Below are 57671 nucleotides of genomic sequence, written 5' to 3'. Positions count from 1 at the left end.
TCTTCCAGTCCTTCAACCTGTTCGCGCACAAGACCGTCCTGGCCAACGTGTCCCTGGCGCAGATCAAGGTCCGCAAGCGCAAGAAGGAGGAGGCCGACCGGCGCTCGCGGGAGCTCCTGGAGCGGGTCGGCCTCGCCTCGCAGGCCGAAAAGTTCCCCGCCCAGCTCTCCGGCGGCCAGCAGCAGCGCGTGGCCATCGCCCGCGCCCTGGCCATGGACCCCAAGGCCCTCCTCTTCGACGAGCCCACCTCCGCCCTCGACCCGGAGATGATCCAGGAGGTGCTGGAGGTCATGCAGAGCCTGGCCCAGGAGGGCATGACCATGGTCGTCGTCACCCACGAGATGGGCTTCGCCCGCTCCGCGGCCAACCGCGTCGTGTTCATGGCGGACGGCCGCATCATCGAGGACCGGCCGCCGCAGGAGTTCTTCACGGCCCCCGAGAGCGCCCGCGCCCGGGACTTCCTGTCCAAGATCCTCAAGCACTGAGGTCCCGCGGGGTGGTTCCCCGTACGGCGGGCCAGCCGAGGACCCCGGACCGGCTGCCGCCGGGACCGGGGCGCAGGCGAGCCGCCCCGCCCCGGCAGCAGCCGGTGATCACTGCTCGCGCAGCGGGACCGACGGGTACGAGGGGTCGGCACCGGGCGAGGAGAAGGTCAGCTGCGCGCCGGCGGGGCCGTGCTCGGTTTCCGGGAGGGGCCGGGGGGCCGGGTGCCGGTGCCCCGGCGGCCGGTCCGGGCCGGGGTGCGGGCCGGGGGCTCGGGCCGGGTCCCGGGAGGGGCTCAGCCCTGCGGGGAGCCGCCCTTGAGGGCGCTCTTGGCCTGCCAGTCGGCCCAGGACAGGTTCCACTCGCCGTAGCCGTTGCCGAGCTCGGGCTTGCCCTTGGAGCCGCTGCCGGTCACCTCGAACGGGTCGCCGGGCTGCACCTCGGCGTACAGGGCCGAGGCGTTGGCGTCGCTCATCCCGACGCAGCCGGAACTGGTGTTGGCGCGGCCGAAGTTGGCGGCGTTCCAGGGGGCGGCGTGGGCGTACATGCCGGACCAGGTCAGCCGCATCGAGTAGTCGACCATCTTGTCGTAGGCGTCGCCGAGGCCCACCGTCTGGGAGTCCATCCGGATGGTGCCCTCCTTGGCCATCACCACGAGCTTGCCCTCCCAGGAGGCCTTCTGGCCGCCCGGGGTGCCCGCCGAGACCGGGATGTCCTGGACCTGCTTGCCGTCCCGGGTCATCGTCAGCCGGTGGGCGTCGAGGTCCACCGTGATCCGCTGGTCCTTGCCGATCTTGAACTCGGTGCTGTAGTCGCGGACGAAATAGCCGCCGTCCTTGCCGGAGTCCACCCCGTTGAGCTCCATGTCGAGCTTCACGTCCGTGCCGGACTTCCAGTACTCCTTGGGGCGCCAGTCCACCCGGTCCTTGCCGGAGTAGTCCTTCATCCAGCCCCACGAGCCCTCGGTGTGGTTCGAGGAGCTCACCTTGAGGTGCTTCTCGACCTCCGCCTTGTTCGTGACGGGGTTGTCGAAGACGAGGGACAGCGGCTGGGCCACGCCCACCACGGAGCCCTTCCCGGGCATGATGGTGATCTTGTTGACCTGGTCGGCGGCCGCCGTCGTGAACTGCGCGTCCGCCGCCGCCCCGTCGGTGTCCTTGGCCGCCACCTTGTACGCCGTACCGGGCGAGGCGTTGCGCTCCGAGGTCCAGGTCTTCCCGTCGGCGGATATCCGGCCGGTCAGCTCCCCGCCCTTGGCGTCGGTGACCTTGACCAGGGACAGCTTCGAGCCCTGGGTGAGGGTCACCGTCACCGGCTTGCCCGCCGGCGCCTTGGCGCCCGTCAGGTTCACGCCGATCGCCATCTCGGGCTTCTTCATCTCGGCCGAACCGGCACCCGCCCCGCCGGATCCCCCCGAGCACGCGCTGAGCGCGGCGGCGAGCAGGGCGGCGCTGCCCGCGAGGGCGGGACGGCGCAGGCGGCGCGACGGCGAGGTGCTGCGAATGCTGCGGGTGCGGCGTGTACGGCTCAACGAAAACCCCTCCGGAAATGTGTATGTCCGCAAACAAGATGGGGACAGGGGGACTTTAGGTTCCCGGCCGCGCGGAAATAGTCGTCCTGCGGCGTTGTGACGTGGACCGCAGCAGAACGGTCATCGTCCGGTCACAAACGGCGTGCGGTTCCGTCATCGCCGCCTGTGAGAGTCCTGTGCACCGCCTCCCACCGGATGTACAGGAAGGACAACTGCCGTGTGTGCACTGCTCGTGACCAGCAGCCGGCCGACCCGGGAACAGGAGCTCGAAGTCCGCTCGCTGTCCGTCCCCGAATACAGCCGATTCCTCGCAGAACACGGGCAGGCGAGTTTCCTGCAATATCCGTCCTGGGCCGGAGTGAAGGACCATTGGCGCGCGGAAAGGGTCGGATGGCACTTGCCCGACGGCCGCACGGCGGGCGCCGCCCTCGTTCTCCTCCGCCAATTCCCCGGCACCCGAAAATACTTCGCCTACCTCCCCGAGGGCCCGGTCGTCGACTGGTCCGACCCCGCGCTCGACCGCTGGCTCGACCCGCTGCTGCGCCACCTGCGCGCCGCCGGGGCTTTCGCCGTCCGGATCGGCCCCGCGCCCGCCTACCGGCGCTGGGAGGCCGCCGCCGTCAAGGCCGGCACCGGGCCCGGGCACCGGCTCGCCGACCTCCTCGCCACCGAGGTGGACCCGGCCGGGGCGGCCCTCGCCGACCGGCTGCGCACCCGCGGCTGGACCCGCTGCGGCGGCGAGTCCGACGGCGACGCCCAGCCCCGGCACGTCTTCCGGGTCCCGCTCGCCGGCCGCACCCTCGACGACCTGTGGTCCGGGCTCAACCAGGAATGGCGGCGCAACGTCCGCAAGGCCCGCAAGGCCGGCGTGGAGACCGTCGTGGGCAGCGCCGCCGACCTGCCCGAGTTCTACCGGCTGCTCCGGCTGACCGAGGACCGCGACGGATTCCGGCTCGGCCGCTCCCTCGCCTACTACGAGCGCCAGTACGCCGTCCTGAACGCCGAGCAGCCCGGCCGGATGCGCCTCTACCTCGCCCGCCACGAGGGCGAGATCCTCGCCGCGCACACCATGATCGTGGCCGGCCGGCGGGTCTGGTACCAGACCGGCGCCTCCGCCGACCACCGCCGCGAGGTCCGCCCCAGCAACGCCCTCCAGTGGCGCATGATGTGCGACGCCCACAGCCTCGGAGCCGACGAATACGACATGCGCGGGGTACCCTCCACCCTCGACCCCGACGACCGCTCCTTCGGTCTGCTGCGCTGGAAGCTCGGCACCGGCGGCCAGGTCGTCGAAACCCTAGGAGAATGGGAGATCCCCATGCCCGGAGCGGCCAACCACGCGCTCCACCGCGCCTTCCAGGCCTACCTGGCGCGCCGGTGAGCACGACCGACACCCGCCCGGAACCCTCCGGCCCCGCACCCTCCGCCGGGCCCGAGGCCGCGCCGAAGGGCTCGGTGCTGCGCAGCGGCGCCCTGATGGCCGCCGGCTCCGTGGTCTCCCGGGCCACCGGCTTCGTCCGCTCCGCCGTGGTCGTCGCCGCCCTCGGCACCGGTGTCCTCGGCGACGGATACGCCGTGGCCAACACCGTGCCGAACATCCTCTACATCCTGCTCATCGGCGGGGCGCTCAACGCCGTCTTCGTGCCCGAACTGGTCCGCGCCGCCAAGGAGCACGCGGACGGTGGGGCCGCCTACACCGACCGGCTGCTGACGGCCTGCACGGCCGCCCTGCTCGTCATCACCGCGGCCGCCGTGCTCGCCGCCCCGCTGCTGGTCGGCGCGTACACCGAGTACACCGGCGAGCAGGCGGAGCTGACGGTGGCCCTGGCCCGCTACTGCCTCCCGCAGATCTTCTTCTACGGACTGTTCACCCTGCTCGGGCAGGTGCTGAACGCCCGCGGCCGGTTCGGCGCGATGATGTGGACCCCCGTCCTCAACAACCTCGTCGTCATCGCCGTGTTCGGGCTCTTCCTCGCCGTGGTCCCCACCCTCGACGACACCGGCATCGGCCCCTCCGAGGCCCGGCTGCTCGGCTGGGGCACCACCGCCGGCATCGTGGTCCAGGCCCTCGCCCTCGTCCCCTCGCTGCGCGCCGCGGGCTTCCGCTGGCGGCCCCGCTTCGACTGGCGCGGCAGCGGCCTGACCCGCCCGCTGCGCAACGCCGGCTGGCTGGTCCTGCTCGTCCTGACCAACCAGGTCGGCTACTGGGTGGTCACCCGGCTCTCCACCATCACCGGGCAGCGCGCCGAGGCCGGCGGGGTGACCGGCGGCGCGGGCTACACCGCGTACAGCAACGCGTACCTGCTGTGGGCCGTCCCGCAGGGCATCGTGACGGTCTCCCTGGTCACCGCGCTGATGCCGCGGATGAGCGCGGCCGCCGCCGACCGCGACCTCGCGGCGGTGCGCCGCGACATCTCGTACGCGCTGCGGTCCTCGGCCGCGCTCGTGGTCCCGGCCTCCTGCCTGTTCCTCGCGCTCGCGCCCTGGGTGATGGGCAGCGTCTTCGGGTACGGCCGCACCGGCCCCGACGACGTGGCGGTGATGGCCGGGATGCTGATGGCCTTCGCCCCCGGGCTGATCGCCTTCTCCGGGCAGTACGTCCTCGCCCGCGGGTTCTACGCGCTCTCCGACACCCGCACCCCCTTCTTCCTGAACCTGGTCATCGCCACGCTCAACGCCGGACTCTCGGCGGCCGCCTACGTGTTGCTGCCGCCGCGCTGGGCGGTCACCGGCATGGCCGGGGCCTACTCGGTGGCCCTCTTCGCGGGCTTCGCCGTCACGGCGTTCACCCTCGCCCGGCGGCTCGGCGGCGGCCCCGTCCTGCGCTCGCCCGCGCTCGGCGCCCACCTGCGCCTGCTGGCCGGCGCCGTGCCCGCCGCGGCCCTCGGGCACGCGGCCGCGCGGTACGCCGACGGCCTCGGCAGCATCCCGGCCCTCGCCGCCGGCCTGCTCGTGACGGCCGCCGTCCTGCTCCTGCTCGCCCGCCCCCTGGGCCTGACCGAACTCACCGGCGCGGTCGCCTCCGTCCGCCGGCGCTTCGGCCGATAGGCCGACGAGACCCCGCCCCCTGCCTGGAATGATGATCCGATGCCACGCGTACTGCTGATCGAGGACGACCCGTCCGTTCGGGAAGGGGTGGGCCTGGGCCTGCGCCGCCGCGGACACGAGGTGCGCGCCGCGGAGACCGGAGAGGCGGGACTGCTCGCCCTCGCCGAGTTCCGGCCGGAGATCGTGCTGCTCGACCTGATGCTGCCCGGGATGAACGGGGTGCAGGTCTGCCGGCGCATCCGCGACACCAGCCAGCTGCCGATCATCATGCTGACCGCCCGCGGGGACGACTTCGACATCGTCGTCGGCCTGGAGGCCGGAGCCGACGACTACATCGTCAAGCCCGCCCGGACCGAGGTCATCGAGGCCAGGATCAAGGCCGTGCTGCGGCGGCTGAGCGAGCCGGCCGGCCGGCCCTCCGTCGAGTTCCACGGCGACCTCGCGGTCGACCGGGCCGGGCTCACCGTCGCCAAGAACGGCGAGCGGCTCGCACTCGCCCCCAGCGAGATCAAGCTGCTGCTCCACCTCAGCGCCTCGCCGGAGCAGGTCTTCAGCCGCCAGCAGCTGCTGGAGTACGTCTGGGACCACAGCTACCACGCGGACGCCCGGCTGGTCGACGCCTGCGTCCGGCGGCTGCGCACCAAGATCGAGGACCCGGAGGGCAGCCCCCGCTACGTCCAGACCGTCCGCGGCTTCGGCTACCGGTTCGGGCCGCTGTGAAGCGATTCGCCCCGCTCGGCCTGCGCACCCGCCTGATCGCCGGCTTCCTGCTCGTCGCCGCCATCAGCGCGCTCACCACCGCCGCCCTGACCTACCGGGAGGCCCGCAGCGCCGTCCTGCGGCAGACCCAGGACACGGCGGTCGCGAGCATGCGCGACGTGCTCGACCGCAGGCCCGTCAGACTGCCCTACGCGTCCAGGAGCGAGCTCAGCGCCGAATGCCGCGAGATCGCCCGGCTCGCCAAGCCGCACCCCTGGGCCGTGTTCGCAGAGTACGGCTCGATGCGGGCCTCCTCCGGCAACCTGGCCACCTCCACCGTGATCACCGCAGAGCTGCGCGCCGAGGCCCACCGCGCCCCGCGCGCCGTGTTCCAGCGCGTGGTCAAGGACGGCGTCCCGTACCTCACGTTCGCGATGCCCACCGTCATGGACCACGCGGGCAACCGCGTGGACACCGGACTCGTGTTCTACGGGGTGATGGCCATGCACACCGAACAGACCACCATCGACGCCATGGTCCTCGCCGCCCGCGACGGGGCCCTGCCCGGCCTCGCCATCGCCGTCGTCCCCGCCCTCCTCGCCGCGCGCAGCGTGCTGCGCCCCGTACGGGACATGCGCCGGGCCGCCCGGAAGATGGGCGAGGGGCGGCTGGACACCCGCATCGAGGTCAAGGGGCGCGACGAACTCGCCGACCTGGCACGGACGTTCAACGAGACCGCCGGGGCGCTGGAGGCCTCCGTGGCCGAACTCCGACAGGCCGAGGCCCGGGCCCGCCGGTTCGCCGCCGACGTCTCCCACGAACTGCGCACCCCCCTCGCCGGCATGCTCGCCGTCACGGAGGTGCTCGACGAGGACGCGGACCGGCTCGACCCCGACACCGCCTCGGCCGTGCGACTGGTGAGCGCCGAAACCGGCAAACTCGCCCACCTGGTGGAAGACCTGATGGAGATCTCCCGGTTCGACGCCCGGGCCGCCGAACTCCACACCGACGAGGTGGACATGTCGGAGACCATCGCCAAGACCCTGGAACGCCGGCACTGGCAGGACCAGGTCCACACCGACGTGCCCGCCGGCCTGCGGGCCCGGCTCGACCCGCGGCGCTTCGACGTGGTCCTCGCCAACCTCGTCGGCAACGCGCTGCGGCACGGCGCCTGCCCAGTGCGGATCCGGGTGTACGCCGAAGCCCGGCCGGGCGGCCCCTGGCTGCTCACCGAGGTCGCGGACAGCGGGCCGGGCATCGCGCCCGAGGTGCTCCCGCACATCTTCGACCGCTTCTACAAGGCGGACGCGGCCCGCACCCGGTCCGCCGGCAGCGGACTGGGCCTGGCCATCACCCTGGAGAACGCCCGCCTGCACGGCGGCACCATCCGGGCGGCCAACGGGCCCGGCGGAGGAGCGGTGTTCACCGTCGAGATGCCCTGGGAGGCCCGCGCATGAACCGGCGTACGACCGACGGCCGGTCCGGTGGCGCGGCCGACAGCCCGGCCGCCGGCGCGGCCGGGCTGCGCCGGTTGTGCTCGCGGCGGGCCGGGGCCGCGGCGGCGGCCGCCCTCCTGGCCGCGGCCGCCCTCGCCGGCTGCGGCAGCCTGCCCACCCGCATCCAGGGCACCGACGTCATCGAGGCGGGCCAGCCCGCCGAAGTGGCCGCCGACCGCCCCAACGGCAGCATGCTCTTCTTCGTCGGCCCGAACGGCAAGCTCACCCCGGTCGTGCAGCCCGGGGTCTTCGACGCCGACCCGCAGCGCTCGGAGGGCACCTCCGGGGAGGGCTCAGGCTCGGACACCGGCTACAGCGTGCCTCCGGACTACGTCATCGACCGGCTGCTCGTCGGTCCCACCGCCGACGAGCGCAAGGCGGGGCTGTACTCCGCCCTCCCGTTCTTCCCCAAGGCCCCCTCGGTGACGGTGGAGTACACCGAGGACGTGATGCGGGTGCGCCTCAGCCTGTCCGTCACCCGCCTTTCGGCCACCGCGCGCGCCCAGCTCGTGTGCACCGCAGCGCACGCCAACGCCAAGCGCCCGGCCGTGGACGTGGTCCTGATGGGCCCCGACGGGGCCACCGAGCCGACCGCCTGCGATCCGCCCGGCAGCTGACGGCGGGGGCGGGGTCCAGGGGCCCCGCCGCACGCCCTGCCCGCCCCGCGGGCGGCGACGGGCCCCGGGTGACGCGCCGACCGCCCCCTTGCCGGGCGGCGGTCCGGCAGGACACCGTGGGTCCCGCCCGGCCGGAGCGCGGCACGGGCCCGGCGGCCCGGTCACGGCCGCCGCCGGACGGCAACCGGCCGCCGGCAGCGACGGGCGGCGGACAGCGGGGAGCGCGCAGCGGTGAGCACAGCGGACCAGCAGCACACCGGCACCGGGCGGCCGGAGGTGCCGGACGTCTTCGACCCGCGCATCTACGCGGAGGCCGTCCCGCACTCCGCCTACCGGCTGCTGCGCGACCGGCACCCCGTGGCCTGGCAGGCGGAGCCCGAGATCCTCGGCTGGCCCGCCGGACCGGGCTTCTGGGCGGTCACCCGGCACGCCGACGTGGTCCGGGTGCTCAAGGACGCGCGTACGTACTCCTCGTACCTGGGGGCCACCCAGATCCGCGACCCCGACCCGGCCGACCTGCCCTTCCTGCGGCGCACCATGCTCAACCAGGACCCCGCCCCCGGCCCCGCCGCACCCGGGGAGGCCCCCGCGGGCCACGGCAGGCTCCGCCGGCTGCTCGCGCGCGCCTTCACCCCGGCCCGCGTCGAACGGTTCGGCACCCGGGTCCGGGACCGCGCCCGCAGCCTGCTGGCCGCCGCCCGGGAGGGCGCCGAAGACGGCGCCGCCGACATCGTGCGGACCGTCACCGACGAGTACGCGCTGCTCAACCTCGCCGACCTGATGGGCGTACCGCCCGCCGACCGCGCACTGCTGCTCGACTGGACCGTCCGGATCATCGGCTACCAGGACCCCGAGGACGCCCCCGCCCCGGTCCTCGACGCCGCGGGCAAGCCCCTCAACCCCCGCTCGCCCGCCCTGCTCGGCGAGATGTTCGGCTACGCCCGCGACCTCGCCGCGCACAAGCGGCGGCACCCCGCCGACGACCTGATGACCACCCTGGCCGAGGCCGGACTCGACGAAGCCGAACTGGAGATGTTCTTCTTCCTGCTGACCGTCGCCGGCAACGACACCGTCCGCAGCGCCGCGCCCGGCGGACTGCTCGCCCTGGCCGGGGCCCCGGGGGAGTACCGGCGGCTGCGCGCCGGCGAGGTGCCGGCGGCGGCCGCCGTGGACGAACTCCTGCGCGTGCACCCGCCCGTGCTCAGCTTCCGGCGCACCGCCGCGGCCGACACCGAACTCGCCGGGCAGCACATCGCCGCCGGGGACAAGGTCGTGGTCTTCCACGCCTCCGCCAACCACGACGAGCGCGTCTTCGCCGACCCGCACCGGCTCGACCTCGGCCGCACCCCCAACCCGCACGTCTCCTTCGGCGACGGCCCGCACGTCTGCCTGGGAGCCCACTTCGCCCGGCTCCAGCTGCGCACCCTCTACGAGGAGTGGACCCGCTGCATGCCCGCACCCGAACTCGCAGGCACGCCACGCCGGTTGGTGTCCAACTTCATCAACGGCCTCACGCGGCTGCCGCTGCGGGTGTCCGGGCCGCCGCGGTGACGTCCGCCACCAGCTCGGTCACGTCCGGGCCGTAGGCGAGGGAGTTGACGACCTTCAGGATCAGGGCGAAGGACTTCCGGCCGTAGGTGCGCGCCAACTGCTCGTGGTGGCGGGCGAGATAGCGGGCCGCCGCCTGGTTGCTGATCGCCGTCTGCCCGCTCACCAGGAACACCGGGCGCGCACCCGCCTCCGTGGTGAGCCGCGCCAGCAGCACGTACTCGACGGTGTCCTTCTGCCAGCGGTACGTCTCCCCGCCGACGCGCAGCGCACCCCGGTCGGCGCTGACGTCCGTGCTCAGGTCCACGTGCACACCCGGGAGCATCGAGGCCAGGTGCGCGGCCGTCCGCACGTTGGATATCGGGCCGCCCACGCAGAACTCGGCCCGCTCCCCGAATCCCTGACGGGCCGTGTCGTGCTCCACGATCTGCACGTTCGCCCCGCAGTCCTTGATCAGAGCCGATATCTCCAGGAGCGCGAGCGCATCCCGGCGGTGCACCGAGCTCTCGGTGCCGCCCATCTGGCGGTTGACGACGAAGAGGCAGTCCGAGCCGGTGGGCAGGCCGAAGAACGCCTGCTTGCGGCGGAGTTTGCGCAGCCACAGGTAGGTACGGGCGAACCAACCGAGCGATCCGCTCACCCCGGTGGCCGCCACCCCGAGGAGGATGTTGCGCAGGTCTTCGTTCATGCGCGGGATGGTAGCGGCAGCGCACCGGAAGTTACCCTGCGCGGGTCGCCGTCCACCGGAGGTCCCGATGCGCCGTGCCCGCACCCGCTCCTTAGCGCTCCTCGCCCTCGCCGCGGCCCTCGCCGCCACGGGCGCCACCGCCCCGCCCACCACGTCCGCCGCCGGGCCCGGGCCCGCCGCCCGCCCCGCCGGGGACACCCCGCCGAAGGTCCCGGTGGCCGTGGGCTACGGCGGCGCCGTGGCCAGCGCCGACGCGGACGCCTCCGCCGCCGGCATCGCCGTCCTCCGCGAGGGCGGCAACGCCGTGGACGCCGCCGTCGCCACCGCCGCCGCGCTCGGCGTCACCGAGCCGTACTCGGCGGGCATCGGAGGCGGGGGCTACTTCGTCTACTACGACGCCTCCCGGCGCCGGGTGTTCACCGTGGACGGACGCGAGACCGCCCCCGCCACCGCCGGCGAACAGCTCTTCCAGGAGAACGGCGTCCCCATCCCCTTCGCGGAGGGCCAGACCAGCGGCCTGGGCGTCGGCGTCCCCGGCACCCCCGCGACCTGGCGCACCGTGCTCGACTCCTGGGGCAGCCGGCCGCTGCACCGGCTGCTGAAGCCCGCGGAGAAGCTGGCCCGGGACGGGTTCACGGTGGACGCCACCTTCCGCAGCCAGACCGAGGCCAACGAAGCCCGCTTCCGGGACTTCCCCGACACCGCGCGGCTCTTCCTGCCCGGCGGCCGGCTGCCCGAGATCGGCAGCACGTTCAAGAACCCCGACCTGGCCGCGACGTACGCCGAACTGGGCCGCACCGACAGCGCCGCCCTCTACCGCGGCAAGCTGGCCCAGGACATCGTCGGCGCGGTGCGCCGGCCCCCGGTGGACCCGGCCGCCACCCGCAAGGTGCGCCCCGGCGACCTCACGACGGCGGACCTGGCCCGGTACGCGGTCAAACGGCAGGAGCCCACCCGGCTGCGCTACCGGGGCCTGGACGTGTACTCGATGGCCCCCTCCTCCTCCGGCGGCACCACCGTGGGCGAGGCCCTCAACATCCTGGAGCGCTCCGACCTGGGCGCGCTCGACGAGGCCCAGTACCTGCACCGGTTCATCGAGGCGACCCGGATCTCCTTCGCGGACCGCGGGCGCTGGGTCGGCGACCCCGCCTTCTCCGACGTGCCCACCCGCGGGCTGCTCTCCCAGCGGTTCGCCGACTCCCGCGGCTGCCTGATCGACCCGGCCAAGGCGCTGAGCAGCCCGCTCGCCCCCGGCGACCCGCGGCACCCGGTGCCGTGCGGGAGCACCGGCCGGGCCGCCCCGACCACGTACGAGGGGGAGAACACCACCCACCTCACGGCCGCGGACCGCTGGGGGAACGTGGTCTCGTACACGCTGACCATCGAGTCCACCGGCGGCAGCGCGATCACCGTGCCCGGCCGCGGCTTCCTGCTCAACAACGAGCTGACGGACTTCTCCTTCGCCCCTGCCGTCGCCGGCGTGCCCGACCCGAACCTGCCGGGGCCCGGCAAGCGGCCGCGCTCCTCGATGTCCCCGACGATCGTGCTGGAGCACGGCCGTCCGGTGCTGGCGGTCGGCTCCCCGGGCGGCGCGACCATCATCACCACGGTGCTCCAGACCCTCGTCGGGCACCTCGACCGCGGCCTGCCGCTCGTCGAGGCCATCGCGGCGCCGCGCGCGAGCCAGCGCAACCAGGCCACGACCGAGCTGGAACCCGCCCTGTGGAACAGCCCGCTGAAGGCACGGCTGGAGGCGCTGGGCCACGGCTTCCGCCTCAACCCGGAGATCGGCGCGGCCACCGGAGTCCAGTCCCTGCCGGACGGCCGCTGGCTCGCCGCCGCCGAAACCACCCGCCGCGGCGGCGGCTCGGCGATGGTCGTACATCCGTACGGGAGGCCGTGACGGGGGGCGGGGCGCCGGGACCGGCTCGGGACCCTGGCCCCGCCCCGGCTGAGCTCGGACCCGGCCCGGTCCGGCTCGGCCCGGTCCAGCTCGGCTGAGCTTGGGCTCGCTCCGGCTCGGCTCGGCCTGGTCCGGCCCGGCCCCGCGCGGCTCGGCCGGGTCCGGCTCGGCCCCGCGCGGCTCGGCCGGGCTCGGCTCGGTCCGGCCCGGCTCGGTCCGGCCCCGCACGGCTCGGCCGGTCCGGCTCCCGCCTCCCGCCGGGGGTTGGTGCTGCTCCGGCGTGGTGGCCCGGGCCCGGCCGCGGGTGGGCCGTTCGGCGCAACGGGCGGAGCGGTTGGCCGTGCGGCGGGGCAGAGGTGAAGGCGTGTCTTCTCTGAACACCTCCAAGCGGATCGGGCTCGGGATCCTGGGCGGGCTGCTGGCGGCGGGGCTGCTGCTGGCGTGCGGTGATGCCGAAGCGAGGGCTGCGCGTACCACCGCGGCAACCTCCCCCCACCCGCCCGACCCCTCACCCCCTGCGGGGACCTGACCCCGCGCCCCCGGCCGACGCCGGGCCCCCGGGCTCTGCCCGGACCTGCGCCTCAATCGCCGGCGGGGCTGGATTGTGCCGGGCCGTGTCCGGCGGGATTCGGCTTCGTCGCGGCTCTCGCCGTGACCGCTCCCGGCTCCGCCGTTGTCCCGGGCGCGGGGTGATTTCCAGCCCCTCCGGCGTTTGAGGAGCGGGGTTTGGGGCGGAGCCCCAAGGCAACCCGGCTGGCGCCGGGCACCGGGCTCTGCCCGGACCCGCGCCTCAATCGCCGGCGGGGCTGGATTGTGCCGGGCCGTGTCCGGCGGCCTCGCGAGATCCGGCTTCGTCGCGGCTCTCGCCGTGACCGCCCGGCTCCGCCGTTGTCCCGCGCCCGGGGTCATTTCCAGCCCCTCCGGCGTTTGAGGAGCGGGGTCTGGGGCGGAGCCCCAGGGGACCCCGCTCTGCGGGTGGACCGGGCTCGGGGAAATCCCAGCCCCGCCGGCGATTGAGGCGCGGGGTCCGGGGCGGAGGACGGGGCGTGTGCGTAGCGGAGTCGGGGTTTTACGCGCCGTCAAGATGTGCGGCTCCCGTAGCCCGCCCGTAACACGCATGCGATCCAATGCACCCATGGAACGCGGAGCGGAAACAACAGGCCCCACCGACCCCGTGGATCAACTCGCCTCGCACCTGCGCAGGTTGACCTCCCTGCTCGACCCCTCGTCCGGCTGGTACGCGGAGTTCCTCGGACGTGATCCGGAGGGCATGAGGGCCTGTCTCGACGGGACCGCCGTCCCGCCTTGGGACGTGGTCCAGTCCCTCCTGCACGACCTCGCCGTGCTGCACGGCCCGGACGCGGCCGCGCACGAGACCGCCGCGGCAACCCGGCTCCGCGCCGCCGCGGTCGCTGCGTACGACCAACGCCCGGGGGGAAGGGAGGAGTTGGGCCTCGCGCTGGGCGCCGCACAGGCGCAGCTGGGGAGTTCGGAGCAGGCCCAGAACCGCCTGGCGGCCGAGCTGCACGGCGCCGCCGACCGCAACCGCGCGGAACTGCTCGGCCGCGAACTCTCCTGGGTCCGCGACGACCTGGCCCGCGCCCGTTCGCGCTGCGCCGACCTCACCGCCCGGCTCGCGTTCCTCGCCGAGTCCGAAGCGCTCCGGAACCCCGCCCCCGCCGCGGACGAGGTCCCGGCCGGCCCCACGGCCCCCGCCGATCCGGCCGCCCGGCAGCGCGCACTCGGCGGCACCGGCCGCCGGATGCTGCGCGGGGCGGGGCGCGGTTCCGGCGGGGCCCGGTACGCCGGTTCCCCGGAGGCCGAGGACCCCGCGACCGCAGCCGTCCCCGCGCCGCCCGGCCTCCCGGCCGCCGCCGCACCCCGCGGGGCCCGCTACGCCCCCGCCGGGACCCCCGTACCGGAACGCCCCGCGGAGTCCGTCCCCGCACCGGGACGCCCCACCGCCGCCCCCGGCCGGGAGCCCGGCCATGAGCCCCGCGCAGAGCACGGCCGAGGGCCCGGCCTGGAGCCCGCGGACGCCCGCGCGGACGCCCGCGCAGACGCGGCCGCCGTGGTCCTGGCGCTCACCGGCCTGCGGGCCGAGGGCCGCACCGGCGAGGCGCACGCCCTGCTGTGCGAGGCCGCCGCCTGGCCCCCGGCGCTGCTCCCGGCGCTGGCCGGGCAGCTGGAGCAGGCCGGGCTCGGCGCGGACTGGGCCACCCTGCTCTGGGAGGCCGCCTCGCTGCCGCCCGCGCACCTCGCCGCGGCCGCGGCCGCCCTGAGTTCCGCGGGCCGGGAGGCCGACTGCGGCAGGCTGCTGCGCCAGGGGGTGGCCCGCCCGGCCGCCGAGATCGCCGACGCGGCCCTGGCCCTCGCCGGGTCGGGCCGCGACCGGGAGGCCGGGGCCCTGCTGGGGGCGTTCGTACGGGTGCGTTCGGCGGAGGAGTCCGCCCGGCTGGCCCGGCAGGACCCGCAGCGGCTCGCGCACCGGCTGCTGGCCGCGGCCCGCGGCGTGTCCGCAAGCCGGCACCGGGACCTGGTCCACGCCTTCCGGGTGGCCGGGATCTCCGTGGGTCAGGGGCTGGCCTGAACTGTTCGCTCGGTGCCTGCGCCTGCCCGTCACTGCAAGGAATCGATCACGGCCGGGCGGAAGGTGATCGACTCTGCCGGTTGGGGGCGATGGTCTTGCCCAGGCCCCGGACGGGGCTTACGTTCTCCTATCTACGCATTCCGTCTACGTGCGTAGAGGCTCTCTGACGTCCCGTCGAAGGAGCAGCTCATGGCCCACGTCGTCCGCGCCGCCCTGGTCCAGGCCACCTGGACCGGCGACAGCGAATCCATGATCGCCAAACACGAGGAGCACGCCCGGGAAGCGGCACGCCAGGGCGCCCGGATCATCGGCTTCCAGGAAGTCTTCAACGCCCCCTACTTCTGCCAGGTGCAGGAGCCGGAGCACTACCGGTGGGCCGAGCCCGTGCCGGACGGCCCGACCGTGCGCCGGATGCAGGACCTGGCCCGCGAGACCTCCATGGTCATCGTCGTGCCCGTGTTCGAGGTGGAGTCCTCCGGGTTCTACTACAACACCGCCGCGGTCATCGACGCGGACGGCACCTACCTCGGGAAGTACCGCAAGCACCACATCCCGCAGGTCAAGGGCTTCTGGGAGAAGTACTACTTCCGCCCGGGCAACCTGGGCTGGCCGGTCTTCGACACGGCCGTCGGCAAGGTCGGCGTCTACATCTGCTACGACCGCCACTTCCCCGAGGGCTGGCGCCAGTTGGGCCTCGCCGGCGCCCAGCTCGTCTACAACCCCTCCGCCACCTCCCGCGGCCTGTCCGCCTACCTCTGGCAGCTGGAGCAGCCCGCCTCCGCGGTGGCGAACGAGTACTTCGTGGCCGCCATCAACCGGGTGGGCCAAGAGGAGTACGGGGACAACGACTTCTACGGCACCAGCTACTTCGTCGACCCGCGCGGCCAGTTCGTCGGCGAGCCCGCCAGCGACAAGGAGGAGGAACTCCTCGTCAGGGACCTCGACTTCGGCCTCATCGAAGAGGTCCGCACCCAGTGGGCCTTCTACCGCGACCGCCGTCCCGACGCCTACGGAGGACTGGTCCAGCCGTGATCTCACCCCTGTCCCTGCACAGCCGCCACCGCAACGTCATGCCCGACTGGCTGGCCCTCTACTACGAGCACCCCGTCGAACTCACCCACGGCGAGGGCCGGCACGTCTGGGACGCCGACGGCAACCGCTACCTCGACTTCTTCGGCGGCATCCTCACCACCATGACCGCCCACGCCCTGCCCGAGGTCACCAAGGCGGTCGCCGAGCAGGCCGGACGCATCGTCCACTCCTCCACGCTCTACCTCAACCGGCCCATGGTCGAGCTCGCCGAACGGGTCGCCGCCCTCTCCGGCATCCCCGAGGCCCGGGTCTTCTTCACCACCTCCGGCACCGAGGCCAACGACACCGCCCTGCTGCTGGCCACCTCGTACCGGCGCTCGAACCAGATCCTGGCCATGCGCAACAGCTACCACGGCCGGTCCTTCTCCACCGTCGGCATCACCGGCAACCGGGCCTGGTCGCCGACCAGCCTGTCCCCGCTCCAGACCCTCTACGTGCACGGCGCGGTCCGCAGCCGCGGCCCCTTCGCCGGGCTCTCCGACGAGCGCTTCACCGAGGCCTGCGTAGCCGACCTCGAAGACCTGCTCGGCCAGGCCCGCGGCTCGGTGGCCGCCCTGATCGCCGAACCCGTACAGGGCGTCGGCGGGTTCACCTCCCCGCCGGACGGCCTCTACGCCGCTTTCAAGCAGGTCCTCGACCGGCACGGCATCCTGTGGATCAGCGACGAGGTGCAGACCGGCTGGGGCCGCACCGGCGACAACTTCTGGGGCTGGCAGGCCCATGCGCAGAACGGCCCGCCGGACATCCTCACCTTCGCCAAGGGCATCGGCAACGGCATGTCCATCGGCGGGGTCGTCGCCCGCGCCGAAATCATGAACTGCGTGGACGCCAACTCCATCTCCACCTTCGGCGGTTCACCGGTGACCATGGCCGCCGGCAACGCCAACCTCGGCTACCTCCTCGAACACGACCTCCAGGGCAACGCCCGCCGGGTCGGCGGCCTCCTGCTGGAGCGGCTGCGCGCCATCGGCGCCGGCGTGCCCCACGTCCGCGAGGTCCGCGGCCGCGGCCTGATGGCGGGCATCGAGCTCGTCCACCCCGGCACCGACCGCGCCCATCCCGAAGCGGCCGCCGCCGTCCTGGAGTCGGCCCGCGAGGCGGGCCTGCTGCTCGGCAAGGGCGGCGGGCACGACACGAGCGTGCTGCGCATCGCCCCGCCGCTGTCGCTGACCGTCGCGGAGGCCGAAGAGGGCGCCGAGATCATCGAACGGGCCCTGCAATCCCTGTAGTTGCCGAGTCCGGCACACCCTCTGGCCGACGGGAGCCGCCACCGTGAGCACGCGCACCCTGATCCGCGGCGGGCTGGTCGTCACCGCCGCGGACGAGATCCACGCGGACGTCCTGATCGAGAACGGCCGGATCGCGGCACTCGCCGCCCACGGCACCGACACGGCCGCGGGCTGGACCGCGGACCGGACCATCGACGCCACGGGGAAGTACGTCATCCCCGGCGGGGTCGACGCCCACACCCACATGGAACTGCCCTTCGGCGGCACCTTCGCCTCGGACACCTTCGAGACCGGCACCCGGGCCGCCGCCTGGGGCGGCACCACGACCATCGTGGACTTCGCCGTCCAGTCCCAGGGGCAGTCCCTGCGGGCCGGACTCGACGCCTGGTACGGCAAGGCCGACGGCAACTGCGCGATCGACTACGCCTTCCACATGATCGTGTCGGACGTCAACGAGCACACCCTCAAGGAAATGGACGGACTCGTCGAAGAAGGCGTGACCTCGTTCAAGCTCTTCATGGCCTACCCGGGGGTCTTCTACTCGGACGACGGCCGGATCCTGCGCGCGATGCAGCGGGCCTCCGGCAACGGCGGGCTGATCATGATGCACGCCGAGAACGGCATCGCGATCGACGTGCTGATCGAGCAGGCCCTCGCCCGCGGTGAGACCGATCCCCGGTTCCACGGGGAGGTCCGCAAGGCGCTGCTGGAAGCCGAGGCCACCCACCGGGCGATCCAGCTCGCCCGGGTGGCCGGCGCCCCGCTGTACGTCGTCCACGTATCGGCCGAGGAGGCGGTCGCCGAACTGGCCGCCGCCCGGGACAAGGGGCTGCCGGTCTTCGGCGAGACCTGTCCGCAGTACCTCTTCCTGTCCACCGACAACCTCGCCGAACCGGACTTCGAAGGGGCCAAGTACGTCTGCTCCACGCCGCTGCGGCCGCGCGAGCACCAGGCCGCACTGTGGCGGGGGCTGCGGACGAACGACCTCCAGGTGGTCTCCACCGACCACTGCCCGTTCTGCTTCCGCGGGCAGAAGGAACTGGGCCGCGGGGACTTCTCGAAGATCCCCAACGGCCTGCCGGGGGTGGAGAACCGCATGGACCTCCTCCACCAGGCCGTCGTGGACGGGCACATCAGCCGCCGCCGCTGGATCGAGATCGCCTGCGCCACCCCGGCCCGGATGTTCGGCATGTACCCGCAGAAGGGCACCATCGCCCCCGGATCCGACGCCGACATCGTCATCTACGACCCGCACGCCGAGCAGGTCCTCTCCGCCGAGACCCACCACATGAACGTGGACTACTCGGCGTACGAGGGCAGGCGGATCACCGGACGCGTCGACACGGTCCTCTCGCGTGGTGAACTCGTCATCGACCGGCGCGAGTTCACCGGCCGGGCCGGCCACGGGGCCTTCATCCACCGCTCCACCTGCCAGTACCTGTAAGGAGTGTCCCCGCATGGACTTCGGCCTCGTCCTGCAGACCGACCCGCCCGCCTCCCAGGTGATCAGCCTGATGAAGCGCGCCGAGCGCAACGGCTTCCGCTACGGCTGGACCTTCGACTCGGCCGTCCTGTGGCAGGAACCCTTCGTCATCTACAGCCAGATCCTCGCCCACACGCAGAAGCTGCACGTGGGTCCGATGGTCACCAACCCCGGCACCCGCACCTGGGAGGTCACCGCCTCCACCTTCGCCACCCTCAACGACATGTACGGCAACCGCACCGTCTGCGGCATCGGCCGCGGGGACTCGGCGATGCGGGTCGCCGGGCGCGCCCCCAACACCCTCGCCCGCCTCGGCGAGGCCATCGAGGTCATCCGGGACCTGGCCGAGGGACGGGAGGCCGAGGTGGACGGCAAACCGCTCCGCATCCCGTGGATCAAGGACGGGAAGCTGCCCGTCTGGATGGCCGCGTACGGCCCCAAGGCCCTCGCGCTCGCCGGGCAGAAGGCGGACGGGTTCATCCTCCAGCTCGCCGACCCGTTCCTCACGGAGTGGATGGTCAAGGCGGTCCGGCAGGCCGCGACCGAGGCGGGGCGCGACCCGGACGCGATCACCGTCTGCGTAGCTGCGCCTGCGTACGTCACGGCCGACGGCTCGCCCGAGGCGCTGGCCCACGCCCGCGACCAGTGCCGCTGGTTCGGCGGGATGGTCGGCAACCACGTAGCCGACCTCGTCTCCCGCTACGGGGAGCACTCCTCGATGGTCCCCGACGAGCTGACCGAGTACATCAAGACCCGCCAGGGCTACGACTACAGCCACCACGGCCGCGCCGGGAACCCCTCCACCGACTTCGTCCCCGACGAGATCGTCGACCGCTTCTGCCTCCTGGGCCCGGCCGAGGCCCACGTCGAAAAGCTGCGCGCCCTGCGCGGGCTCGGCGTGGACCAGTTCGCGGTCTACGACATGCACGACGCCCGGGAGACCACGATCGACGCCTACGGGCAACAGATCATCCCCGCGATCAACGGATAGCGCCGCTCGTTCGTCGTCCTCACCGGGTCCCGGATTTCCTCGCCGGGTTCCTCGGGGATTCCGTTTCCCGCAGAGGTGGTTGGCCGTATGAAATAGTCCCCGTTCATGGATACGGAACGGACGACGCTGACCATGCAGGATGCGATCCTCACCCTGCAGAAATACTGGAGCGACAACGGCTGCATGATCACGCAGCCGCTGAACACCGAAGTGGGCGCCGGTACGGCCAACCCGGCCACGGCGCTGCGGGTGCTCGGCCCCGAGCCCTGGAGCGTCGCCTACGTGGAGCCGAGCGTCCGGCCCGACGACTCGCGCTACGGCGAGAACCCGAACCGGCTGCAGACCCACACGCAGTTCCAGGTGATCCTCAAGCCCGACCCGGGCAACCCGCAGGAGCTCTACCTGGGGAGCCTCCAGGCCCTCGGCATCGATCTCGCCGCGCACGACGTGCGGTTCGTGGAGGACAACTGGGCCTCCCCTGCGCTGGGGGCCTGGGGGCTGGGCTGGGAGGTGTGGCTGGACGGCATGGAGATCACCCAGTTCACCTATTTCCAGCAGGTCGGCGGGATGGGCCTGGCCCCGGTGTCGGTCGAGATCACCTACGGCCTCGAACGCATCATGATGAACCTCCAGGGCGTCTCCCACTTCAAGGACATCGCGTACACCCGGGACATCACCTACGGCGAGGTGTTCGGCCAGAACGAATACGAGATGAGCCGCTACTACCTCGACGACGCCGACGTCGACACCAACCACCGCCTCTTCGAGTCGTACGCCGCCGAGGCGCGGCGCCTGCTCGACCTGGGGCTGCCGGTCCCGGCGTACCTGTACGTGCTCAAGTGCAGCCACACCTTCAACGTCCTCGATGCCCGCGGCGCGATCAGCACCACCGAACGCGCCAAGGCCTTCTCGCTGATGCGCGGCCTCACCCACGAGTCGGCCGGGCTGTGGGCGCAGCGCCGCGCCGCCCTGGACCACCCGCTCGGACTCGCGCCCGCGCCGGCCCCCGCCGTGCGGGCCCCGCTGCCCGCGGTGACCGGCACCGAGACGCTGCTGTTCGAGATCGGCGTGGAGGAGCTCCCGCACTCCGACGTGGTCGCCACCACCGATGCGGTCCGCGAGTCCGTCACGGCCAAGCTCGCCGCCACCCGGCTGGTACACGGTGCCGTCGAGGTGCACGCCACGCCGCGCCGCATCGTGGTGACGGTGGAGGCGGTACAGCCGCGGGAGTCCGACGTCCGCCGGACCGTGCGCGGCCCCAAGACCGCCGCCGCCTACCGGGACGGCGAGCCCACGCCCGCCCTGTCGGGCTTCGCCCGGAGCCAGGGCGTGGACGCCGCGGACGTCGGCACCGTCGAGGTCAACGGTGTCGAGTACGTCGCGGTCACCCGCGACGAACCGGGCCGCACGGCGGTCGAGGTGCTCAGCGAGCTGCTGGCCGAGGTCGTGGCCGGCCTGCGGTCCACCCGCAACATGCGGTGGAACGACCCGACCCTGTCCTTCTCCCGGCCCGTCCGCTGGCTGCTCGCCCTGCTCGACCGTACCCCGCTGCCGGTGGCCGTCTCCGCGCTCTCCTCGGGCACCACCACCCGGCTGCACCGCACCGCCCCCGACCCCTCCGTCCAGGTGACGGCCGCCGAGGGCTACGCCCACTTCCTCGCGCTGCACGGGATCCTGCTGGACCGGGGGACCCGGCGCAGCGCCGTCGTACGCGGCGCCGAGGAGTCGGCGGCCGAGGTGGGCGGGCGCGTGGACCTGGCCGGCGAGGCCGCCCTGATCGACGAGATCACCGACATCGTGGAGTACCCGTACCCCGTCCGCGGGACCTTCGACGAGCGCTACCTGGAGCTGCCGCCGAGCGTCCTGACCACCGTGATGCGGAAGCACCAGCGGTACCTCCCCGTACGGGACGCCCAGGGCCGCCTGCTGCCGCACTTCGTCACCTTCGCCAACGGCATCTGCGAGGACGAGGTGGTCCGGGCGGGCAACGAGGCGGTGCTGCGGGCGCGTTACGAGGACGCCGCCTTCTTCTGGCGGGCCGACCTGAAGGTGGCCCCCGAGGAGTTCCGCCGCCGACTGGCCAAGCTGACCTTCGAGGACCGGCTCGGTACGGTCGCCGACCGCGCCGACCGCATCGCCGGCCTCGCCCTCGACCTGGCCGGACGCGCCGGCCTCGCCGAGGAGGCGGTGGCCACCGTGCGCCGCGCCGGTGAACTGGCCAAGTTCGACCTGGCCTCGCAGATGGTCGTCGAGTTCTCGGGGCTGGCCGGCGTGATGGCCGAGGAGTACGCCCGGCGCGCCGGCGAGTCCGCCGAAGTGGCCCGCGCCCTGGCCGAGATGGAGCTGCCCCGGGCCGCCGGCGGCGCCCTGCCCACCGGCGGTGCGGGCGGTGTGCTCTCGCTCGCCGACCGGTTCGACCTGGTGACGGGGATGTTCGTGATCGGTGCGGTGCCGACCGGGAGTTCCGATCCCTACGGTGTCCGCAGGGCCGCCATCGGCCTGCTCAACGTCCTGCGGAGCGTGCCGTCGCTGGCCGGCGTACGGGTCGGCGACGGGCTGCGCGGGGCCGCCGAGCGCTATGCCGCCCAGGGTGTCGACGTACCCGCCGAACGCCTCGCGGAGGCCGCCGGCCTCATCGCCCGCCGCTACGAGCAGCAGCTCACGGACGAGGGGCACGCCCACCGCCTGGTCCAGGCCGTCCTGGTGTGGGCCGACCGCCCGGCACACGGTGACCGCACGCTCGCCGTGCTGGAGCGCCACGTCGGCACCGAGGCGTTCGACGCGCTGACCGCCGCGCTCCAGCGGGTGGTCCGCATCCTGCCCGCGGCCGCCCCGGACGGCCCCGGCGCCGTGGCGGCGGGGGTCCCGCCGACCGCCCCCGCGGAGCTGCGACTCGCCGAGGCCACCGAGGCGGTCCGCCGGGCGCTCGACGGGCGCGAGGACGACCTCGCCGCGCTGATCGAGGCGTCCGGGCCCCTGGTCACCGCGGTCGACGCCTTCTTCGAGGAGGTCCTGGTGATGGATCCCGACCCCGCCGTCCGCGCGGCACGACTGGCTCTGCTGGACGGTGTGGCCGGGCTGGCCCGCCCGATGCTGGACTGGAGCGCGCTGTAGGACCCGGCGCGGCGACCGGGTGGCCGAACGGGTGCGGGCGGCGGCCGGCCCCGCCCGCACCCGTTCGACTCACCGGGACCCCGCAGGCCTGCGGCCTGCGGGGTCCTTGATCCATGGACATGTCACGTCGGATACCCTCTCGTATGGCGTGAAGGGAATCAGCGCCTGTGCAGCACCGCGCAGGTCGGGTCTGTAGTGCCCTGCCGGCGGCGACGGGCTGCACTGCCCGCACGAGCCTCGCCGGCCACCCGTACCGGGCGCAGGCTCCTTTCAGGAGACGACGTGAAAATCCTTCCCGAGATCTCTCGTACGCTGAGCGAGTACCTCCTCCTCCCGGGGCTGACCACAGAAGACTGCACGCCGGACAACGTGGACCTCGGGGCGCCGCTGGTGCGCCACCGGGTCGGCGAGGAGTCGCGGATCCGGGTCGCCACCCCCCTCGTGAGCGCCATCATGCAGGCGGTGTCCTCACCCGTGATGGCAGTGGCACTCGCCCGGGCCGGCGGGCTTTCGTTCATCCACCAGAACCAGCCGGCCGAGGACCAGGCCGCGGACGTGCAGGCGGTGAAGCAGCGCGAGGCCGCCCAACTGCCCGGTCGGCACGGGACCGTGGACGGCGCGGGGCGGCTGCGCGTGGGTGCCGGCATCAACTCCCGTGATTTCAAGGACCGCATCCCCGCACTCGTGGCGGCCGGCGCAGACCTGCTCTGCCTGGACTCCTCCGACGGATATTCCGAATACCAGGCGAAGACACTGGAGTTCGCCCGCACGGAGTACGGGGACGCGGTGCCGGTCGGCGCGGGCAACGTGGTCGACGGGCGGGCCTTCCGCTACCTGGCCGAGGCGGGTGCGGCCTTCGTGAAGGTCGGCATCGGGGGCGGGGCCATCTGCACCACGCGGGCCCAGAAGGGGATCGGCCGCGGGCAGGCCTCCGCACTGCTCGACGTGGTGGCGGCGCGCGACGACTACGCCCGCGAGACGGGCGTGTACGTGCCGCTGTGCTGCGACGGGGGTCTGCTGAACGACTCCCACATGGCGGTGGCACTGGCCATGGGCGCGGATTTCATCATGCTCGGCCGGTACTTCGCCCGGCTGGACGAGAGCCCCTCGCGCAAGCTGCAGATCGGCGGCCAGTGGTACAAGGAGTACTGGGGCGAGGGCTCGCGGCGGGCACAGAACGCGGCCCGCTACGGCCAGGGCGGCCGGATGCTCTTCGAAGAGGGCGTGGACGGCTACGTGCCGTACGCCGGCAGCCTCGAGGACAACGTGGAGCGGACCCGGGCGAAGCTGATCGCCACGATGATCAGCTGCGGGTCGACCAACCTGCGTGACTTCCACCGGGACGCGGTGCTGGTCCCGGTGTCGGCGGAGTCGTTCAAGCAGACCGGGGCGGAGATCGAGGTGCGCCGGCCCGCCATCGACGCCGGGGAGTGACGCGACCGGCCGGGCTGCCCCCGGCCGGTACGGCCGCGGGGCGGCCTCATCCCGGCGGTCGGAGCCGGGAGGCCGTCGTGGGGACCACGATCACCCGGCTGCGCGCCGACTTCCCCGGCGCGCACGTCTGGGTGATCGACGACGACAGAGAGGACCGCACCGGTGCGATCGTTACGGCCCTCGCCCAAGAGGGCCGGCGGGTGCACCTGGTCCGCCGGGTGCGGCCGGAGGCCCGTACCGGCAAGGGGGAGGCGCTCAACGCCGTGTACGAGCAGCTCGGCGAGTTCCTCCCGGCGGACGCCGACCGGGACCGGTCGTGGTGTGCGTGATCGACGCGGACGGGCGGCTGGAGCCGGGCGCCCTGGCCCCCGGCAGAGGCCGGCCGGCTTCGGCGACCCCGAGACCGGCGCGTCCAGGTCAGCGTCCGGAGGCGCAACGCGGGCGGGGCCCGGCCGCTGCCCGACCGCGGCCGGGTGGCCAACGCGGCCGCCCGGCTGCCTGTCCGCGTCCAGGACATGGAGTTCGCCGTGTCCCATGCCGGCCTGCAGATGCTGCGCATGCGCACCGGTTCCGTGGGACTCGGCGGCAACGGGCAGTTCACCCGGCTCTCCGCCCTGGACCGGATCGCCGGGGCGGAGAGCCGCCCCTGGCGCTGGGCGCCCTGCCGGAGGACTACGAGCTCGGCCTGCACATGATCCTGGCCGGCCACCGGATCACCGACATCACCGACACCCGGGTCTCCCGGGAGCGCCTGCCGTACGCGCGGCGCCTGCTCGCCCAGCGCACCCGGTGGGGCGCAGGGCAACATGCAGTGCGCGCGCTACGCCCCGAAGACTGCGCGGCCGGACCGGCTGGGCCAAGACCCGCCGCAACGCCGAACTGCCGGTCGCGGGCCCGGCGGCCGTCGAGGCGTAACCCGGAGGTCACCCGAACACGGTGGGGATTTCCTCCCCTTCGTGATGTGATGGGGCCATGATCGAAGAATTTCTGGCACGCGGCCTGTCCGATGTCGAGGAAGCCGTCCGCAAGGCGGCGGCGGCCGAGATCATGCCGAGGTTCCGGCAGCTCGCCGAGCACGAGGTGGACCAGAAGAGCGGTCCGCACGACCTCGTGACGATCGCCGACCGCAGCGCCGAGGAGCACCTCACCGACTCCCTCACCCGCCTGCTCCCCGGCTCGGTCGTGGTGGGGGAGGAGGCCGTCCACGCCGACCCCGCCGTCTACGGGGCGCTGCGCGAGGAGGCCCCGGTCTGGATCGTCGACCCGGTTGACGGCACCCGCCAGTTCGTGAACGGCGAACCCGGCTTCTGTACCCTCGTCGCCCTCGCCCGGCGCGGCGAGATCCTCGCCTCCTGGACGTACGCACCCGCCCTGGAGGAGATGTCGACCGCCGTGCGCGGGGCCGGGGCCTTCGTCAACGGGGAGCGGATCCACAGCGGTTCGCCCGAACCCGGGGCGGACCTGCGCGTCGCCACCGCCCACCCGCTCTACACCAGCGCGCACGACAAGGCGGTGCTGGCCCGCCTCGACGTGCCGGGCATCGCCCCCCGGGCCTGTGGCTCGGCCGGGCTGGAGTACCTGAAGGTGGCCCGCGGCGAGATGGACGCCCTCGCCTTCACCTGGCCCTCGGCCTGGGACCACGCGGCCGGGCTGCTGCTCGTCGCCGAGGCGGGCGGGGCCCAGACCACCGTCGCGGGAGAGCCCTTCCGGGTGGACCGGGACAACGCCCTGCCGTTCGCCGTGGGCCGCGACCTGGCCACCGCCGAACGGATCCGGGACCTGCTGCGAGGCGGGGCATAGAGCCGTTCGAGCAGGGCGCACTACCCTGAGCCCCTGAGGCCAGTGCCGCCGGCAGACGAAGGAGTCCGAAGGTGCCGTCGATTCTCGATGCGGTCGTCGTAGGGGCCGGTCCCAATGGGCTGACGGCCGCGGTCGAACTGGCCAGACGCGGTTTCTCCGTCGCGCTGTTCGAGGCCGGCGGGACGGTCGGCGGGGGCGCGCGCACCGAGGAACTGACCCTGCCCGGCTTCCGGCACGACCCCTGCTCCGCGGTGCACCCGCTGGGCGCCGGCTCTCCGGTGTTCAAGACCATGCCGCTGGAGCGGTACGGGCTGGAGTGGCTGCACGCCCCGCTGCCGATGGCGCACCCCTTCGACGACGGCAGTGCCGCCGTGCTCTCGCGCTCGGTGGCCGAGACCGCGGCCTCCTTCGGCCCCCGCGACGCGGGTGCGTACCGCAGGCTGCTCGCGCCCTTCCTCGGCCGCTGGGACACCCTGGCCCGCGACTTCATGTCGCTGCCGGGCACGGCGCTGCCGCGGGACCCCGCCACCCTGGCCCGGTTCGGGCTGGCCGGGCTGCCGCCGTCCACCTGGCTGCTGCGCCGGTTCCGGGACGAGCCGGCCCGCGCCCTGTTCGCCGGGCTGGTCGCCCACGTGATCGCCCCGCTCTCCGGCCTCGGCACCAGCGCGGTCGGCCTGGTCTTCGCGCTCGCCGCGCACGAGGGCGGCTGGCCGATGGCGCGCGGGGGCTCGCAGTCGCTGTCCGACGCGCTGGCCGCGTACCTGAAGGACCTCGGCGGGCAGGTGCACACCGATTTCGAGGTCAAGCGCCTGGACGACCTCCCGCCGGCCCGCGCGTACGTCTTCGACACCTCGCCGGCCGCCCTCGCCCGGATCGCCCGCCTGGGCAACGCCTACGACCGCTACCGCTACGGCGCCGCCGCCTTCAAGATCGACTACGCCCTGTCCGGGCCGGTGCCGTGGACGGCCCCGGAGGCCCGCCGCGCCGGGACCGTGCAGGTCGGCCCGCGGCTGCGGGACATCGACGCCGCCCTGCAACTTGCAGCGGGCGGCCGCGCCCCCCGCAACCCCTTCCTGATCACCGCGCAGCCCAGCCTCGTGGACCCCTCCCGCGCCCCCGAGGGCAAGCACGTCTTCTGGGCGTACGGGCACGTGCCGCACGGCTGGGAGGGCGACCTCACCGAGGCCGTGGAACGGCAGCTGGAACGCTTCGCACCCGGCTTCCGCGACCTGGTCCTGGCCCGCGCCACCGCCGGCCCGCCCGAACTCGCCCGGCGCAACCCCAACTACATCGGCGGGGACATCGCCTGCGGCGCCGCCTCCGGCCTCCAGCTCCTGATCCGCCCCCGCCTCTCCCTGCGCCCGTACGCCACCCCGCACCCGGCCGTCTTCCTGTGCTCCTCGGCCACCCCGCCGGGCCCCGGGGTGCACGGGATGTCGGGCCACAACGCGGCCAAGGCGGTGTGGCGCCGGCTGCGGCACGCCTCCTGACGGGCCGCCGGCCCGCCCGGCCCGCCCGCCCGCTACCGTCGGCACCGTGGCCCGGCCGGGCCGGAAGGGACAGCCGATGGTGCACGTGACCCTGGTGCAGGGCGACATCACACAACAGGAAGCCGACGCGGTGGTCAACGCCGCCAACTCCTCGCTGCTGGGCGGCGGCGGGGTGGACGGCGCCATCCACCGCCGCGGCGGTCCGGAGATCCTCGACGCGTGCCGCAAGCTGCGCGCCTCCCACTACGGCAAGGGCCTGCCGACCGGCCGGGCCGTCGCCACCACCGCCGGCCGGCTCCCGGCCCGCTGGGTGATCCACACCGTCGGCCCGGTCTGGTCCCGCGAGGAGGACCGCAGCGCACTGCTCGCCTCCTGCTACCGGGAGTCGCTGCGCGTCGCCGACGAGCTGGGCGCCCGTACGGTGGCCTTCCCGGCGATCTCCACCGGCGTCTACGGCTGGCCCATGGACGACGGGGCCCGGATCGCGGTCGAGACCGTACGCACCACGCCCACCTCGGTCGAGGAGGTCCGCTTCGTCCTCTTCGACGCACAGGCCTACGCGGCCTTCGAGGCCGCCCTCGCCTGAAACCGCTCCGGTCCCGACCCGCGAAACGGCGCGGTCAGGGCCGGGGCCCGGCGCTCCGCCGGGCGGCCCGGCGGCCCGGACGTAAGCTGGAGGGGATGCGCGTCCCGCCCGGTGCGAGCCCGACCGGAGGTGCCGACATGACCGCAGCGCCAGCACCGACAGCACGCGGGCGCGGAGCCGTGACCTGGGAACCCGAGCCCGTCACGGCCGAGCCCTACAACGCGCAGACCCCCGCCGCGGCCCTGGCCGAGGACCCGACCCCCGTCTCCGCCCTCTTCGTACGCGACCACTTCGGCGTCCCCGAAACCGCCCCGGCCGACTGGCGCCTGGGCATCGGCGGCGCCGCGGCCGCGCCCTTCGCGCTCACGTACGCGGACCTGCTCGGCCTGGAGCGCCGCGAACTCGACGTGGTCGTCGAATGCGCGGGCAACGGCCGCTCGCTCATGTCCCCGAGGCCGCCCGGACTCGCCTGGGGGCAGCGGGCGGTGGGCTGCACCCGCGTGGCCGGAGTGCCCTTCGCCGTGCTCGCCGCCCGCGCCCGCTTCGACCCGCGGACCGTCGAGGTCGTCTTCACCGGGGCCGACTCCGGCACCGTGCACGGCCGCCGCACCCCCTTCGCGCGCAGCCTGCCCCTGGACGCCGCCGTCCACCCCGACACCCTGCTCGTCACGCACATGAACGGCGAGCCGCTCGCGCCCGCGCACGGGGCCCCCGTCCGGCTCGTGGTCCCCGGCCGGTACGCGGTGGCCGACGTGAAGTGGCTGGTCGCCGCCGAGGCCGTCACCGAACCCTTCACCGGCGTCTTCCAGACCGAGGAGTACCTGTACGAGGAGGCCCGCGGCACCCCCGAGGGCCCCGTCACGGCCATCCGCGTCAAGTCCCTCATCACCGCCCCCGAACCGGACGAGGACCTGCGCCGCGGCCGCGAGACCGTGGTGACCGGGCGGGCCTGGTCCGGCGGCGGGGTACCGGTACGGCGGGTGGAGGTGCGGGCCGTGTACGCGGGCGACCCGGCGGACGTGGCCGGCGGCGGGTACGGCGCGGACGGCGGCGTCGGGGCGGACGGCGGCGTCGGGGCGGACGACGGCGACGGGACGGCCGGCGGAGACGGGGCGGCCTGGCACGAGGCCGTGCTCGAACCGACCTCCGGCCCCTACGCCTGGACCACCTGGTCCCACCGCTGGACGCCCGCCCGCCCCGGCCCCTACACCCTGCTGTCCCGCGCCACCGACGCGCAGGGCGAGACCCAGCCGGACCGCGCCCCCTGGAACGCCCACGGCTACGGCTGCAACCCCGTGGCCCGCGTGGACGTGGTCGTCGTCTGAAGGACCGGTGCCGCGATGACCGAGATCGAGATCATGACCACCGCCTCCCTCGGAGACACCAGCTACCTCCTGGTCAGCGGCGACGAGGCGGCCGTGATCGACCCGCAGCGCGACAGCTGGGAGCTGGTCGGGGCCTGCGCCGCCCGCGGGGTGCGGATCCGGTACGCCCTGGAGACCCACGTCCACAACGACTACGTCTCGGGGGCCGTCGAGGTCCGCGCGGCCACCGGGGCCGTCATCGCGGGCCCCGCCCGCGCCCCGTACGCCTTCGACCACCTCGGGCTGGCCGAGGACGACGAGATCCGCATCGGGGACGCGACCGTACGGGCCATGGAGACGCCCGGCCACACCGCCGAGCACACCTCGTACCTCCTCTTCGACGGTGCGCGCCCCGAGCCCGCCGCCGTCTTCACCGGCGGCAGCCTGCTCGTGGGCACCGCGGGCCGCACCGACCTCTCCGGGGAGGCGCACACCGAGGAGCTCGCCCGGGCCCAGTACCGCTCGCTGCGCCGGCTCGCCCTGCTGCCGGACACCACCCGGGTGCTGCCCACCCACGGCGCGGGCAGCTCCTGCGCGGCCGGCCCGGCCGCCGGGGAGCGGACCAGCACGATGGGAGCCGAGCGCCGCACCAACCCGGCGCTGACCGCCGCAGACGAGGAGGCCTTCGTGCACGGGCGGATGTCCGGCCTGCCGCCGTACCCCGCCTACTACCACCACATGGCGCCCTTGAACCGGGCCGGCCCGCGGGTCCTCGGCGGCCTGCCCGCGCTCCGGGCCCTGACCCCTGCGGTGGTCGAGGGCTTGGTCGGCGGCGGGGCGCAGGTCCTGGACGGGCGCGACCGCGCCGAGTTCGCCGCCGGGCACCTGCCGGGCTCGCTCTGCGAGGAACTGGACGAGCGCTTCGCGAGCCTGGTCGCGGAAGTGGTGCCCTTCGGTACCCGGCTGGTCCTCGTCCTGCCCGAACCGGAGGCGGAAGCGGGCCGCGAGGCCACGCGGCAGCTGCTGCGCATCGGTTACGAGGACATCGCGGGGCGGCTCGCCGGCGGGGTGGGTGCGTGGGCGGCGGCGGGGCGGCCGCTGCGGTCCTTCCCCACGGCCGGTGCGGCCGCGCTGGCCGGGCGGATCGGGGACCGGCTGGTCCTGGACGTCCGCCCCGAACGGCCGGAGGGCGGGGTCCCCGGCACCCGCGCCATCCCCCTCGCGGAGCTGCCGCGGCGGATCGGCGAGGTGCCGCGGGGGCGGCCGGTCTGGACGGTGTGCGGCAGCGGCCGCCGCGCGACGATTGCAGCTGCGCTGCTGGAACGGGCCGGCCACGCCGTCACCGCCGTCACCACGGGCGGCGCCCCCGACCTCCTCCCCTGACCCCGACCCCGCCGGGGCTCCGAGGCTCCGCCCCGGACCCCCGCGCCGCAAGCTCCCCCAGCCCTGGGTGGATGGGATGTACGGGGCGTGGTCGGGCCCGCTTCCCGAGCCGAGGGCCGCCGCGTGGTTTCGGGGCTCCGCCCCGGACCCCGGTCCTCGAACGCCGGACGGGCCGGATTGCCCCGGGAAGCCGCCGGGCCCCGTCAGGGGTGGTGGGTGCGGCGGTAGGAGTAGGCCGCGGCCGTCAGGACGGACAGGGTGCACCACGCCCCCGCCACCACGCCGATCCACCCCAGCACGCCCATACCCGCCCCCGTTCCCGTCCCGCCGGGCGCCACCATCCGCCCGGGAAGGGCATACCCGGCCGGGGGACCCGCCAAAGACGGGAACCCCCCACCCGGCGGGAGGCCGGGCGGGGGGTTCCGTACGACCGCGGACCGCCCGCGGTCAGAGCACGTCTGCGGCGATGTTCGCGGCCACCCGCTCCAGCAGCGGCCCCGCATCCGCGATGCACTTCGCCGTGTCCGGCTCGATCTCCGTGAGCGGGTACGCCCGCCGGATCCCGGCCGCCTGCAGGGCCTCCTGCGGCAGGGCGAGCCGCCCGCAGACCGCGACGACCGCCTTGCCGGCCGCCCGCGCGGCCGCGGCGACACCCGCCGGCGCCTTGCCGTGCAGGGTCTGCTCGTCGAGCGAGCCCTCGCCCGTGATGACCAGTGTGGCCCGCTCCAGCGCGGGGGCGAAGCCGAGCACGTCGAGCATCAGCTCGATGCCGGGGCGGAAGCTCGCCCCCAGCCCGACCAGCGCGCCGTAGCCGATGCCGCCCGCGCCGCCCGCACCCGGGGCCACCGCGCACTCGGCCGCCTTCGGGCCGATGGCCTTCTCCAGCACGGTCACGTAGTGGGCCAGGGCCGCGTCCAGTGCGGCCACGTCCTCGGGCGTGGCACCCTTCTGCGGGCCGTAGACCGCCGGCGCACCCTTCGGGCCGGTCAGCGGATTGTCGACATCGCTCGCCAGCACCAGCTCGACCCCGGCGAACCGCGGGTCGAGGCCGGACAGGTCCGCGGAGGCCAGGTCCGCGAGCGGACCGCCGCCGGGGCCCACGGGCTTCCCCTCGGCGTCCAGGAACACCGCGCCCAGCGCCGCCAGCATGCCCGCACCGCCGTCGGTGGTGGCGCTGCCGCCGACCCCGAAGACGATCGTCGTGGCCCCCGCGTCCAGCGCCGCCCGCAGCAGCTCGCCCGAGCCGTACGTGGTCGAGGTCAGCGGGGCGAACACGCCCTGGGGGAGCAGCTGGAGCCCGGAGGCCTCCGCCATCTCCACCACGGCGGTGCCGTCGCGCAGGGCGAAAGCGGCCGTGACCTGCTCGCCGAGCGGGCCGGTGACCCGTACCTCCCGGCGCTCGAAGCCGGCGGCCACGGCGGCGGCGACGGTACCGTCACCGCCGTCCGCCACGGGGAGGGTCTCCACCTCCACCCCGGGGACAGCGGCCTTCAGCCCGGCCGTCACCCGCTCCGCGACCTGCACGGCCGTGAGCGAGCCCTTGAATTTGTCCGCGGCGATGAGTACGCGCGCGGCCTCAGTTACTGCTCCGTCCGCCACCTTGCTGATCCCTTGCTATCGAACGTGCAGTCGCGCCACCCCGAGCCTATCCGGAGGATCCTCCTATGCCCATGGGTGCCCTGGGTCACACCCGGCGTGCCACGCCGGAAAAGGGTGATATTCACCCTCATAGTGGGTCGGCATGAGGACGGATTCACTGGACCAGCCATCGGAGGCGGCTCCGGCCGCGGCCCCGGGCGCCCCGGGAGACCCCCGGTCGGCCGAGGACACCCCGCCCGACCGTGCGGTGGTCGCCATCGGGATCGCGACGGTGCTGGCCGTGGTGGCGTGGGCCGCGCTCGCCAAGGGGTCGTTCGACCGGGCCTCGGGCACCGCCCTCGCCTGGGTCCTGGACAACTTCGCCTGGCTCTTCGTGATCGCCGCCGACCTCTTCCTGGTCATGTGCGTGGTCCTGGCCGTCAGCCGGTTCGGGCGGATCCGGCTGGGTGCGGACGACTCCGAGCCGGAGTTCACCACCTCGGCCTGGATCGCGATGATGTTCAGCGCCGGCATGGGCATCGGCCTCATGTTCTACGGGGTCGGGGAGCCGCTCACCCACTACCTCAGCCCGCCGCCGGCCACCGGTGCCCAGCCCGGCACCGGGGCCGCCGCCCGCGCGGCGATGGAGTACTCCTTCTTCCACTGGACCCTCACCCCCTGGGCGATCTACGGCATCGTCGGCCTGGCCCTCGCCTACGCGACCTTCCGCAAGCGCCGAGGCAACCGGCTCAGCTCCGCCTTCGTCCCGCTCATGGGCGCCCGGCGGGCGGACGGCTGGCAGGGCCGGGCCATCGACCTGCTGGCCGTGTTCGCCACCGTCTTCGGCACCGCCACCAGCCTGGGCCTGGGCACGCTCCAGGTGGCCGAGGGCCTGAACCTCACCGCCGGGGTCGAGGACTCCAAGGCGGTCGAGCTGATCATCATCGGCGCGCTGTCCGCCGCCTTCGTCCTCTCCGCCTTCTCCGGCTTGCACAAGGGCGTGAAGTGGCTGTCCAGCATCAACATCGTGCTGGCCGCCGCCCTGATGCTGTTCGTCTTCGTGCTCGGCCCGACCGTCTACGTGCTCGACGTCATCCCCGCGAGCGTCGGCGGCTACCTGCACGAGCTGGTGCCCATGGCCAGCCGCACCGGCGCCTTCACCGACGCGGCCTGGCTCGGCACGTGGACCGTCTTCTACTGGGCCTGGTGGCTGTCCTGGGCCCCGTTCGTCGGCACGTTCATCGCCCGGATCTCCCGCGGCCGGACCATCCGCGAGTTCCTCGTCGGGGTCCTGCTGGTGCCCAGCGGGGCGACCGTCGTCTGGTTCTGCGTCATGGGCGGCACCGCGATCCGGCTGGACTCCACCGGGGCCGCCGACCTGGCCGCCAAGGTCAAGGACGGGGCGGAGGCCTCCCTCTTCGCGATGCTCGACGCGCTGCCGCTCGGCACCGCCACCTCCTGGGTGGCCATGGTCCTCGTCATGACGTACTTCGTGACCAGTGCGGACTCCGCCTCCCTGGTCATGGGTTCGCTCACCAGCCGGGGCTCCCTGCACCCGCCGACCTGGCTGGTGGTCACCTGGGGCGTGCTCATGGCCGCCGTGGCCGCGGTGCTCCTCGTCGCGGGCGGGCTGAAATCCCTCCAGACCGCGACCATCCTCGTCGCCCTGCCCTTCGTGGTCGTCATGCTGCTGCTGTGCTGGGCGCTCGTACGGGAGCTGCGCGCGGACCCCGGGGCGGGACCCGCCCGGCACCCCGCACTGCACGGGCTGCGGGACGCGGTCAAGGCGATGGTCGGCGAGGCCATCACCGAACAGGGCGCGGACCGCCACCCCCGGCTGCGCCGGGCGGCCGAATCCCGCCGCGACCGCGAGGAGCCGGGCGGCAACCGGGGCGGCACCCCGGGCGCATGACCGGGGCCCCGGACCCGCCGCCGGCACGGCGGTCCGCACGGCCCGTCTCGTACCCGCCCCGCCCGGCTAGGGTGAGCCGACGTGACCACCACTGACTACGCCGACTACATCGCCGGCCTGCCCAAGGTGCTGGCCGGGGCCGCCGCGCTGTTCCGGGACGCCGAGGGCCGCGTCCTGCTCGTCGAACCCAACTACCGCGAGGGCTGGGCCCTGCCCGGGGGCACCATCGAGTCCGACCGGGACGAGTCCCCCCGGCAGGCGGCCCGCCGCGAGAGCGCGGAGGAGATCGGCCTCGACCTGCCGCTCGGCAGGCTGCTCGCCGTGGACTGGGTGCCCGGCCCGGGCCGCCCGCCGCTCGTCGCGTACGTCTTCGACGGCGGGGTGCTCGACCCCGCGCAGTTCGCCGCCATCCGCCTCCAGGAGGAGGAGCTCTTGTCCTGGCGGCTGGTGCCCCGCGCGGAACTCGCCGACTACCTCCCGGGCCAGCTGGCCGTGCGCATCGAATCCGCGTACGAGGTACTGGCCGGCGGAGCCGGCGCCGCCGAGCTGGAGAACGGCCGACCGGTCCACTGACCGCCCTGCCCGGCCCGCCAGGCCCTCGAACCGGAGGAGCCCGACCACGCCCGCCGCCGCGCGGCTCGGCCCGTGACGGCGGGTACGGCGGGACGGGGCGGGCACGAGCCCGTGTCCGCCCCGGCGCCGCCCGTCAGAACAGGGCTTCCGCCGCGGCCGGGGCGCGCCCGCTCTCGAAGGCCAGCAGCCGCTGCTTGCGGTCCAGGCCGCCGCCGTAGCCGGTCATGCCGCCGGAGGCCCCGATCACCCGGTGGCAGGGCACGATGATGCCGACCGGGTTCCTGCCGTTGGCCAGGCCCACGGCCCGGGAGGCCCCCGGCTTGCCCAGGCGCGCGGCGAGCTCGCCGTACGACCAGGTCTCGCCGTACGGGATCTGCACCAGCTGCGCCCAGACGCTGCGCTGGAACTCCGTGCCCTCCATCCGCAGCGGCAGGTCGAAATTCCTGAGCTCCCCCGCGAAGTAGGCGGCGAGCTGCCGCACCGCCTCGGGGAACGGCTCCTCCTCGGCCGCGACCCGCGGGCCGAAGGACTCCTCGGCCGGCCGGTGCCGCTGCCCGGTCATGTAGAGGCCGCTGAGGACCCCCTCCGTGGCGACCAGCGTGAGCGGGCCGTACGGGCTGTCGATGACGGTGTGCTGTCGTTCCATGGCGGGGTTTCTCCAGGTCGGGCGGTCGGGAGGGAAGTCGGTGCGGGCGGTGGGGCGGCGGGTCGGGCCCGGGTGCTCGGCCCGGTGGTCGGCCGGGTGCTCGGCCGGAGTGGTCAGACGGGCATGAGGTTGACCGGGTGGTCGTCCGTGGCCCACAGGTGCTGGACCGCGTACGCCCGCCAGGGCCGCCAGGCGGCCGCCCGGGCGGTCAGCGCGGCCGGGGTGTGCGGCAGTCCCAGCCCCCGCGCGGCCCGGCGGATCCCCAGGTCGGAGGGGAGGAACGCGTCCGGATCGCCGAGCGCGCGCATCGCGATCACCTCCACGGTCCACGGCCCGAACCCCGGCAGCCCCGAGAGCCGGTCCCGCGCGAGCTCCCAGTCGCTGTCGATGCCGAGCGGCAGCGAGCCGTCGGCCAGGGCGCCGACCAGGGTGGTCAGGGTGGCCCGGCGGCTGCGGGGCAGGGCCAGCGCCTCCGGATCGAGCGCGGCCAGCTCGGCCATCGACGGGAACAGGCGGGTCAGCCCGCCCTCCGGGTCCTCGATCCGCTCCCCGTGCGCCAGCACCAGCCGGCCGGCGTGCGTCCGGGCCGCCGCGGTGGACACCTGCTGCCCGAGCACCGCCCGTACGGCGAACTCCGCGGCGTCCACGGTACGCGGCACCCGGCGCCCCGGGGCCTTGGCCACCAGCGGGGCCAGCAGCGGGTCCGTGGACAGCTGCTCGTCCACGGCCGCCGGGTCGGCGTCCAGGTCGAGCAGCCAGCGGCAGCGGCTGATGGCGATGGTCAGGTCGCGCAGGTCGGTCAGCGCGAGCCGGCACTCGACGTGCCCGTCCCGGGGGGCGAGGGCCGCGACCCCGGTGCCGAACGGCAGCCGCAGCGTGCGCCGGTAGGCCCCGTCGCGCCACTCCTCGACCCCCGGCACGGCGGTCGCGGCGAGGTGCCCGAACAGGTTGTCGGGGTGCAGCGGGGCCCGGTACGGCAGGCGGAGCGAGAGCACGCCGGGGGTCTGGGGGCCGGCCTGCGGGCCCCGGGCGGCGCGGGTGCGCAGCTCGGTGGGCGAGAGGGCGAAGACCTCGCGGACCGTGTCGTTGAAGGTCCGGATGGAGGAGAAGCCGGCGGCGAAGGCGACGTCCGCCATGGGCAGGGCGGAGGTCTCGATGAGCAGCCGTGCGGTCTGGGCCCGCTGGGCCCGGGCCAGGGCCAGCGGTCCGGCGCCGAGCTCGGCGTTGAGCTGGCGCTCGATCTGCCGGGCCGAGTACCCGAGGCGGGTGGCGAGTCCCTGCACCCCCTCGCGGTCCACCACCCCGTCCCGGATGAGCCGCATGGCCCGGGCCACGCTGTCGGCGCGCGCGTTCCACTCGGGGGAGCCGGGGCTGGTGTCGGGTCGGCACCGCTTGCACGCCCGGAAACCGGCCTGCTGGCAGGCGGCGGCGCTGGGCAGGAAGGTCATGTTCTCGACCTTCGGGGGTACGGCCGGGCAGCTGGGCCGGCAGTAGATCCGGGTGGTCAGGACGGCGGTGAAGAACCATCCGTCGAACCGGGCGTCCTTCGACTGCACGGCGCGCACGCAGCGCTCGGTGTCGGTGTGCATGCCTCAAGCATCGGTCACGCCCCCCGCCCCGGCTGGCGGTTTTCCGACATCAAGATTCCCGCACCCGCAGCGTCCAGTCCCCCTGCGCGTGTACGTCGAGGTAGAACGGGCCGGCGCCGTGGAGGCGGGAAGTGGGTGTCGAACGGTGGTTCCCGATCGCGTTGACGGGCATGTCGAGGCGGGTGCCGTCGGCGCTGAGCAACCGGACGATGAAGTTGCCCTCGCCGGTGTGGACGGCCGTCAGCTGCACCGTGCCCGTACCCGCGAACGGGCCCTCCAGCCGGTCGCCGTGCCCGGCGTAGTCGCGGGGCAGGGCGGCGGGTCGGGTGTCCTCCGGGCGGCCGAGGCGTACGGTCCACGCCGCGTCGGCATCCACCTTCAGGTAGTGGGGCCCGCCGCCGAGCCGGGCGCCGCGGGTTCCTTCGTACGGGCCCACGCCGATCACCGGGAAGGCCACGGGAGTCCCGTCCCCGTCCAGGACCTCGACCAGGAAGCTCGTGCGGCAGGCCGGACAGGAGGCGGTGATCCGGGCGAGCCCGGGCGGGAAGGTGAACTCCTTGGTCACCTGGTGGCCGGAGCCGGTGAACTCGACGGGGGCGGGGGGCTGCTGCCGGGCCGGTGCGGCGGACGCGGACGCAGATGCGGACGCTGATGCTGATGCAGGCGTGGCGGGAGGTGTCGCGGCGGGGGTCTCGTGGGCGTCCTTCGGGGACGGGTCCGGCAGCAGACCGATCAGGACGAGCCCGAGGAAGGCGGCGATGGCGGAGGCGGCGGCGATCACGAGGCCGGTCCGGATGCGGCTCCGCCGTCGGCCCGGGCCCTGCAGGGGCCCCCTCGGGGGGCCGGAGGGACGGTCCATGAACCCACGATGAGCCACGCCGGGCCGACCGCAACCCGGCTCCTGTCCCGCCGCCGGGACACCCGGTACCGCGCCCCGGGGCTCCGCCCCCGGAAGCCGCCCCGCGGCGGGGATGCAGAAGGGCCCCGGACTCCTGAGCGGGGTCCGGGGCCCTTCGGGCCGGGGTGGGGCGTCAGCGGGCGCCCGTGGCCCTGGCCTCGCGCCGGTTGTTGCGGAACGTGTTCGCCCGCCGGGTGGTCGCGAAGAGCGGGATGGTGGCCGCCATCGCGATCTGGAGCGCGCAGCCGGTCTGGAGCAGCATCTGGCCGCCCGGCGCGTCGAACGCCCAGGCCGCCAGCAGGCCCATCGCCCCGACGATCCAGCTGAGCATCGCCACCGCGAGGACACCCCGCGGCTTGGGGTACTCGACCCGGCTCACCATCAGCCAGGCCACGCCGACGATCGCCAGCAGGGTCGGCACGAACGGCAGCTCCAGCAGCACGATCGAGACGACCGTCAGCGCGCCGAAGGGGCTCGGCATGCCCTGGAACATGCCGTCCTTCATCGTCACGCAGCTGAATCTCGCCAGCCTGAGCACCACGGCCAGCAGCACCACGATCGCGGCCAGGGCCGACATCTTCTGGTGCGCGTCGTCGGCGACCATGCCGTAGACCAGCACGAAGTACGCCGGCGCCAGGCCGAAGCTGATCAGGTCCGACAGGTTGTCCAGCTCCGCACCCATCGGCGAGCTGCGCAGCTTGCGCGCCACGAGCCCGTCGAACAGGTCGAAGACGGCCGCGAGCAGCATCAGTATCACCGCGGTCGCCGCGCTGTGACGCGCCATGCCGGACTCGCCACTGCCCGTGAGGTGCGGGATGAGGATTCCGGTGGTGGTGAAGTACACCGCCATGAACCCGCAGGTCGCATTGCCGAGGGTGAGGGTGTCGGCTATCGACAGCCGCAGCGAGAGGGGCATCTCCTCGCCGTCGGTCTCTTCCTCGGCCGCCGGGACCCAGTCCGCCTGGGGCTGTGAACGGGTCTCGGGATCAGTCACGGTCAATTCGAGTCACTCCCGCCGTGGTGGCCTGACCGACCTCGACCGCGACCTCGACACCCTCCGGGAGGTAGATGTCGACGCGCGAGCCGAAGCGGATCAGACCGATGCGTTCGCCCTGCTCCACCTTGGTGCCCGCGGGCACGTACGGGACGATGCGACGGGCGACGGCGCCCGCGATCTGCACCATCTCGATGTCTCCGAGCTCGGTGTCGAAGTGCCAGACAACGCGCTCGTTGTTCTCGCTCTCCTTGTTGAACGCCGGGACGAACCCGCCCGGGACGTGCTCCACGGACGTCACCGTGCCCGCGAGGGGCGCGCGGTTGACGTGGACGTTCAGCGGGCTCATGAAGATCGCGACCCGGGTCCGCCCGTCCTTCCACGGCATGATGCTCTGCACCACACCGTCGGCCGGCGAGATGACTCGGCCCTGGGCGATCTCGCGCTCGGGGTCGCGGAAGAACCACAGCATGCCCGCCGCGAGAGCGGTGGTGGGCACGGCTGCGGCCGCCCAGCGTCCGGACTTGCGGGCCCGGACGAGGCTGAGCGCCGCAGTGGCGACGGTCGGCAGAAGCCACGGCGATGCTCCGCGCGCGAGGCGTACGCCGGCGAGGCTGTCTCGGTGTGCAGAGGTTTGGCTGTGGGGCATGGATGACCTTCGTAGCGGGTGGTTGCCGCGCCGTAAACGGGGGGACGGGACGGCGGCTGTACTGGAATGCTATCGGTTGCACGCAACAACTGGGCAAGCCAGAAGCCGAGTCGGTGGCCCGAAGCCGGTGACAGGGTGTGACCCTTTACGCGGACTTTCCGCTACAAAAGGGACTTTCAGCCCTGGAGCTTGTACTCCTCGAGCAGGCGTCGCCCGATGATCATTTTCTGGATCTCGGCGGTTCCTTCGCCGATCAGCAGCATCGGGGCCTCCCGGTAGAGGCGCTCGATCTCGTACTCCTTCGAGAACCCGTAACCGCCGTGGATGCGGAACGCGTCCTCCACGACCTCCTTGCAGTACTCGGAGGCGAGGTACTTCGCCATCCCTGCTTCGAGGTCGTTTCGTTCCCCGGAGTCCTTTTTGCGTGCTGCGTTGACCATCATGGCATGAGCGGCCTCGACCTTGGTAGCCATCTCGGCCAGCTTGAACTGGATGGCCTGGTGCTGGGCGATCGGCTTCCCGAAAGTGTGACGTTGCTGGGCATAGGAGACACCCAGTTCGAACGCACGCTGAGCGACGCCGCAGCCACGCGCCGCCACGTTGACGCGCCCGACCTCCACGCCGTCCATCATTTGGTAAAACCCTCGGCCGGTGACCCCGCCGAGGACCCGATTGGCCGGAATGCGCAGTCCGTCCATGATGAGTTCGGTCGTGTCGACGCCCTTGTACCCCATCTTGTCGATCTTGCCCGGGATGGTCAGCCCGGGGCGGACCTCACCGAAGCCGGGCTCCTTCTCGACGAGGAAGGTCGTCATCGACTTGTGGGGCGCCGTGCCCTCGGGGAGACCTTCGTCACTCCGGCACAGAACGGCCACCAGGGTGGAGGTCCCGCCGTTCGTCAGCCACATCTTCTGGCCGTTGAGGACGTACTCGTCGCCGTCCTTGACCGCCTTGGACGTGATGGCCGACACGTCCGAGCCCAGACCCGGCTCGGACATCGAGAAGGCGCCGCGCACCTCGCCCAGCGCCATGCGGGGCAGGAAGTGGTCCTTCTGCTCCTGGGTGCCGTGCTGCTTGAGCATGTACGCCACGATGAAGTGGGTGTTGATGATGCCCGAGACGGACATCCAGCCCCGCGCTATCTCCTCCACGCACAGGGCGTAGGTGAGCAGCGACTCACCGAGACCGCCGTACTCCTCGGGGATCATCAGACCGAACAGGCCGAGCTCCTTGAGCCCGTCGACGATCTGCTGCGGGTACTCGTCCTTGTGCTCCAGTGCGGTCGCGACAGGGATGATCTCCTTGTCGACGAACTCGCGGACGGTGTCGACGATCTCCTGCTGGACCTCGGTGAGGCCGGCGGTCCTGGCGAGTCGTGCCATGGCTACTTCCCCTGTTCCTTCAGCTGGGGCCGGCCGGGCTGCTCGCCGCCGCGCTCCTTGATGTACGTCTCGGTCGGGACCATCACCTTGCGCCGGAAGACGCAGACGAGGGTGCCGTCCTGCTTGTAGCCCTTGGTCTCGACGTAGACGATCCCGCGGTCGTTCTTCGACTTCGAGGGGGTCTTGTCCAGGACCGTGGTCTCGCCGTAGATCGTGTCGCCGTGGAAGGTGGGCGCCACGTGCCGCAGGGACTCGATCTCAAGGTTGGCGATGGCCTTGCCGGAGACGTCCGGGACGGACATGCCCAGCAGCAGGGAGTAGATGTAGTTGCCCACCACCACGTTCTTGCCGAAGTCCGTGGTGTTCTCCGCGTAGTTCACGTCCATGTGCAGCGGGTGGTGGTTCATGGTCAGCAGGCAGAAGAGGTGGTCGTCGTACTCCGTGACCGTCTTCCCGGGCCAGTGCTTGTAGACCGCGCCGACCTCGAACTCCTCGTAGGTGCGTCCGAACTGCATGGCTCAGGCCTCCGGGATCTCGAACTTGGTGGTGCGCTGCATCCCCGCGGCGCGGCCCTTGCCCGCGATGACCAGGGCCATCTTGCGGCTGGCCTCGTCGATCATCTCGTCGCCGAGCATCGCGGAGCCCTTCTTGCCGCCGGCCTCCGAGGTGCACCAGTCGTAGGCGTCGAGGATCAGCTCGGCGTGGTCGTAGTCCTCCTGGGAAGGGGAGAAGACCTCGTTGGCCGCCTCGACCTGGCCGGGGTGCAGGACCCACTTGCCGTCGAAGCCCAGCGCGGCCGCGCGGCCGGCGACCTCGCGGTACGCGTCCACGTCGCGGATCTGCAGGAAGGGGCCGTCGATGGCCTGGAGGTTGTGGGTGCGGGCGGCCATCAGGATCCGCATGAGGATGTAGTGGTAGGCGTCCGCCGGGTAGCCGGGCGGCTGCATGCCCACGACGAGGGACTTCATGTTGATCGAGGCCATGAAGTCGGCCGGGCCGAAGATGATGGTCTCCAGACGCGGCGAGGCGGCCGCGATCTCGTCCACGTTGACCAGGCCCTTGGCGTTCTCGATCTGCGCCTCGATGCCGATCTTGCCGACCTCGAAGCCCATGGTCTTCTCGATCTGGGTCAGCAGCAGGTCGAGGGCGACCACCTGCTGGGCGTCCTGGACCTTCGGCAGCATGATGCAGTCGAGGTTCTGGCCGGCGCCCTCGACCACCGTGATCACGTCGCGGTAGGTCCAGTGGGTCGTCCAGTCGTTGACGCGCACGACCCGGGTCTTGCCCGTCCAGTCGCCGTTGTTCAGCGCGTCCACGATCGTGTGGCGGGCGCCTTCCTTGGCGAGCGGGGCGCAGGCGTCCTCCAGGTCCAGGAAGACCTGGTCGGCCGGCAGGCCCTGGGCCTTCTCCAGGAACCGGGGGTTCGAACCCGGGACCGCGAGACAGGAGCGGCGCGGGCGGAGCCGGTTCACGGGGGAGAGGGGCGTGGTCATGCGGGGACCTCCGTGCTTTCCAGAAGGGGGTGCAGCTTGTTCGCTTTGCGGATCTCGTCGACGATACGTCCGATGATCTCCGTGATACCGAAGTCTTTGGGGGTGAACACGGCAGCCACTCCGGCGGCCTTCAGCTCCTCGCCGTCCGCGTTCGGAATGATGCCTCCGACGATGACCGGCACGTCGCCCGCCCCCGCCGTGCGCAGCCGCTCCAGGACGTCCGGGACGAGTGCGCTGTGCGAACCGGACAGGATGGACAGTCCCACGCAGTGCACGTCCTCCGCCAGCGCGGCGGACGCGATCTGCTCGGGAGTGAGTCGAATCCCCTGGTAGACCACCTCGAACCCGGCGTCGCGGGCCCGTACGGCGATCTGCTCGGCCCCGTTGGAGTGGCCGTCCAGTCCGGGCTTGCCCACGAGCAGGCGCAGCCGGCCGGTGCCCAGCTCCTCGGCGGTGCGGGAGACCTTGGCGCGGACCTCGGCGAGCGGGGTGCCCGGCTCGGCGGTCACCGCGACCGGTGCGGAGGAGACGCCGGTGGGTGCCCGGAACTCGCCGAACACCTCACGCAGCGCCCCCGCCCACTCCCCGGTGGTGACGCCCGCACGCGCACACTCCAGAGTGGCTTCCATGAGGTTCTCGTCGCCCGCCGCGGCCTCCTTGAGGCGCTCCAGCGCCTGTGCGGTGGTCGGGAAGACGAAGGGGTCCCCGTTGCCCTGCCGGTCCGAGGACTCCTGGCGCTCGGCGCGCCAGCGGCCGATCCGCTCGACGGTGAGGGCCTCCACGGCCGGGTCCACCGTCATGATCGCGCCGTCGAGGTCCGCGGTGAGCGGGTTCTCCTCGGTCTGCTGGAAGCAGTTCACGCCGACGATCTTGTCCTCGCCGGCCTCGATCCGGGCCCGGCGCTCGGCGTGCGAGGAGACCAGCTGCGACTTGAGGTAGCCGGACTCGACGGCCGCCATCGCGCCGCCCATCTCCTGGATCCGGTCGATCTCCGCCAGGCACTCCGCCACCAGGGAGTCCACCTTGGCCTCGATCACGTGGGATCCGGCGAAGATGTCCTCGTACTCCAGCAGGTCGCTCTCGTGGGCGAGGACCTGCTGGATGCGCAGGGACCACTGCTGGTCCCAGGGACGCGGCAGGCCCAGCGCCTCGTTCCAGGCGGGCAGCTGCACGGCGCGGGCGCGGGCGTCCTTGGAGAGGGTGACGGCCAGCATCTCCAGCACGATCCGCTGGACGTTGTTCTCCGGCTGGGCCTCGGTCAGGCCGAGGGAGTTGACCTGGACCCCGTACCGGAAGCGGCGCTGCTTCTCGTTCGCGATGCCGTACCGCTCGCGGGTGACCTGGTCCCAGATGCGGCCGAAGGCGCGCATCTTGCACATCTCCTCGATGAAGCGGACGCCCGCGTTCACGAAGAAGGAGATGCGGGCGACCACCTCGCCGAAGCGCTCCTCGGGGACCTGCCCCGAGTCGCGGACCGAGTCGAGGACCGCGATCGCGGTGGACATCGCGTACGAGATCTCCTGGACCGGAGTGGCCCCCGCCTCCTGCAGGTGGTAGCTGCAGATGTTGATCGGGTTCCACTTCGGGATGTTGTTGACCGTGTACGCGATCATGTCCGTCGTCAGGCGCAGGCTCGGCCCGGGCGGGAAGACGTGCGTCCCGCGGGAGAGGTACTCCTTGACGATGTCGTTCTGGGTCGTGCCCTGGAGCTGCGAGATGTCCGCGCCCTGCTCCTCGGCCGCCACCTGGTAGAGCGCCAGCAGCCACATGGCCGTGGCGTTGATCGTCATCGAGGTGTTCATCTGCTCCAGGGGGATGTCCTGGAACAGCCGCCGCATGTCGCCGAGATGGGAGACGGGCACGCCGACCCGGCCGACCTCGCCGCGGGCGAGGATGTGGTCGGGGTCGTAGCCGGTCTGGGTCGGCAGGTCGAAGGCGACCGACAGACCCGTCTGGCCCTTGGCGAGGTTGCGGCGGTACAGCTCGTTGGACGCCTCGGCCGTGGAGTGGCCCGCGTACGTCCGCATGAGCCACGGACGGTCCTTCTGACGCTCTGTCATCTCAGGCGATCCTTAGGCGACTTGGTCGTGGTCAGACGTTGCGGAAGCGGTTGATCGCGTCGAGGTGCTTGGCGCGCAGCTCGTGGTCGCGGACGCCGAGGCCCTCCTCGGGCGCCAGCGCGAGCACGCCGACCTTGCCCTGGTGCAGGTTGCGGTGGACGTCGTAGGCGGCCTGGCCGGTCTCCTCCAGGGAGTAGACCTTGGAGAGGGTGGGGTGGATCTTGCCCTTGGCGATGAGGCGGTTGGCCTCCCAGGCCTCGCGGTAGTTCGCGAAGTGCGAGCCGATGATGCGCTTGAGGGACATCCACAGGTAGCGGTTGTCGTACTCGTGCATGTAGCCCGAGGTCGAGGCGCAGGTGGTGATCGTGCCGCCCTTGCGGGTGACGAAGACGGAGGCGCCGAAGGTCTCGCGGCCGGGGTGCTCGAAGACGATGTCGATGTCCTCGCCGCCGGTCAGCTCGCGGATCTTCGAGCCGAACCGCTTCCACTCGCGCGGGTCCTGGGTCTGCTCGTCCTTCCAGAACTTGTAGCCCTCGGCGTTGCGGTCGATCACCGACTCGGCGCCCATCGTGCGGCAGATCTCCGCCTTCTCGGGGGAGGAGACCACGCAGATCGGGTTGGCTCCGCCGGCGAGGGCGAACTGGGTCGCGTACGAGCCGAGGCCGCCGCTCGCGCCCCAAATGAGCACGTTGTCGCCCTGCTTCATGCCGGCGCCGTTGCGGGAGACCAGCTGGCGGTAGGCGGTGGAGTTGACCAGGCCGGGGCTCGCCGCCTCCTCCCAGCTGAGGTGCGCGGGCTTGGGCATCAGCTGGTTGGACTTGACGAGCGCGATCTCCGCCAGCCCGCCGAAGTTGGTCTCGAAGCCCCAGATGCGCTGCTCGGGGTCGAGCATCGTGTCGTTGTGGCCGTCCGAGGACTCCAGCTCGACGGAGAGGCAGTGCGCGACGACCTCGTCGCCCGGCTTCCAGGCGTTGACGCCGGGGCCGGTGCGCAGGACCACGCCCGCGAGGTCGGAGCCGATCACGTGGTACGGCAGGTCGTGGCGCTTGGCGAGCTCGCTGACCCGGCCGTAGCGCTCCAGGAAGCCGAAGGTGGAGAGCGGCTCGAAGATCGAGGTCCAGACCGAGTTGTAGTTGACCGAGGAGGCCATGACGGCGACGAGGGCCTCGCCCGGGCCGAGCTCCGGCACCGGGACCTGGTCCAGGTGGAGCGACTTGCGGGGGTCCTTCTCGCGGGTGGTGAGCCCCGCGAACATCTCCGTCTCGTCCTTGTGCACGGTGATCGCGCGGTAGGACTCGGGGAGTGGCAGGGCCGCGAAGTCGTCGGCGGTGGCGGCCTGCGACTGGATCGCGTCGAGGATGTCCTTCACGGTGGTGCCTCCGGCAGAGGGTGCGTCGAGGGAACGCTGAGGGTGGTCCGGGGGAGGTGTGCCGTCGGTTCGGCGGTGCGGTGGTGCGGTGCTGCGGGCGCGCCGTGGTGGGCGCGGAGGGGCCTGGTGACGCAGGCCGTCCGGGGCGCGTTCCGCTGCGTGGTGGCGCGGACCGCGGGGACTTCCGGACGGCTTCAACGTATGGCACCCCGTGTCACTCGGCAAGGCACTGCGTGCCAAAAATTTCTCTCATTTGCCGATTGACCTGCGCAGTTGAGCGATGATCGATCAGAGTTACCCGTGAGTAGGGGCAAGCTGGACAAACGGAAGTGGCCGCCCCCACATCGGGAGCGGCCACTGTGACGCTCATCGCGTCGGGTGCCTGGTGGTGCGTCGGGCCGGGGCCGGCCGGTGCCCGTTTCCGGCCACCGGCGACCGCGTGCGGTCAGTTCTTCCTGAGGGCCTGCTCGATCGTGCGCATGACCTCGTCCAGCGGGGCGTCCGTACGCGCCACCGCGACCAGCACCTCGCCCTGGGCACCGACCGCCGCGGGCGGCGCCGGGGCGTGCTCGGGCTCCGGTTCCGCGGCCGAGGCGGCCGCGGTGGCGGTGCGCCCGGCCCCGATGCCCCCGCCGAAGGTCTTGCGGACGATGCCGAAGGCGTGGTCGAGCTGCGCCTCCACGTCCCCCTGGCCGCCGGCCCGCAGCCAGCGCCGCAGCACGTGGTTGTGCGCCGTCACCACGGCCGACGCCGCCACCTCGGCCAGCAGCGGGTCGTCGTTGCCGTCGTGGTGGTCGTGCTCGTCGAAGTGCGCCAGCAGGTAGCGGGTGAAGAGCCGCTCGTAGCGGGCCACCGAGGCGATCTCCCGCTCCCGCAGGGTGGGCACCTCGCGGGTCAGCCGGTACCGCTCGACGGACACCGCGGGGGAGGCCGCGTACATCTTCATGACCTCCTTGATGCCCCGGCAGACCGTGTCGAGCGGGTGCTCGGCGGCCGGAGCCGCGTCCAGCACGGCCTCGGCCCGGGTCAGGGTGTCGTCGTGGTCGGGGAAGATCGCCTCTTCCTTGGAGCGGAAGTGCCGGAAGAAGGTCCGGCGGGCCACCCCGGCGGCAGCGGCGATCTCGTCCACCGTCGTCGCCTCGTACCCCTTGGTCGCGAACAGCTCCATCGCGGCGGCGGCGAGCTCGCGGCGCATCTTCAGCCGCTGGGCGGCGGCACGGGTCCCCGCGGCGCTCTCCGGGGCGTCGGGCGCAGCGGCGCGGGTGATCTTGGCGGACTGGGACATAAGGCGAACGTACTGCATCGGTGCAGCGGAGCGCGCCTGCGGGGGTGGATGCGGGGGAGGGCCGGCACTGGGCACACAGTGCTCCTCGGGAGGGTTCGTCCGCCGTGGTGAGGGTCCGGCGGACCCGAGCAGCCCTCCCCACGCATCCAGCTCGTGGGCGCCTCGGTCAGCGCCGGGCGTACTCACGGAATCCGCGGCCGGTCTTCCGGCCCAGGCAGCCCGCCGCCACCAGGTGCTCCAGCAGCGGGGAGGGGGCCAGGCCCGGGTCGCGGAACTCCTTGTGGAGCACCTTCTCGATGGCCAGGGAGACGTCGAGCCCGACCACGTCGAGCAGCTCGAACGGGCCCATCGGGTAGCCCGCGCCCAGCTTCATGGCCGCGTCGATCTCGTCGAGGCTCGCGTAGTGCTCCTCGACCATCTTGATCGCGTTGTTCAGGTACGGGAAGAGCAGCGCGTTCACGATGAACCCGGCCCGGTCCCCGCAGTCCACCGGGTGCTTGCGGACCTTCGTGCAGACCGCGCGGACCGTGGCGTGGACCTCGTCGGAGGTCAGGACCGTGCGGACCACCTCGACCAGCTTCATCGCCGGGGCCGGGTTGAAGAAGTGCATGCCGATCACGTCCTGCGGGCGCGAGGTGGCCCGGGCGCACGCGATCACCGGCAGCGAGGAGGTGGTCGTGGCCAGCACCGCACCCGGCTTGCAGATCTTGTCCAGGGCCGCGAACAGCTCCTGCTTGACCGCCAGGTCCTCGGCCACGGCCTCCACGGCCAGGTCCACCCCGGCGAAGGCCTCCAGCGAGCCGGCCGGGCTGATCCGGGCCAGGGTCTCGTCCCGCGCCTGCCCGGTCAGCCGGCCGCGGGACACCGCCCGGTCCAGGGACTTGCCGATCGCCGCCTTCGCGGCCTCCGCCTTCTCCTGGGAACGGGCCGCCAGCACCACCTCGTACCCGGCCTGGGCGAAGACCTGCGCGATGCCGCTCGCCATGGTCCCGGACCCGGCCACGCCGACCGAGGAGACCGGACGGCCGGCGGCGAGCTCCGCGTCCGCCGCGGGGGTCTGGGCGTCGCGCACCACGGTGGCGCCGCCGGGAGCGTCGTACGTGTAGAAGCCGCGGCCGGACTTCCGGCCGGTCAGCCCCGCCTCGGCGAGGTGGCCCAGGATCGGGGCCGGGGCGTGCAGCCGGTCCCCGGAGGCCGCGTACATGGCCTCCAGGACGGTACGGGCGGTGTCCACGCCGATCAGGTCGAGCAGTGCGAGCGGGCCCATCGGCAGGCCGCAGCCCAGCCGCATGGCCGCGTCGATGTCCTCGCGGGAGGCGTACTTCGACTCGAACATGGCCGCGGCCTGGTTGAGGTAGCCGAAGAGCAGGCCGTCCGCGACGAAGCCCGGCCGGTCGCCGGCGGCCACGGGCTCCTTGCCGAGGTCGCGGGCCAGCGTGGTGACCGCCTCGACCACCGGCGGGGCGGTCAGCACCGAGGAGACCACCTCGACCAGCTTCATCGCCGGGGCCGGGTTGAAGAAGTGCAGGCCGACGACCCGCTCCGGCCGCAGCGACTCGGCCGCGAGCCGGGTCACCGACAGCGCGTTGGTGCCGGTGGCCAGGACCGTGTCCGGGCGCACGATCGCGTCCAGCGCCCCGAAGACCTGCTGCTTGAGCGCGAAGTCCTCCGGGACCACCTCGATCACCAGGTCCGCGTGGGCGGCGGCCTGGAGGTCGGTGAAGGTGCGGAAGCGGGACAGCACGTCCTGCCGCTCCTGCTCGGTGAGGCGCTCGCGGGTCACGGAGCGCGCCGTGGCGGCCTCCAGGGCGGCGACCGCCGAGCGGGCGGCGGCCTCGCTGATGTCGATGCCGATGACCTCGCGGCCGGCCCGGGCGAGCACCTCGGCGATGCCGGTGCCCATCGTGCCGAGACCGACGACGGCGATGGTGGCGAGGGGACTGGGCGGAGTGGACTGACGGTCCATCGCGGGACTCCAGTGGAAGAAGAGGGTGGTGACGGCTGGGAGCGCGGCGCACAGGAAGCACGGAGGCGCGGGCGGCACGGGTGCGGGGATGTGCGGGTGCACAGCCGTGCACAGGGTGCACGGGCGTGCGGGGACGCACAGGTGTGCGGGAAGGGATACGGGTACGCGGTCGCGCGGGCGCGCGCAGGGGCGGAAAGCCGCCGCACGGGCACGGTCGTACGGGGTACGGGAGGAACGCGGCGGCGCGCACGGCGCGGAACGGCCCGGAAGGCGCACGGAGGCGAAAGGAGAACGCAGCCGTGGCCGGAGCCGGCGTGCCGGGTGCATCCGCGGAAACGGCAGGGCCCTGTCCCGGGGCCGCACCGGAGGGCGGATGCCGAACCGATCGGACGATCAGCACTCGCAGCGGCTGCGTCACCAGGCCGCTTCAAGTACCCGGTCCCGCGCCGCGGATTGCGGGCGCAAGGACTCGTAGAAGCGAGATTAACCGCCGGGTAACCGGAGCGCCAGTGGGCCGTCGGGGGGAACTGTGTGATCTGCACCGCGCCGCCGCCGGCCCGCCCCTACCCTGGCCCGGTGGACGACCAACTGGCGGTGCTGGCGGGGCGGGTGCGGGACGAGGCCGGGCGGGAGGGGCCGGCGGCGGCCGCCCGTTGCGGGCGCCTCCTGGCGGACGCCGGCCCGGACGAACTGGCCGCGGCGCTGACCGCCGCGGGCGAGCCGCTGTGGGCGCGCGAGGTGGCCGCCTACCGGCTCGGCTGCGCCGGCGACCGGCGCGCCTTCGAGTCCCTCGTCCTCTTCCTCAACCACCGCGACCCCCCGCGGTGCGCGGCCGCCGCGCACGCCCTGGCCCGGCTCGGGGACCCGCGCACCGCCCGCGCCGCGGCCGCCCTCGCCACGAACGCGCTGCGCACCGCGTACGCCCTGCACCCGGTGCGCCTGCTCGCCGAGCTGCGCGCCCCCGAGTCGGCCCCGGCCCTGATCGCCACCCTGGGCCGGCTGCTGGGCCCGCACGAGCCGTACTGGCGGGTGGCCCTGGCCTGCGTGGAGGGCCTGGGCGAGCTCGCGGACCCGCGCGCCCGGCCGGTGCTGACCGCGGCCCAGTCCCACCCGCGGCTGGCCGCGGCCGCCACGGGGGCCCTGCGGAAGCTGCCGTGACGACGGGCGGGGAACGGGCGGTGCGCCCCCGCCCCGGGGCTCAGTCCTGCGGGACCACCGCGAAGGCCTCGACCTCCAGGAGGAGGTCCGGGCGGAAGAGGGCGGCCACCTGCACGGCCGAGGAGGCCGGCAGGCGGTCCGCGGGGATCACCGCGTCGCGGGCCGCCCGGACCGCCGGCAGGTGGGCCACGTCCGTGACGAAGTACGTCAGCTTCACCACGTCCTGGAAGCCGGCCCCGGCCGCGGCCAGGCAGCGGCGCAGGTTCTCGAAGACCTGGCGGGCCTGGGCGGCCGGGTCGCCCGGCCCGACCAGCTCGCCGTCCTCGTCGAAGGCGCACTGGCCGGACACGGCCACGAACCGGCCGGTGCCCCAGACGACGTGGTGGTAGCCGGAGCCGGGGCTGACGCCCTCCGGAGCGGACACGCGGGTCAGATGATCATTCGTCATACGGCCATCCTGCCGCGGAGGTCGGCCCGGCCGCGGACCGGGGGCCGGGCCGGGGTCCGGGCCGGGCGGGTGCGCGGTCCGGGGTCCGGGCCCGGCCCCGAGGTCGGACCCGGGCCGGGGCACGGGACCGGTCCGGCCCGGACCCCGGCCGAGCTCAGGACCGGACCCCGGCCGAGCTCAGGACCGGAGCCGGTCAAGCTCAGGACCGGAGCCGGTCAAGCTCAGGACCGGAAGCCCAGCAGTCCGTGCAGGGCCGCGCCGCCCGCCGAGGGGGCCGCCGCCCGGGTGGCCGGGACCGGCTTCGGCTCCGGCTGGGCCGGGCAGGACGCCGTACCGCCCGCCGGGAGGGCGCCGGTGGTCAGATAGTCCGTCAGGTGGCGGTCCAGGCACTTGTTCCCGCTCAGCGAGATCCCGTGGTTGCCGCCGCCCTCCTCCACCACCAGCGCCGAGCCGGCCAGCTTCGACCGCATCGTCTCCGCGCCCTCGAACGGGGTCGCCGCGTCCTCCGTGGCCTGGAAGAGCAGGGCCGGCGGGGCCTGGGTGTTCGCCACGTCCGGAGCCTGGAGCGGGGCCGCCTTCCAGAACGCGCACGGCGCGTTGTACCAGGCGTTGTTCCAGGTCATGAACGGGGCCTTGGCGTGCGTGGTCCACATGTCCCGGCGCCAGGTGTTCCAGTCCCGCGGCCAGCCCGAGTCCCGGCACTGCACCGCGCTGTAGACGCTGTAGCTGTTCCCCGCCGCCGGGTCCACCGCGCCGAACCGCTCGTACGCCGCCACCAGCGGCTTCGCGTCCTCCTTCGCCGCGTACGCGGCGAAGGCCTCGGCCAGCTGCGGCCAGTAGCCGTTGAAATAGCCGCCCGGCAGGTAGGTGTCCTCCAGCTCCGCCGGGCCGACCTTGTCCCCCGCCGGCCGGTCCCGCAGCGACTCGCGCATCCGGTACCAGGCCCGCTCGACCTCCTCCGGGTCGCCGCCCAGCCCGTACACCGCGTCGTGCCGGGCCACCCACGCCAGGAAGGCCCTGTGGCGGGCGTCGAAGGCCAGGTCCTGGGCGAGGTTGTCCTCGTACCAGACCCCGCCCGGGTCCACGACCGAGTCCAGCACCATCCGCTTGACCTGCTTCGGGAACAGCTTCGCGTACACCGCGCCGAGGTAGGTCCCGTACGAGTAGCCGAAGTAGCTGACCTGCGGGGCGCCGAGCGCGCGGCGGACCAGGTCCAGGTCGCGGGCCGCGCTGACCGTGTCCACGTACGGCAGCACGTCCGCGTGCCGGGTCGCGCAGGACTCGGCGAACGCGCGCACCCGGTCGAGGTTGGCCTGCTCCTCCTCCAGGGTGTGCGGCACCGAGTCGGGCCGCACCGGGGCGAAGTGCCCCTGCCCGCAGTTCAGCGCCGGCTCGCTCTTGCCCACCCCCCGCGGGTCGAAGCCGATCACGTCGTACTGCGAGGCCAGCGCCGCCGGCAGGGCCGAGGCCACGAAACCGGCCAGGCTGCGGCCGCTGCCGCCGGGACCGCCGGGGTTGACGAGCAGCGGCCCCTGGGACTTCGACGCGGTGTGCGGGACCCGGGTCAGCGCCAGGGTGATCTGCCGCCCCTCCGGCCGGGCGTGGTCCAGCGGCACGTGCAGGGAGGCGCACTGGAGCGTCGGGTACCGCGAGGTCGCGCACTTCTGCCACACCAGCGGGGCCGCCTTCCCGGGCCCGGCCGCACCGGCCGCACCGGCGGGCGGGGACGCCACCGTCCCCGCCAGCACCGTGGCGATCGACAACAGAACTGCTGCGCGCTTCTTCATGGGGCCTCCCAGCCGCTGGTCTGGGGGAATCGTCCCGGAAAGGGCGCCCGGTCCGGCGCACTTCTGCGGTCCATTGGCCCGATTTGATGATGCTTCGGTTACTCCTTGCCGACGTGCCGGCCGCCGGCGGGGGCCGGCGGCCCGGGCGGGGCGCTCCCCCCGGCACCCGGATTTGGGCCCCCGTGCCGGAGATGATTGGCTTGCCGCCGACCCCGAAGTCGAGCGTTCACAAGTGCTGGAGGAACAGGTATGGCACAGGTCGAGGCCACCACGGAGCGCATCATCGCGGCCGACGCGGAGACCGTGTTCGACGCGCTCGCGGACTACAGCGGCATCCGCTCGAAGGTGCTCCCGGAGCACTTCAGCGAGTACGAGGTGCGCGAGGGCGGCGACGGCGAGGGCACCCTCGTCCACTGGAAGCTCCAGGCCACGAGCAAGCGCATCCGCGACTGCCTCCTGGAGGTCACCGAGCCCACCGACGGGCAGCTCGTCGAGAAGGACCGCAACTCCTCGATGGTCACCACCTGGACCGTCACCCCGGCCGGCGAGGGCCGCTCCCGCGCGGTCGTCTCCACCGTGTGGAACGGTGCCGGCGGCATCGGCGGCTTCTTCGAGAAGACCTTCGCCCCCAAGGGCCTCGGGCGCATCTACGACGCCCTTCTCGCCAACCTCGCCGCCGAGGTCGAGAAGTAGCCCCACCGGACACCGCCCCTCCGGTGCCCGGGCCCCCTCGGCCCGTCACCGGATCGGGTGGAATCCGCCGCCCTCGGGGGCCCCGGCAGCCGGGGCCCCCGCGCGCTGTTCCGGGGACCGTGCAGCCACGGCCTAGGGTGGCCGAGGGTTGAGCGCGGCCCGGACGGGCAGGCATTCCGCCCGTCCGCTCGCACGCGCACCCCGGAGGCCCCGATGAAGATCCTCATCTCCGCCGACATGGAGGGCGCCACCGGGGTGACCTGGCCGGCCGACGTGCTGCCCGGCACCCCCCAATGGGAGCGCTGCCGGGCCCTGTTCACCTCCGACGTGAACGCCGCCGCCCTCGGCTTCTTCGCCGGCGGGGCCGACGAGGTCCTCGTCAACGAGGCCCACTGGACCATGCGCAACCTGCTGCTGGAGCGGCTCGACGAGCGGGTGGAGATGCTCACCGGCCGCCACAAGTCCCTCTCCATGGTCGAGGGCGTCCAGCACGGGGACGTGGACGGGATCGCCTTCGTCGGCTACCACACCGGGGCCGGCGCCGAGGGGGTCCTCGCCCACACCTACCTCGCCAACTCCATCACCGGGGTCTGGCTCAACGGCACCCGCGCGAGCGAGGGCCTGCTCAACGCCCGCGTGGCCGCCGAGTACGGGGTCCCCGTGGTCCTCGTCACCGGCTGCAACCTGACCTGCGAGGACGCCCGCGGCTACGCACCGCACGCGCGCACCGTCGCGGTCAAGGACCACGTCTCGCGCTACGCCGCCGTCTGCCGGCCCCCGGCCCGTACCGCCGCGCAGATCGAGGCGGCGGCCAAGGAGGCGACCGCCCTCGCCGTCCGGCACGAGCCCGTGCACGCCGGACCCTTCGCCGTCGAACTCGAATTCGACGCCGCGCACCTGTCCGCCGCCGCCACCGTCGTCCCGGGGGTCGAGAGCAGCGGCGAGCGCCGTGCCGCGTACACCAGCAGGACGATGTACGAGGCGATCCGCACCTTCAAAGCGGTCACGACGATCGTGTCCGCGGCCGTGGAGGAGCAGTATGGCTGACATGCACTCCCCAGAGCAGGCCGCAGCGGACGTCCTCGACGGGACGGCCCTGGACGAGGCCGTCGAGTTCACCTCCGGCCTGATCCGCATCGACACCTCCAACCGAGGCGGCGGCGACTGCCGGGAACGGCCCGCCGCCGAGTACGTGGCCGAGCGGCTCGCCGGAGCCGGCCTGGAGCCCGTACTCCTCGAACGCACCCCGGGCCGCACCAACGTCGTGGCCCGGATCGAGGGCACCGACCCCTCCGCCGACGCCCTTCTCGTGCACGGCCACCTCGACGTGGTGCCCGCCGAGGCCGCCGACTGGAGCGTGCACCCCTTCTCCGGGGAGGTCCGCGACGGGGTGGTCTGGGGCCGCGGGGCCGTGGACATGAAGAACATGGACGCGATGGTCCTGGCGGTCGTACGGGCCTGGACCCGCGCCGGGGTCCGCCCCCGGCGGGACATCGTCCTCGCCTACACCGCCGACGAGGAGGACAGCGCCGCCGACGGCGCCGGCTTCCTCGCCGACCGCCACCCCGGCCTCTTCGAAGGCTGCACCGAGGGCCTGAGCGAGTCGGGCGCCTTCACCGTGCACGCCGCCCCCCGGCTCCCGCTCTACCCCATCGCCGCCGGCGAGCGCGGCACGGCCTGGCTCCGGCTCACCGCCCGCGGCACCGCCGGCCACGGATCCAAGCCCAACCCGGCCAACGCCGTCAGCCGCCTCGCGCACGCGGTGGCCCGGATCGCCGACCACCGCTGGCCGGTCCGCCTCACCCCCACGGTGAGCGCGGCCCTCACCGAGCTCGGCGAGATCTTCGGCGCGGGCCCCGGCCCCGGCTCCCGGCACTTCGACCTCGACGCCTTCCTCGCCAAGCTGGGCCCGGCCGCCGGCCTGGTCGAGGCCACGGTCCGGCAGAGCGCCACCCCGACGATGCTCGACGCCGGCTACAAGGTGAACGTCATCCCCGGCCGGGCCACCGCCTACATCGACGGCCGGTTCCTCCCCGGCGGCGAGGCGGAGTTCGCCGCCACCCTCGACGAGCTCACCGGACCGGACGTGGAGTGGGAGTTCCACCACCGCGAGGTGGCCCTCGAAGCGCCCGTGGACTCGCGCACCTTCGCCGTCCTGCGGGAATCCGTCGAGCGCTTCGACCCCGCCGGGCGCGTGGTGCCGTTCTGCATGGCCGGCGGCACCGACGCCAAGCAGTTCTCCCGCCTCGGCATCACCGGATACGGGTTCTCCCCCCTCCGCCTGCCGCCCGGCTTCGACTACTGGTCCCTGTTCCACGGCGTGGACGAGCGGGTGCCCGCCGACGCGCTGCACTTCGGGGTCAGGGTCCTCGACCACGCCCTGCGCGCCCTGTAGGGAGGGAGCCCGGACATGGTGTCCACCGCGCCGTACGGCAGCTGGCCGTCACCGATCGACGCCGCGCTCGCGGCCGCCCTGGACGGCCGCCCCGAGTACCTGGGGGCGGTCGGCGGGGAGCTGTGGTGGACCGAGCCCCGGCCGGCCGAGGGCGGCCGCCGCGCCCTCGTGCGCAGCCGGGCCGACGGGGTTGCCGAGACGGTGCTGCCACCGCCGTGGAACGTCCGCAGCCGGGTGGTCGAGTACGGCGGCCGGCCCTGGGCGGGCGTCGAACGGCCCACCGGGGGACCGCTGGTGCTGTTCACCGACTTCGCCGACCAGCGGCTGTACGCGTACGAGCCGGACGCGTACGAGGGGGCGGGGGCGGAAGGGGCGGACGCCGAAGGGGCGGGCGCGGCCCCGGGCGCGGCGGGCGGTGCGGGTGGGACGGGGCCGCGGCCGCTCACGCCGGTCTCGGCGACCGGCGGCGGGCTGCGCTGGGCCGAGCCGGTGCCCCGCCCCGAGCTCGGCGAGGTCTGGTGCGTGCTGGAGGAGTTCACCGGCCCCCGCCCCACCGACGTACGCCGCCTGCTGGCCGCCGTACCGCTCGACGGCTCCGCGGCCGCCGACCGCACCCGGGTACGGGAACTCACCGACGACCGGCACCGCTTCACCACCGGGCCGCGGCTCTCCCCGGACCGGCGGCGGGCCGCCTGGCTGGTGTGGGACCACCCGCGGATGCCCTGGGACGGCACGGAGCTGAAGGTCGCCGAGATCAGCGAGCAGGGGGAGCTGACCGGGGTGCGCACCGTCATGGGCGGGCCCGCCGAATCGGTGGCCCAGGCCGACTGGGCGGCGGACGGCAGCCTGCTCGCGGTGAGCGACCGCGACGGCTGGTGGAACCCGTACCGGGTGGACCCGGACACCGGGGAGGCCGTCAACCTGTGCCCGCGGGAGGAGGAGTTCGGCGGGGCACTGTGGAAGCCGGGACTGAGCTGGTTCGCGCCGGTGGCCGGAGCGGGGGCGGGTGACGGGGCCGGGCAGGTCGCGGTGCTGCACGGCCGCGGCGCCTCCGTGCTCGGGATCCTCGACCCCGCCTCCGGGGACCTCGTGGACGCGGCCGGGCCCTGGACCTCCTGGCAGCCCACCCTCGCCGTGCGCGGCACCCGGGTGGCGGGGGTGGCGGCCAGCCCGCGCAGCGGGTACGAGATCGTCGAGCTGGACACCGCCACCGGGCTCACCCGGGCCATCGGGCCGCGCTCCGCCGAACCGGTGGACCCCGCGTACTACCCCGAACCGCAGAGCCGCACCTTCACCGGCCCCGAGGACCGCGAGATCCACGCCCTCGTCTACCCGCCGCACCACCCCGGCCTGGCCGCCCCGGCCGACGAGCTGCCGCCGTACGTGGTGTGGGTGCACGGCGGGCCCACCGAGCACGTGGCCCCGGTGCTGGACCTGCACATCGCGTACTTCACCTCCCGCGGGATCGGGGTCGTGGAGGTCAACTACGGCGGCTCCACCGGCTACGGGCGGGCCTACCGGGAGCGGCTGCGCGAGCAGTGGGGCATCGTCGACGTGGAGGACTGCGCGGCGGTGGCCCGGGCGCTCGCCGAGGAGGGCACCGCCGACCCGGCCCGGCTGGCCATCCGCGGGGGCAGCGCGGGCGGCTGGACCACGGCGGCCTCGCTGGCCGGCACGCGGCTGTACGCGTGCGGGACGGTCATCTACCCCGTGCTGGACGTGGACGGCATCGCGGCCGAGACCCACGACCTGGAATCGCGCTACCTGCCCGACCTCGCGGCCCGCCGCGAGCGGCGCTCGCCGCTGGCCCGGGCGGACCGGATCACCGTGCCGTTCGTCCTGCTCCAGGGGCTGGACGATCCCGTCTGCCCGCCGGCCCAGGCGGAGCGCTTTCTGGCGCGGATCGCGGGGCGGGGGGTGCCGCATGCGTATCTGGCGTTCGAGGGGGAGGGGCACGGGTTTCGGCGGGCGGGGACGATGGTTCGCGCGCTGGAGGCGGAGCTCTCCCTGTACGCCCAGACCTTCGCCTTCCCCCGCGAGGACATCCCCCACCTGGCCCTGCGCCCCTGACCGCGGGGCTCCTCCCGGTGCCCCGGCACAACCGGGCCCCTCCGGGGGCAAGCCCCAGCTTCGCCAGGGGGTACCTCCCAGCCCCCTGGGGCTGGGGGAGTTTGGGGCGCAGGGGGCAACCCCCAGCCTCGCCGGCGATTGAGGCGCGGGTCCGGGCGGAGCCCGGTGCCCGGCGCCAGCCGGGTTGCTCTTGGGGGTTCCCCCCCCACCCCCCCCC

47 protein-coding genes (1 of these 47 running past the window's edge) are annotated in these 57671 nt (G+C 73.6%); 30 read left to right on the top strand and 17 right to left on the bottom strand.

Annotated elements, in window-relative coordinates:
* Positions 1 to 485: the 3' portion of an amino acid ABC transporter ATP-binding protein gene (locus ACZ407_RS22480; protein ID WP_468130890.1), read on the top strand. 259 nt of this gene lie to the left of the window's left edge; the window shows 485 of its 744 coding nt (coding positions 260–744); its start codon lies off the left edge, out of view; the stop codon is at positions 483 to 485.
* A 293-nt stretch (positions 486 to 778) separates the two neighbouring features.
* On the opposite strand, the gene ACZ407_RS22475 is transcribed toward ACZ407_RS22480, so the two are convergent.
* Positions 779 to 2014 (bottom strand): L,D-transpeptidase, encoded by a 1236-nt coding sequence (locus ACZ407_RS22475; RefSeq protein WP_468130888.1) that lies wholly within the window; start codon positions 2012 to 2014, stop codon positions 779 to 781.
* 217 nt (positions 2015 to 2231) lie between these two features.
* Here ACZ407_RS22475 and ACZ407_RS22470 point away from each other — a divergent pair, with 217 nt between their 5' ends.
* The 6 genes from ACZ407_RS22470 to ACZ407_RS22445 all read left to right on the top strand — a co-directional run bounded on the left by ACZ407_RS22470 (position 2232) and on the right by ACZ407_RS22445 (position 9425).
* A complete protein-coding gene (locus ACZ407_RS22470; protein WP_468130886.1) occupies positions 2232 to 3395 on the top strand; it encodes a lipid II:glycine glycyltransferase FemX in 1164 nt (387 codons plus the stop codon).
* Positions 3320 to 5062 carry a murein biosynthesis integral membrane protein MurJ gene (murJ, locus tag ACZ407_RS22465; protein ID WP_468130884.1) on the top strand — a complete coding sequence of 581 codons (1743 nt, stop codon included), beginning with the start codon at positions 3320 to 3322 and terminating at the stop codon, positions 5060 to 5062. Before ACZ407_RS22470 ends, murJ begins: the two co-directional genes overlap by 76 nt.
* Positions 5063 to 5101: 39 nt before the next feature.
* Complete coding sequence (locus ACZ407_RS22460; protein WP_468130882.1) at positions 5102 to 5782, top strand: response regulator; 681 nt, start codon at positions 5102 to 5104, stop codon at positions 5780 to 5782.
* Positions 5779 to 7218 (top strand): ATP-binding protein, encoded by a 1440-nt coding sequence (locus ACZ407_RS22455; RefSeq protein WP_468130880.1) that lies wholly within the window; start codon positions 5779 to 5781, stop codon positions 7216 to 7218. Before ACZ407_RS22460 ends, ACZ407_RS22455 begins: the two co-directional genes overlap by 4 nt.
* On the top strand, positions 7215 to 7874 hold the full coding sequence (locus tag ACZ407_RS22450; protein ID WP_468130878.1) for a hypothetical protein: 660 nt from the start codon (positions 7215 to 7217) through the stop codon (positions 7872 to 7874). The genes ACZ407_RS22455 and ACZ407_RS22450 overlap by 4 nt, the downstream gene beginning before the upstream one ends.
* A 231-nt stretch (positions 7875 to 8105) precedes the next feature.
* Entirely contained in the window at positions 8106 to 9425 is a 1320-nt protein-coding gene (locus tag ACZ407_RS22445; RefSeq protein WP_468130876.1) for a cytochrome P450, read from the top strand.
* Here ACZ407_RS22445 and ACZ407_RS22440 read toward each other — a convergent pair.
* Positions 9385 to 10110, bottom strand: a complete 726-nt coding sequence (locus tag ACZ407_RS22440; RefSeq protein WP_468130874.1) for a hypothetical protein — start codon at positions 10108 to 10110, stop codon at positions 9385 to 9387. The two genes, ACZ407_RS22445 and ACZ407_RS22440, sit on opposite strands and share 41 nt — an antisense overlap.
* 67 nt (positions 10111 to 10177) lie before the next feature.
* Between ACZ407_RS22440 and ggt the strand changes: the two genes are divergently transcribed.
* The 16 genes from ggt to ACZ407_RS22360 all read left to right on the top strand — a co-directional run bounded on the left by ggt (position 10178) and on the right by ACZ407_RS22360 (position 30509).
* A complete protein-coding gene (gene ggt / locus ACZ407_RS22435; protein WP_468130872.1) occupies positions 10178 to 12013 on the top strand; it encodes a gamma-glutamyltransferase in 1836 nt (611 codons plus the stop codon).
* Between the two features lie 364 nt (positions 12014 to 12377).
* Positions 12378 to 12542 (top strand): hypothetical protein, encoded by a 165-nt coding sequence (locus ACZ407_RS22430; RefSeq protein WP_468130870.1) that lies wholly within the window; start codon positions 12378 to 12380, stop codon positions 12540 to 12542.
* Positions 12543 to 13148: 606 nt separating this feature from the next.
* On the top strand, positions 13149 to 14603 hold the full coding sequence (locus ACZ407_RS22425) for a hypothetical protein (protein ID WP_468130868.1): 1455 nt from the start codon (positions 13149 to 13151) through the stop codon (positions 14601 to 14603).
* A 189-nt stretch (positions 14604 to 14792) separates the two neighbouring features.
* The gene (locus ACZ407_RS22420) at positions 14793 to 15635 is read left to right on the top strand and encodes a nitrilase-related carbon-nitrogen hydrolase (protein ID WP_468130866.1); all 843 of its coding nucleotides are present in this window, start codon (positions 14793 to 14795) and stop codon (positions 15633 to 15635) included.
* A gap of 38 nt (positions 15636 to 15673) precedes the next feature.
* Positions 15674 to 16924 (top strand): aspartate aminotransferase family protein, encoded by a 1251-nt coding sequence (locus tag ACZ407_RS22415; RefSeq protein ID WP_468131103.1) that lies wholly within the window; start codon positions 15674 to 15676, stop codon positions 16922 to 16924.
* A 43-nt stretch (positions 16925 to 16967) separates the two neighbouring features.
* Positions 16968 to 18368, top strand: coding sequence for a dihydropyrimidinase (hydA, locus tag ACZ407_RS22410; protein ID WP_468130864.1), 1401 nt, complete (start codon positions 16968 to 16970; stop codon positions 18366 to 18368).
* 13 nt (positions 18369 to 18381) lie between these two features.
* A complete protein-coding gene (locus tag ACZ407_RS22405; protein WP_468130862.1) occupies positions 18382 to 19398 on the top strand; it encodes a TIGR03842 family LLM class F420-dependent oxidoreductase in 1017 nt (338 codons plus the stop codon).
* A 105-nt stretch (positions 19399 to 19503) separates the two neighbouring features.
* A complete protein-coding gene (locus ACZ407_RS22400) occupies positions 19504 to 22512 on the top strand; it encodes a glycine--tRNA ligase (RefSeq protein ID WP_468130860.1) in 3009 nt (1002 codons plus the stop codon).
* Positions 22513 to 22794: 282 nt separating this feature from the next.
* The gene (locus ACZ407_RS22395; RefSeq protein ID WP_468130858.1) at positions 22795 to 23946 is read left to right on the top strand and encodes an IMP dehydrogenase; all 1152 of its coding nucleotides are present in this window, start codon (positions 22795 to 22797) and stop codon (positions 23944 to 23946) included.
* Between the two features lie 77 nt (positions 23947 to 24023).
* The gene (locus tag ACZ407_RS22390; RefSeq protein ID WP_468130856.1) at positions 24024 to 24275 is read left to right on the top strand and encodes a glycosyltransferase; all 252 of its coding nucleotides are present in this window, start codon (positions 24024 to 24026) and stop codon (positions 24273 to 24275) included.
* Positions 24276 to 24419: 144 nt separating this feature from the next.
* A complete protein-coding gene (locus ACZ407_RS22385; protein WP_468130854.1) occupies positions 24420 to 24641 on the top strand; it encodes a hypothetical protein in 222 nt (73 codons plus the stop codon).
* 277 nt (positions 24642 to 24918) lie between these two features.
* Positions 24919 to 25746 carry an inositol monophosphatase family protein gene (locus ACZ407_RS22380; protein ID WP_468130852.1) on the top strand — a complete coding sequence of 276 codons (828 nt, stop codon included), beginning with the start codon at positions 24919 to 24921 and terminating at the stop codon, positions 25744 to 25746.
* A 71-nt stretch (positions 25747 to 25817) separates the two neighbouring features.
* Positions 25818 to 27236 carry a phytoene desaturase family protein gene (locus tag ACZ407_RS22375; RefSeq protein ID WP_468130850.1) on the top strand — a complete coding sequence of 473 codons (1419 nt, stop codon included), beginning with the start codon at positions 25818 to 25820 and terminating at the stop codon, positions 27234 to 27236.
* 76 nt (positions 27237 to 27312) lie between these two features.
* The gene (locus ACZ407_RS22370; RefSeq protein WP_468130848.1) at positions 27313 to 27822 is read left to right on the top strand and encodes an O-acetyl-ADP-ribose deacetylase; all 510 of its coding nucleotides are present in this window, start codon (positions 27313 to 27315) and stop codon (positions 27820 to 27822) included.
* A 179-nt stretch (positions 27823 to 28001) separates the two neighbouring features.
* The gene (locus ACZ407_RS22365) at positions 28002 to 29147 is read left to right on the top strand and encodes a molybdopterin-dependent oxidoreductase (RefSeq protein ID WP_468130846.1); all 1146 of its coding nucleotides are present in this window, start codon (positions 28002 to 28004) and stop codon (positions 29145 to 29147) included.
* 15 nt (positions 29148 to 29162) lie between these two features.
* A complete protein-coding gene (locus tag ACZ407_RS22360; protein ID WP_468130844.1) occupies positions 29163 to 30509 on the top strand; it encodes an MBL fold metallo-hydrolase in 1347 nt (448 codons plus the stop codon).
* A 447-nt stretch (positions 30510 to 30956) separates the two neighbouring features.
* Here the strand turns inward: ACZ407_RS22360 and ACZ407_RS22355 are convergent, their stop codons facing one another.
* A complete protein-coding gene (locus tag ACZ407_RS22355) occupies positions 30957 to 32108 on the bottom strand; it encodes a glycerate kinase (RefSeq protein WP_468130842.1) in 1152 nt (383 codons plus the stop codon).
* Between the two features lie 142 nt (positions 32109 to 32250).
* On the opposite strand from ACZ407_RS22355, the gene ACZ407_RS22350 reads away from it, so the two are divergent.
* The gene (locus tag ACZ407_RS22350) at positions 32251 to 33999 is read left to right on the top strand and encodes a BCCT family transporter (RefSeq protein WP_468130840.1); all 1749 of its coding nucleotides are present in this window, start codon (positions 32251 to 32253) and stop codon (positions 33997 to 33999) included.
* An 81-nt stretch (positions 34000 to 34080) separates the two neighbouring features.
* Positions 34081 to 34572 carry an NUDIX domain-containing protein gene (locus ACZ407_RS22345; RefSeq protein ID WP_468130838.1) on the top strand — a complete coding sequence of 164 codons (492 nt, stop codon included), beginning with the start codon at positions 34081 to 34083 and terminating at the stop codon, positions 34570 to 34572.
* Between the two features lie 133 nt (positions 34573 to 34705).
* On the opposite strand, the gene ACZ407_RS22340 is transcribed toward ACZ407_RS22345, so the two are convergent.
* The 12 genes from ACZ407_RS22340 to ACZ407_RS22285 all read right to left on the bottom strand — a co-directional run bounded on the left by ACZ407_RS22340 (position 34706) and on the right by ACZ407_RS22285 (position 48903).
* The gene (locus ACZ407_RS22340; protein ID WP_468130836.1) at positions 34706 to 35218 is read right to left on the bottom strand and encodes a methylated-DNA--[protein]-cysteine S-methyltransferase; all 513 of its coding nucleotides are present in this window, start codon (positions 35216 to 35218) and stop codon (positions 34706 to 34708) included.
* Between the two features lie 113 nt (positions 35219 to 35331).
* On the bottom strand, positions 35332 to 36807 hold the full coding sequence (locus ACZ407_RS22335; protein ID WP_468130834.1) for an AlkA N-terminal domain-containing protein: 1476 nt from the start codon (positions 36805 to 36807) through the stop codon (positions 35332 to 35334).
* A gap of 49 nt (positions 36808 to 36856) precedes the next feature.
* Positions 36857 to 37588 carry a hypothetical protein gene (locus tag ACZ407_RS22330; RefSeq protein ID WP_468130832.1) on the bottom strand — a complete coding sequence of 244 codons (732 nt, stop codon included), beginning with the start codon at positions 37586 to 37588 and terminating at the stop codon, positions 36857 to 36859.
* A 250-nt stretch (positions 37589 to 37838) separates the two neighbouring features.
* A complete protein-coding gene (gene pssA, locus ACZ407_RS22325) occupies positions 37839 to 38621 on the bottom strand; it encodes a CDP-diacylglycerol--serine O-phosphatidyltransferase (protein WP_468131101.1) in 783 nt (260 codons plus the stop codon).
* A gap of 70 nt (positions 38622 to 38691) precedes the next feature.
* Complete coding sequence (locus ACZ407_RS22320) at positions 38692 to 39348, bottom strand: phosphatidylserine decarboxylase (protein WP_468130830.1); 657 nt, start codon at positions 39346 to 39348, stop codon at positions 38692 to 38694.
* Positions 39349 to 39524: 176 nt separating this feature from the next.
* A complete protein-coding gene (locus ACZ407_RS22315) occupies positions 39525 to 40730 on the bottom strand; it encodes an acyl-CoA dehydrogenase family protein (protein WP_468130828.1) in 1206 nt (401 codons plus the stop codon).
* Between the two features lie 2 nt (positions 40731 to 40732).
* Complete coding sequence (locus ACZ407_RS22310; RefSeq protein WP_226738650.1) at positions 40733 to 41245, bottom strand: MaoC family dehydratase; 513 nt, start codon at positions 41243 to 41245, stop codon at positions 40733 to 40735.
* Positions 41246 to 41248: 3 nt separating this feature from the next.
* The gene (locus tag ACZ407_RS22305) at positions 41249 to 42223 is read right to left on the bottom strand and encodes an HpcH/HpaI aldolase/citrate lyase family protein (RefSeq protein ID WP_468130826.1); all 975 of its coding nucleotides are present in this window, start codon (positions 42221 to 42223) and stop codon (positions 41249 to 41251) included.
* Positions 42220 to 44283: a protein meaA gene (locus ACZ407_RS22300; protein ID WP_468130824.1), complete on the bottom strand. Its 2064-nt coding sequence runs from the start codon at positions 44281 to 44283 to the stop codon at positions 42220 to 42222. Before ACZ407_RS22300 ends, ACZ407_RS22305 begins: the two co-directional genes overlap by 4 nt.
* Before the next feature lie 31 nt (positions 44284 to 44314).
* Positions 44315 to 45652, bottom strand: a complete 1338-nt coding sequence (ccrA, locus tag ACZ407_RS22295) for a crotonyl-CoA carboxylase/reductase (protein ID WP_468130822.1) — start codon at positions 45650 to 45652, stop codon at positions 44315 to 44317.
* 445 nt (positions 45653 to 46097) lie between these two features.
* Positions 46098 to 46955: a TetR family transcriptional regulator gene (locus tag ACZ407_RS22290; protein WP_468130820.1), complete on the bottom strand. Its 858-nt coding sequence runs from the start codon at positions 46953 to 46955 to the stop codon at positions 46098 to 46100.
* Positions 46956 to 47103: 148 nt separating this feature from the next.
* Positions 47104 to 48903, bottom strand: coding sequence for a 3-hydroxyacyl-CoA dehydrogenase family protein (locus tag ACZ407_RS22285; protein WP_468130818.1), 1800 nt, complete (start codon positions 48901 to 48903; stop codon positions 47104 to 47106).
* Positions 48904 to 49479: 576 nt separating this feature from the next.
* Here ACZ407_RS22285 and ACZ407_RS22280 point away from each other — a divergent pair.
* Positions 49480 to 50061, top strand: a complete 582-nt coding sequence (locus ACZ407_RS22280) for an adenylosuccinate lyase (protein WP_468130816.1) — start codon at positions 49480 to 49482, stop codon at positions 50059 to 50061.
* 40 nt (positions 50062 to 50101) lie between these two features.
* Here the strand turns inward: ACZ407_RS22280 and ACZ407_RS22275 are convergent, their stop codons facing one another.
* Both ACZ407_RS22275 and ACZ407_RS22270 read right to left on the bottom strand, forming a co-directional pair.
* Entirely contained in the window at positions 50102 to 50509 is a 408-nt protein-coding gene (locus ACZ407_RS22275; RefSeq protein ID WP_468130814.1) for a RidA family protein, read from the bottom strand.
* 221 nt (positions 50510 to 50730) lie between these two features.
* A complete protein-coding gene (locus ACZ407_RS22270) occupies positions 50731 to 52296 on the bottom strand; it encodes an alpha/beta hydrolase (protein ID WP_468130812.1) in 1566 nt (521 codons plus the stop codon).
* Between the two features lie 249 nt (positions 52297 to 52545).
* Between ACZ407_RS22270 and ACZ407_RS22265 the strand changes: the two genes are divergently transcribed.
* From ACZ407_RS22265 to ACZ407_RS22250, 4 genes are all read left to right on the top strand, one after another.
* Positions 52546 to 52989: an SRPBCC family protein gene (locus ACZ407_RS22265; RefSeq protein WP_468130810.1), complete on the top strand. Its 444-nt coding sequence runs from the start codon at positions 52546 to 52548 to the stop codon at positions 52987 to 52989.
* Positions 52990 to 53202: 213 nt separating this feature from the next.
* On the top strand, positions 53203 to 54036 hold the full coding sequence (locus ACZ407_RS22260) for a M55 family metallopeptidase (protein WP_468130808.1): 834 nt from the start codon (positions 53203 to 53205) through the stop codon (positions 54034 to 54036).
* Between the two features lies 1 nt (position 54037).
* Positions 54038 to 55384: a M20/M25/M40 family metallo-hydrolase gene (locus ACZ407_RS22255; protein WP_468130806.1), complete on the top strand. Its 1347-nt coding sequence runs from the start codon at positions 54038 to 54040 to the stop codon at positions 55382 to 55384.
* 15 nt (positions 55385 to 55399) lie between these two features.
* A complete protein-coding gene (locus ACZ407_RS22250; RefSeq protein ID WP_468130804.1) occupies positions 55400 to 57454 on the top strand; it encodes a prolyl oligopeptidase family serine peptidase in 2055 nt (684 codons plus the stop codon).
* Positions 57455 to 57671: the final 217 nt, after the last annotated feature.

The sequence above is a fragment of the Streptomyces sp. NPDC030809 genome (assembly GCF_055572195.1).
This window is presented reverse-complemented; position numbering and strand designations above follow the sequence as displayed.

Excerpts from the sequence above, each read along its gene's own strand:
- murJ (WP_468130884.1), top strand. The coding sequence starts at position 3,320 with ATGGGAGATCCCCATGCCCGGAGCGGCCAACCACGCGCTCCACCGCGC.
- ACZ407_RS22460 (WP_468130882.1), top strand. The coding sequence starts at position 5,102 with ATGCCACGCGTACTGCTGATCGAGGACGACCCGTCCGTTCGGGAAGGG.
- ACZ407_RS22450 (WP_468130878.1), top strand. The coding sequence starts at position 7,215 with ATGAACCGGCGTACGACCGACGGCCGGTCCGGTGGCGCGGCCGACAGC.
- ACZ407_RS22440 (WP_468130874.1), bottom strand. The coding sequence starts at position 10,110 with ATGAACGAAGACCTGCGCAACATCCTCCTCGGGGTGGCGGCCACCGGG.
- ggt (WP_468130872.1), top strand. The coding sequence starts at position 10,178 with ATGCGCCGTGCCCGCACCCGCTCCTTAGCGCTCCTCGCCCTCGCCGCG.
- ACZ407_RS22425 (WP_468130868.1), top strand. The coding sequence starts at position 13,149 with ATGGAACGCGGAGCGGAAACAACAGGCCCCACCGACCCCGTGGATCAA.
- ACZ407_RS22420 (WP_468130866.1), top strand. The coding sequence starts at position 14,793 with ATGGCCCACGTCGTCCGCGCCGCCCTGGTCCAGGCCACCTGGACCGGC.
- ACZ407_RS22415 (WP_468131103.1), top strand. The coding sequence starts at position 15,674 with ATGCCCGACTGGCTGGCCCTCTACTACGAGCACCCCGTCGAACTCACC.
- ACZ407_RS22405 (WP_468130862.1), top strand. The coding sequence starts at position 18,382 with ATGGACTTCGGCCTCGTCCTGCAGACCGACCCGCCCGCCTCCCAGGTG.
- ACZ407_RS22400 (WP_468130860.1), top strand. The coding sequence starts at position 19,504 with ATGGATACGGAACGGACGACGCTGACCATGCAGGATGCGATCCTCACC.
- ACZ407_RS22380 (WP_468130852.1), top strand. The coding sequence starts at position 24,919 with ATGATCGAAGAATTTCTGGCACGCGGCCTGTCCGATGTCGAGGAAGCC.
- ACZ407_RS22370 (WP_468130848.1), top strand. The coding sequence starts at position 27,313 with ATGGTGCACGTGACCCTGGTGCAGGGCGACATCACACAACAGGAAGCC.
- ACZ407_RS22360 (WP_468130844.1), top strand. The coding sequence starts at position 29,163 with ATGACCGAGATCGAGATCATGACCACCGCCTCCCTCGGAGACACCAGC.
- ACZ407_RS22350 (WP_468130840.1), top strand. The coding sequence starts at position 32,251 with ATGAGGACGGATTCACTGGACCAGCCATCGGAGGCGGCTCCGGCCGCG.
- ACZ407_RS22340 (WP_468130836.1), bottom strand. The coding sequence starts at position 35,218 with ATGGAACGACAGCACACCGTCATCGACAGCCCGTACGGCCCGCTCACG.
- ACZ407_RS22335 (WP_468130834.1), bottom strand. The coding sequence starts at position 36,807 with ATGCACACCGACACCGAGCGCTGCGTGCGCGCCGTGCAGTCGAAGGAC.
- pssA (WP_468131101.1), bottom strand. The coding sequence starts at position 38,621 with ATGCCCCTCTCGCTGCGGCTGTCGATAGCCGACACCCTCACCCTCGGC.
- ACZ407_RS22320 (WP_468130830.1), bottom strand. The coding sequence starts at position 39,348 with ATGCCCCACAGCCAAACCTCTGCACACCGAGACAGCCTCGCCGGCGTA.
- ACZ407_RS22315 (WP_468130828.1), bottom strand. The coding sequence starts at position 40,730 with ATGGCACGACTCGCCAGGACCGCCGGCCTCACCGAGGTCCAGCAGGAG.
- ACZ407_RS22310 (WP_226738650.1), bottom strand. The coding sequence starts at position 41,245 with ATGCAGTTCGGACGCACCTACGAGGAGTTCGAGGTCGGCGCGGTCTAC.
- ACZ407_RS22305 (WP_468130826.1), bottom strand. The coding sequence starts at position 42,223 with ATGACCACGCCCCTCTCCCCCGTGAACCGGCTCCGCCCGCGCCGCTCC.
- ACZ407_RS22300 (WP_468130824.1), bottom strand. The coding sequence starts at position 44,283 with ATGACAGAGCGTCAGAAGGACCGTCCGTGGCTCATGCGGACGTACGCG.
- ACZ407_RS22290 (WP_468130820.1), bottom strand. The coding sequence starts at position 46,955 with ATGCAGTACGTTCGCCTTATGTCCCAGTCCGCCAAGATCACCCGCGCC.
- ACZ407_RS22285 (WP_468130818.1), bottom strand. The coding sequence starts at position 48,903 with ATGGACCGTCAGTCCACTCCGCCCAGTCCCCTCGCCACCATCGCCGTC.
- ACZ407_RS22275 (WP_468130814.1), bottom strand. The coding sequence starts at position 50,509 with ATGACGAATGATCATCTGACCCGCGTGTCCGCTCCGGAGGGCGTCAGC.
- ACZ407_RS22270 (WP_468130812.1), bottom strand. The coding sequence starts at position 52,296 with ATGAAGAAGCGCGCAGCAGTTCTGTTGTCGATCGCCACGGTGCTGGCG.
- ACZ407_RS22265 (WP_468130810.1), top strand. The coding sequence starts at position 52,546 with ATGGCACAGGTCGAGGCCACCACGGAGCGCATCATCGCGGCCGACGCG.
- ACZ407_RS22260 (WP_468130808.1), top strand. The coding sequence starts at position 53,203 with ATGAAGATCCTCATCTCCGCCGACATGGAGGGCGCCACCGGGGTGACC.
- ACZ407_RS22255 (WP_468130806.1), top strand. The coding sequence starts at position 54,038 with ATGCACTCCCCAGAGCAGGCCGCAGCGGACGTCCTCGACGGGACGGCC.
- ACZ407_RS22250 (WP_468130804.1), top strand. The coding sequence starts at position 55,400 with ATGGTGTCCACCGCGCCGTACGGCAGCTGGCCGTCACCGATCGACGCC.